This is a genomic window from Clostridium lacusfryxellense, from assembly GCF_018861735.1.
GTDB classification, from domain to species: domain Bacteria; phylum Bacillota; class Clostridia; order Clostridiales; family Clostridiaceae; genus Clostridium_AD; species Clostridium_AD lacusfryxellense.
Genome location: NZ_JAHLEB010000018.1, coordinates 1 through 57,671, shown reverse-complemented (window position 1 = coordinate 57,671; position 57,671 = coordinate 1). Strand labels below are relative to the sequence as shown.

General features: G+C 31.2%; 52 protein-coding genes, 3 pseudogenes and 1 other annotated feature (1 of these 56 running past the window's edge). Of the genes and pseudogenes, 33 read left to right on the top strand and 22 right to left on the bottom strand.

Annotation, left to right across the window (positions count from 1 at the left end; translation table 11 throughout):
* Positions 1–16 (bottom strand) — a binding site (T-box leader) (it extends 211 nt beyond the left edge of the window).
* A gap of 48 nt (positions 17–64) precedes the next feature.
* The 4 genes from ald to KPL55_RS12115 form a co-directional block, all read right to left on the bottom strand.
* The gene (gene ald, locus KPL55_RS12130; protein WP_216306995.1) at positions 65–1,189 is read right to left on the bottom strand and encodes an alanine dehydrogenase; all 1,125 of its coding nucleotides are present in this window, start codon (positions 1,187–1,189) and stop codon (positions 65–67) included.
* A gap of 24 nt (positions 1,190–1,213) precedes the next feature.
* On the bottom strand, positions 1,214–1,672 hold the full coding sequence (locus KPL55_RS12125; protein ID WP_216306994.1) for an Lrp/AsnC family transcriptional regulator: 459 nt from the start codon (positions 1,670–1,672) through the stop codon (positions 1,214–1,216).
* A 257-nt stretch (positions 1,673–1,929) separates the two neighbouring features.
* Positions 1,930–2,076: a lmo0937 family membrane protein gene (locus KPL55_RS12120; protein WP_216306993.1), complete on the bottom strand. Its 147-nt coding sequence runs from the start codon at positions 2,074–2,076 to the stop codon at positions 1,930–1,932.
* Positions 2,077–2,225: 149 nt separating this feature from the next.
* Complete coding sequence (locus KPL55_RS12115) at positions 2,226–2,666, bottom strand: GatB/YqeY domain-containing protein (RefSeq protein ID WP_216306992.1); 441 nt, start codon at positions 2,664–2,666, stop codon at positions 2,226–2,228.
* Positions 2,667–3,012: 346 nt separating this feature from the next.
* On the opposite strand from KPL55_RS12115, the pseudogene KPL55_RS12110 reads away from it, so the two are divergent.
* Positions 3,013–5,449, top strand: a pseudogene (locus KPL55_RS12110) (GxGYxYP domain-containing protein).
* Positions 5,450–5,529: 80 nt separating this feature from the next.
* Here the strand turns inward: KPL55_RS12110 and KPL55_RS12105 are convergent.
* Positions 5,530–6,261, bottom strand: coding sequence for a hypothetical protein (locus tag KPL55_RS12105; protein WP_216306991.1), 732 nt, complete (start codon positions 6,259–6,261; stop codon positions 5,530–5,532).
* A gap of 144 nt (positions 6,262–6,405) precedes the next feature.
* On the opposite strand from KPL55_RS12105, the gene KPL55_RS12100 reads away from it, so the two are divergent.
* The 5 genes from KPL55_RS12100 (at position 6,406) to KPL55_RS12080 (ending at position 11,697) form a co-directional block, all read left to right on the top strand.
* The gene (locus tag KPL55_RS12100) at positions 6,406–7,119 is read left to right on the top strand and encodes a response regulator (protein WP_216306990.1); all 714 of its coding nucleotides are present in this window, start codon (positions 6,406–6,408) and stop codon (positions 7,117–7,119) included.
* Positions 7,120–7,269: 150 nt separating this feature from the next.
* Positions 7,270–8,442, top strand: a complete 1,173-nt coding sequence (locus KPL55_RS12095) for an NAD(P)-dependent malic enzyme (RefSeq protein ID WP_216306989.1) — start codon at positions 7,270–7,272, stop codon at positions 8,440–8,442.
* Between the two features lie 141 nt (positions 8,443–8,583).
* Positions 8,584–10,014 (top strand): anion permease, encoded by a 1,431-nt coding sequence (locus tag KPL55_RS12090; protein ID WP_216306988.1) that lies wholly within the window; start codon positions 8,584–8,586, stop codon positions 10,012–10,014.
* Between the two features lie 47 nt (positions 10,015–10,061).
* Positions 10,062–11,327: an aspartate-alanine antiporter-like transporter gene (locus KPL55_RS12085; RefSeq protein ID WP_216306987.1), complete on the top strand. Its 1,266-nt coding sequence runs from the start codon at positions 10,062–10,064 to the stop codon at positions 11,325–11,327.
* A gap of 115 nt (positions 11,328–11,442) precedes the next feature.
* The gene (locus KPL55_RS12080; protein ID WP_216306986.1) at positions 11,443–11,697 is read left to right on the top strand and encodes a hypothetical protein; all 255 of its coding nucleotides are present in this window, start codon (positions 11,443–11,445) and stop codon (positions 11,695–11,697) included.
* Positions 11,698–11,770: 73 nt separating this feature from the next.
* On the opposite strand, the gene KPL55_RS12075 is transcribed toward KPL55_RS12080, so the two are convergent.
* The 3 genes from KPL55_RS12075 to KPL55_RS12065 form a co-directional block, all read right to left on the bottom strand.
* Positions 11,771–12,688, bottom strand: a complete 918-nt coding sequence (locus KPL55_RS12075) for an aldo/keto reductase (protein WP_216306985.1) — start codon at positions 12,686–12,688, stop codon at positions 11,771–11,773.
* A 39-nt stretch (positions 12,689–12,727) separates the two neighbouring features.
* Positions 12,728–13,861, bottom strand: coding sequence for an aldo/keto reductase (locus KPL55_RS26545; protein WP_216306984.1), 1,134 nt, complete (start codon positions 13,859–13,861; stop codon positions 12,728–12,730).
* Positions 13,862–14,030: 169 nt separating this feature from the next.
* Positions 14,031–15,380, bottom strand: a complete 1,350-nt coding sequence (locus KPL55_RS12065) for a sensor histidine kinase (RefSeq protein WP_216306983.1) — start codon at positions 15,378–15,380, stop codon at positions 14,031–14,033.
* 294 nt (positions 15,381–15,674) lie between these two features.
* Between KPL55_RS12065 and KPL55_RS12060 the strand changes: the two genes are divergently transcribed.
* Positions 15,675–15,941, top strand: coding sequence for a hypothetical protein (locus KPL55_RS12060; protein ID WP_216306982.1), 267 nt, complete (start codon positions 15,675–15,677; stop codon positions 15,939–15,941).
* Positions 15,942–16,002: 61 nt separating this feature from the next.
* Here the strand turns inward: KPL55_RS12060 and KPL55_RS12055 are convergent, their stop codons facing one another.
* Entirely contained in the window at positions 16,003–16,263 is a 261-nt protein-coding gene (locus KPL55_RS12055) for a thioredoxin family protein (protein WP_216306981.1), read from the bottom strand.
* Between the two features lie 237 nt (positions 16,264–16,500).
* Between KPL55_RS12055 and KPL55_RS12050 the strand changes: the two genes are divergently transcribed.
* On the top strand, positions 16,501–17,460 hold the full coding sequence (locus KPL55_RS12050; protein ID WP_216306980.1) for an NAD(P)-dependent oxidoreductase: 960 nt from the start codon (positions 16,501–16,503) through the stop codon (positions 17,458–17,460).
* Positions 17,461–17,469: 9 nt separating this feature from the next.
* Here the strand turns inward: KPL55_RS12050 and KPL55_RS12045 are convergent, their stop codons facing one another.
* Positions 17,470–18,174 carry a YjgB family protein gene (locus KPL55_RS12045; RefSeq protein ID WP_216306979.1) on the bottom strand — a complete coding sequence of 235 codons (705 nt, stop codon included), beginning with the start codon at positions 18,172–18,174 and terminating at the stop codon, positions 17,470–17,472.
* Positions 18,175–18,267: 93 nt separating this feature from the next.
* Here KPL55_RS12045 and yiaK point away from each other — a divergent pair, with 93 nt between their 5' ends.
* Positions 18,268–19,272, top strand: a complete 1,005-nt coding sequence (gene yiaK / locus KPL55_RS12040) for a 3-dehydro-L-gulonate 2-dehydrogenase (protein ID WP_246599430.1) — start codon at positions 18,268–18,270, stop codon at positions 19,270–19,272.
* 395 nt (positions 19,273–19,667) lie between these two features.
* Here yiaK and corA read toward each other — a convergent pair whose 3' ends face one another.
* Positions 19,668–20,618, bottom strand: coding sequence for a magnesium/cobalt transporter CorA (gene corA / locus KPL55_RS12035; protein ID WP_216306977.1), 951 nt, complete (start codon positions 20,616–20,618; stop codon positions 19,668–19,670).
* Positions 20,619–20,814: 196 nt separating this feature from the next.
* On the opposite strand from corA, the gene KPL55_RS12030 reads away from it, so the two are divergent.
* Entirely contained in the window at positions 20,815–22,239 is a 1,425-nt protein-coding gene (locus KPL55_RS12030; RefSeq protein ID WP_216306976.1) for an amino acid permease, read from the top strand.
* Between the two features lie 149 nt (positions 22,240–22,388).
* Entirely contained in the window at positions 22,389–23,072 is a 684-nt protein-coding gene (locus tag KPL55_RS12025; protein WP_216306975.1) for a copper homeostasis protein CutC, read from the top strand.
* 2 nt (positions 23,073–23,074) lie between these two features.
* Here KPL55_RS12025 and KPL55_RS12020 read toward each other — a convergent pair whose 3' ends face one another.
* From KPL55_RS12020 to KPL55_RS12005, 4 genes are all read right to left on the bottom strand, one after another.
* Positions 23,075–24,169, bottom strand: a complete 1,095-nt coding sequence (locus KPL55_RS12020; RefSeq protein WP_216306974.1) for a TolB family protein — start codon at positions 24,167–24,169, stop codon at positions 23,075–23,077.
* Between the two features lie 27 nt (positions 24,170–24,196).
* The gene (locus KPL55_RS12015) at positions 24,197–25,552 is read right to left on the bottom strand and encodes a VanW family protein (protein WP_216306973.1); all 1,356 of its coding nucleotides are present in this window, start codon (positions 25,550–25,552) and stop codon (positions 24,197–24,199) included.
* An 88-nt stretch (positions 25,553–25,640) separates the two neighbouring features.
* Positions 25,641–27,113 carry a sensor histidine kinase gene (locus tag KPL55_RS12010; RefSeq protein ID WP_216306972.1) on the bottom strand — a complete coding sequence of 491 codons (1,473 nt, stop codon included), beginning with the start codon at positions 27,111–27,113 and terminating at the stop codon, positions 25,641–25,643.
* A complete protein-coding gene (locus KPL55_RS12005; protein ID WP_216306971.1) occupies positions 27,103–27,789 on the bottom strand; it encodes a response regulator transcription factor in 687 nt (228 codons plus the stop codon). The genes KPL55_RS12010 and KPL55_RS12005 overlap by 11 nt, the downstream gene beginning before the upstream one ends.
* Before the next feature lie 396 nt (positions 27,790–28,185).
* On the opposite strand from KPL55_RS12005, the gene KPL55_RS12000 reads away from it, so the two are divergent.
* The 3 genes from KPL55_RS12000 to KPL55_RS11990 all read left to right on the top strand — a co-directional run bounded on the left by KPL55_RS12000 (position 28,186) and on the right by KPL55_RS11990 (position 32,386).
* Positions 28,186–29,040 carry a PRD domain-containing protein gene (locus KPL55_RS12000; protein ID WP_216306970.1) on the top strand — a complete coding sequence of 285 codons (855 nt, stop codon included), beginning with the start codon at positions 28,186–28,188 and terminating at the stop codon, positions 29,038–29,040.
* A gap of 293 nt (positions 29,041–29,333) precedes the next feature.
* Positions 29,334–30,776, top strand: coding sequence for an N-acetylglucosamine-specific PTS transporter subunit IIBC (gene nagE / locus KPL55_RS11995; protein WP_216306969.1), 1,443 nt, complete (start codon positions 29,334–29,336; stop codon positions 30,774–30,776).
* A 218-nt stretch (positions 30,777–30,994) separates the two neighbouring features.
* Positions 30,995–32,386, top strand: a complete 1,392-nt coding sequence (locus KPL55_RS11990; protein ID WP_216306968.1) for a PhoH family protein — start codon at positions 30,995–30,997, stop codon at positions 32,384–32,386.
* Between the two features lie 139 nt (positions 32,387–32,525).
* Here KPL55_RS11990 and KPL55_RS11985 read toward each other — a convergent pair whose 3' ends face one another.
* From KPL55_RS11985 to KPL55_RS11960, 6 genes are all read right to left on the bottom strand, one after another.
* Complete coding sequence (locus KPL55_RS11985) at positions 32,526–33,518, bottom strand: ABC transporter permease (protein WP_216306967.1); 993 nt, start codon at positions 33,516–33,518, stop codon at positions 32,526–32,528.
* A 1-nt stretch (position 33,519) separates the two neighbouring features.
* The gene (locus KPL55_RS11980) at positions 33,520–34,443 is read right to left on the bottom strand and encodes an ABC transporter ATP-binding protein (protein WP_216306966.1); all 924 of its coding nucleotides are present in this window, start codon (positions 34,441–34,443) and stop codon (positions 33,520–33,522) included.
* A 41-nt stretch (positions 34,444–34,484) separates the two neighbouring features.
* Positions 34,485–35,228 (bottom strand): hypothetical protein, encoded by a 744-nt coding sequence (locus KPL55_RS11975; protein ID WP_216306965.1) that lies wholly within the window; start codon positions 35,226–35,228, stop codon positions 34,485–34,487.
* A complete protein-coding gene (locus tag KPL55_RS11970) occupies positions 35,219–35,920 on the bottom strand; it encodes an ABC transporter ATP-binding protein (RefSeq protein WP_216306964.1) in 702 nt (233 codons plus the stop codon). Before KPL55_RS11970 ends, KPL55_RS11975 begins: the two co-directional genes overlap by 10 nt.
* Positions 35,913–36,287: a GntR family transcriptional regulator gene (locus KPL55_RS11965; RefSeq protein ID WP_216306963.1), complete on the bottom strand. Its 375-nt coding sequence runs from the start codon at positions 36,285–36,287 to the stop codon at positions 35,913–35,915. Before KPL55_RS11965 ends, KPL55_RS11970 begins: the two co-directional genes overlap by 8 nt.
* Before the next feature lie 232 nt (positions 36,288–36,519).
* Positions 36,520–36,675: a hypothetical protein gene (locus KPL55_RS11960; protein ID WP_216306961.1), complete on the bottom strand. Its 156-nt coding sequence runs from the start codon at positions 36,673–36,675 to the stop codon at positions 36,520–36,522.
* Between the two features lie 120 nt (positions 36,676–36,795).
* On the opposite strand from KPL55_RS11960, the gene KPL55_RS11955 reads away from it, so the two are divergent.
* From KPL55_RS11955 to KPL55_RS11870, 19 genes and pseudogenes are all read left to right on the top strand, one after another.
* Positions 36,796–37,167, top strand: a complete 372-nt coding sequence (locus KPL55_RS11955) for a hypothetical protein (RefSeq protein WP_216306960.1) — start codon at positions 36,796–36,798, stop codon at positions 37,165–37,167.
* A 21-nt stretch (positions 37,168–37,188) separates the two neighbouring features.
* The gene (locus KPL55_RS11950) at positions 37,189–37,521 is read left to right on the top strand and encodes a YjcQ family protein (RefSeq protein ID WP_216306958.1); all 333 of its coding nucleotides are present in this window, start codon (positions 37,189–37,191) and stop codon (positions 37,519–37,521) included.
* A 21-nt stretch (positions 37,522–37,542) separates the two neighbouring features.
* A pseudogene (locus tag KPL55_RS11945) lies at positions 37,543–37,713 on the top strand (calcium/proton exchanger); the annotation flags it as partial.
* Positions 37,714–37,761: 48 nt separating this feature from the next.
* Entirely contained in the window at positions 37,762–38,082 is a 321-nt protein-coding gene (locus tag KPL55_RS11940) for a CC/Se motif containing family (protein WP_216306956.1), read from the top strand.
* 90 nt (positions 38,083–38,172) lie between these two features.
* On the top strand, positions 38,173–39,984 hold the full coding sequence (locus KPL55_RS11935) for a sigma 54-interacting transcriptional regulator (RefSeq protein WP_216306954.1): 1,812 nt from the start codon (positions 38,173–38,175) through the stop codon (positions 39,982–39,984).
* A 310-nt stretch (positions 39,985–40,294) separates the two neighbouring features.
* Complete coding sequence (locus KPL55_RS11930; RefSeq protein WP_216306953.1) at positions 40,295–41,800, top strand: 4-hydroxyphenylacetate 3-hydroxylase family protein; 1,506 nt, start codon at positions 40,295–40,297, stop codon at positions 41,798–41,800.
* 63 nt (positions 41,801–41,863) lie between these two features.
* Entirely contained in the window at positions 41,864–43,162 is a 1,299-nt protein-coding gene (locus KPL55_RS11925) for an acetyl-CoA hydrolase/transferase family protein (RefSeq protein WP_216306951.1), read from the top strand.
* A 54-nt stretch (positions 43,163–43,216) separates the two neighbouring features.
* Complete coding sequence (locus KPL55_RS11920; protein WP_216306950.1) at positions 43,217–44,590, top strand: hypothetical protein; 1,374 nt, start codon at positions 43,217–43,219, stop codon at positions 44,588–44,590.
* A 291-nt stretch (positions 44,591–44,881) separates the two neighbouring features.
* Positions 44,882–46,291: a GGDEF domain-containing protein gene (locus KPL55_RS11915; protein ID WP_216306949.1), complete on the top strand. Its 1,410-nt coding sequence runs from the start codon at positions 44,882–44,884 to the stop codon at positions 46,289–46,291.
* Between the two features lie 53 nt (positions 46,292–46,344).
* On the top strand, positions 46,345–47,535 hold the full coding sequence (locus tag KPL55_RS11910; protein WP_216306948.1) for a CapA family protein: 1,191 nt from the start codon (positions 46,345–46,347) through the stop codon (positions 47,533–47,535).
* 133 nt (positions 47,536–47,668) lie between these two features.
* A complete protein-coding gene (locus KPL55_RS11905) occupies positions 47,669–48,691 on the top strand; it encodes a potassium channel family protein (protein ID WP_216306947.1) in 1,023 nt (340 codons plus the stop codon).
* 283 nt (positions 48,692–48,974) lie between these two features.
* Entirely contained in the window at positions 48,975–51,053 is a 2,079-nt protein-coding gene (locus KPL55_RS11900) for a BglG family transcription antiterminator (protein ID WP_216306945.1), read from the top strand.
* A complete protein-coding gene (locus KPL55_RS11895) occupies positions 51,050–51,478 on the top strand; it encodes a transcriptional regulator GutM (RefSeq protein ID WP_216306944.1) in 429 nt (142 codons plus the stop codon). Before KPL55_RS11900 ends, KPL55_RS11895 begins: the two co-directional genes overlap by 4 nt.
* A gap of 30 nt (positions 51,479–51,508) precedes the next feature.
* A complete protein-coding gene (gene srlA / locus KPL55_RS11890) occupies positions 51,509–52,093 on the top strand; it encodes a PTS glucitol/sorbitol transporter subunit IIC (protein ID WP_246599429.1) in 585 nt (194 codons plus the stop codon).
* A 48-nt stretch (positions 52,094–52,141) separates the two neighbouring features.
* Positions 52,142–52,594, top strand: a pseudogene (locus tag KPL55_RS26765) (PTS glucitol/sorbitol transporter subunit IIB); the annotation flags it as partial.
* An 87-nt stretch (positions 52,595–52,681) separates the two neighbouring features.
* Positions 52,682–53,101, top strand: coding sequence for a PTS glucitol/sorbitol transporter subunit IIB (locus tag KPL55_RS26760; protein WP_376770443.1), 420 nt, complete (start codon positions 52,682–52,684; stop codon positions 53,099–53,101).
* Between the two features lie 29 nt (positions 53,102–53,130).
* The gene (locus KPL55_RS11880) at positions 53,131–53,496 is read left to right on the top strand and encodes a PTS glucitol/sorbitol transporter subunit IIA (RefSeq protein WP_216306943.1); all 366 of its coding nucleotides are present in this window, start codon (positions 53,131–53,133) and stop codon (positions 53,494–53,496) included.
* A 93-nt stretch (positions 53,497–53,589) separates the two neighbouring features.
* On the top strand, positions 53,590–54,411 hold the full coding sequence (locus KPL55_RS11875) for an SDR family oxidoreductase (protein WP_216306942.1): 822 nt from the start codon (positions 53,590–53,592) through the stop codon (positions 54,409–54,411).
* A gap of 89 nt (positions 54,412–54,500) precedes the next feature.
* Positions 54,501–55,850 carry a glucose-6-phosphate isomerase gene (locus KPL55_RS11870; RefSeq protein WP_216306941.1) on the top strand — a complete coding sequence of 450 codons (1,350 nt, stop codon included), beginning with the start codon at positions 54,501–54,503 and terminating at the stop codon, positions 55,848–55,850.
* A 170-nt stretch (positions 55,851–56,020) separates the two neighbouring features.
* Here the strand turns inward: KPL55_RS11870 and KPL55_RS11865 are convergent, their stop codons facing one another.
* Positions 56,021–57,370 (bottom strand): sodium-dependent transporter, encoded by a 1,350-nt coding sequence (locus KPL55_RS11865; RefSeq protein WP_216307019.1) that lies wholly within the window; start codon positions 57,368–57,370, stop codon positions 56,021–56,023.
* Positions 57,371–57,671 lie beyond the last annotated feature (301 nt).

Genomic DNA, 57,671 nt, shown 5'->3' with positions numbered 1-57,671 from the left:
CCTTCATAGCTTTTAATGTATTTTTATTACTATAACATGTATATATTATTTAATCAACATAAAATTATATAGTTTGTAATAATTCTTTAGGTGATTTGTATTCGATTCCTAGACCTTGGGATACAGCTTTATAAGTTACAAAACCTTTATAGGTATTTAAACCTGCTAAAAGGGCTTCATCCTCAAGCATAGCTTTTACAACACCTTTACTTGCAATATCTAACAAATAGGGAAGGGTTGAACCAGTAAGTGCATAGGTTGCAGTCTTTGGAACAGCACCAGGAATATTTGCTACGCTGTAATGAATAACTCCATATTTTTCATAGCAAGGATTATCATGAGTTGTTACTCTATCTATTGTTTCTACAGAGCCACCTTGGTCTATTGCTACATCAACAATAACAGATCCCTTTTTCATTGATTTAACTACCTCAGCTGTAACTAACTTAGGCGCTCTGGCACCAACAACTAAAACAGCACCAATCAATAAGTCTGCTTTTTTAGCCATTGATGCAATGTTATAATCATTGCAAACTAGGGTAGAAACTCTGCCAAGAAATATATCATCTAGCTGGGCAAGCCTTGCCTTGTTAATATCAAGAATTGTTACGCGAGCGCCAAGACCAACGGCCATTTTCGCTGCATTTAAGCCGACAACTCCACCGCCGATAATTACAACCTCACCAGGAAGAACCCCGGAAACTCCACCTAGTAATACACCAAGTCCACCATAGTATTTTTGTAGAAGCGTTGCACCAATTTGAATGGACATTCTACCTGCAACTTCACTCATTGGAGTTAAAAGGGGTAGGCCTCCTTCTTTAGGGTGAACGGTTTCATAGGCTATGCCAGTAATTTTCTTTTTAAGTAAGGCATTGGTAAGGGCAGGGTTTGGAGCCAAATGGAGATAGGTAAATAGAGTTTGATTTTCTTTGAATAGTTCATATTCACTTTCTAATGGTTCCTTAACTTTCACAATAATATCCGCTTGATCAAAAACATCTGTGTTTTTATTGATTATTTTAGCACCAACTAATTCATAGTCTGTATCTTCAATACCACTGCCTACTCCAGCTGATTTTTCAATTAGAACCTGATGACCTTTAATTACTAAGGCATGTACACCATCAGGGGTTATAGCAACCCTATTCTCATTGTTTTTGATTTCTTTTGGAACACCAATTATCATAATAAAAACCTCCTAAATATTTATTTAGTTTTTAATTTCAGTTGGTATAATAGAATAATTGTTTTTTATTGTGGAAAGGGAGACTATGGTCTTAGTTTTACGAACTCCTGGAATGTTTTTTATCTTGAGTAGTTTTTTTTCTAAACTTTCCGTACTTTCTGTTATAATCTTAAGGATGTAATCGTAATCGCCAGCAAGGTAGTGGCACTCAACAATTTCATCATCCAACTGAATAATACTAATAAAAGCATCTTTAAACTTTGGCGATTCGAGAGATAAAAACATCATTATCATAAGACGTTTATTTAGTTTTTTGGCACTTAATATTATAGTGTACTTTTCAATAATACCAGTGGCATCAAGCTTTTTTAATCTTTCACTTACTGCAGGTACGGAAAGATTAATTCGGCTACTTATTTCAGAAGCCGTAACTCTGGAATTTTGCTGTAATAGCTTAAGTATTTTAATATCGATATTATCCATACAGGAACACCTCACAAATAATATTATTAACTTAATTGTAACATGTAAATAAATAAATGAAATAGAAAATTAATATTCACATAAATTATTAGGAAAATATTATATATATATTAAATAATTAAAGTTTAGAACGGTTAGAATTTAATTAGCTTAAAAAAATTAAGCAACTATCACTCTATAGTATCTTGTAAAAAATCGTTATAAAAAAACCTCATGTAAAAATGAATATTTTTACATGAGGGTATTTAAGTTTAAATTTATTTTTTACCTGAAATCTTATCAACAATAAATACAATAGCTGCTATTACAAGCAACGTGTGGATCATACCGCCACCAATTTTAAGTATAAGACCTAAAACCCAAAAAAATACTACTATTCCGCCTATCCAACGTAAAAGTCCCATGTGCGACACCACCTTAACTTATTTTATACTCGTTTATTTTAAATTATTTAATATTATATCAAGTATAACAAAAAAGAAATGTGATTACAATACAATATGTATATAATAAAACAGAAGTAGTGATATAAATATCACTACTGCTGTGGCCCCTATGCTAGTAATTCATTTACAAGAGGATTTACTTTCCTACCATCGTACTGTCCCTTGAGCTTTGGCATAATAGCCTTCATAACTTTTCCCATATCACCTTTTCCTTTAAAACCATTTTCAGTTATAACCTCAGCTATGATTGCTCTCGCCTGATCGTCAGTTAATTGTTTTGGCATATAAACAGTAAGCATTTCAATAGATGTTTCTGATTCAGCTATAATATCTGCTTTGTCAGATTGTTTCGCATAGCCAAGAGTTTCATGTAATTGCTTAATTGTTTTCTCAATAATACCAACTAACTCATTGTCTTCAAGTTCTCTCTTTAAATCCAATTCTTTATATTTAACGTCAGCCATTAAAGTCCTTAAAGTGGTGAGCCTAACTTTATCCCTGCTTTTCATATATTTAATAATATCAGCTTTTATTGTTTGTTTTAACATATGTATTACCTCCTGATTGATTTAGTATTCTATGCAAGTAGTATGGTAAGTTTACCAAATCTATACTGCATATATACATTATACTCTTATCATAGAATATGGTCATATAAATTTTATTTATACTAGATACTTACATAGAATGATAGACAGTTATTTTAAAGTAACGTTAATTTATTCCATAACATAATATATAGTGAAATTTATTTTATGGAGGGAATACATGTATAGGTACCCTTATTTATATAATTATAAAATGATGATAATAAACAAGTATTTGCAGATGAACAATAGAACGATTTTTGATGATATTAAAAGATCTTGTAATAATAGCTTAGATCTAAGAGAAATAAAGAATGAAATTATACAAGCCCCTACCACCCAACCGGATGGGAATAGTGTAAATCTTGTTTTGGATACACAAAATTATTATGAAATTCCAAAGAACTTTCGCACGACTACTACTTCATTAACATCGTTAAACACACAGAATTTAAATCTTAGCGGATTAAGTACATTAAACATCTCGGGTAGTCAGCAATTTTCTGAGTATAATTTACCTCTTGTAATAAACAATATAGGGTCGGCATTGCCTGTAACGGTTGTTGACTTAAGGCAAGAATCACATGGTTTTATTAATGGAGCTCCTGTTAGCTGGGCAAATGCAAAAAATGATGCCAACATAGGTTTAACAAGGGAGCAAGTTTTAATTGACGAATATAATAAATTAAATAGCATTAAATTAGATGTACCAATGACATATTACAATCATAAAAACATTACTGTAATTCCAATAAAGGTAGAAAATGAAAGTTATCTTACTAATTCTAAATCATTATCATATATTCGAATAACTGTTACTGATGGTAAGATTCCTCTAGATGATATGGTTGATTATTTTGTAAAAGTTGTGAAATTACAACCTGAAAATACTTGGCTTCATTTTCATTGTAAACAAGGTATAGGAAGGACTACTACATTCATGATTATGTATGATATGATGAAAAATGCTAAAGAAGTTACAGCTGATGATATTATAAAAAGACAATTATTATTAGCAAATTTTGATGAGAGCCATATCAAATCCTTTTATAATAATGAAAGAATTAACTTCTTACAAAATTTCTATAAATATTGCAGGTCTAGTAGCAATGATTTTGAATAAATGGAGTGATTGGAAAAAATCTAGTATCATTGATAATAATATTACTAATGATACGGCGTTTCCTGTTACTTCGATAAACGAGAATAGATCTAATTCGATAAACGAAAATACATCTAATTATATAAAAAACCCTATAATTCCAACTTGGTTATATGTTATTTCTCAAAATACAATGACTCCAAGTGAGTCAACAATGATAGTAACCCTGCAAGGGATTGTTAATAGTAAATCCTCATCCCAAATATACACACTTAATTCATCCCAACCAGATTATCAAATATGGCTAGAAGATTTGAAAAACCGTTATGGGATTGTATATCAGATTATTTTGGATCCATGGAGATTATTAGATATATTTAAAAGTTATGTTGAGGGGTATGTACTTTACGATAATAAATCGCTTAAAGACCCTTCAATAAATAATGCTTGTTCTCTTGCATCCTTAAGTAATTGCATTGCAATTGATGAAGTTATTCAGGAGACGGTACACACTTTTGGTATTACAAATATTAAAGGCGACGCTCGGGGAACAGATAAAAACTGGGCATACGATAATTTGTGGAATTGTGGTCTTAATCATTCCATTGTAATTCAGTTATCACCAGCTAAAAGTTCAGCATTAAGAGATTATGCAATATTGACAAAATCCTTAATATTTTATGAGGATGAAATAGATGATACAACGCTACGAGATAAAATATTTTCAACAATGGAAAAGGACTCCATTTGTTTAGGGTGGGGACCAGATGAATTTATTAATGTAAGTACAACTTCAAAATATGGTATTAGTATGGTTGCCGCAGACTGGTCTTATAATTTAACTGTATTAAGTTCATTTCCTTCATTACCAATGGATCAAAAAATATTAAAAAACATTCCTAATGAGAAAAATGTTCATTATGTAACATTTATTATGTCTGATGGAGATAATCAGCAATGGAACCTTGGAACTAATTATGGTTCCCACAAGTGGTATGGTTCTCCTGATAAAGGTAAATTCAATTTGGGGTGGTCCTTAAGCCCATCATTATATTATCTTGCACCTACTGTATTTAACTTATATTATGAAAGCGCCGCAAATGGATCTAGTAATGATTACTTTATAGTGCCACCATCTGGAAATGGATATATGTACCCAAGTAAATTTGATGAAAATACGCTTGGCATTTATATTAATAGATTAAATGATTATATGAAAAAAGTAGATCAGAAATATGTAGCAATCATAGATGACTCTTCTTTTAAAAATACTGAGCTTTGGCGTAAATTCAATGTTAAACCTAATATTCGTGGATTGTATTATCTTGATTATCATAAACACGATGAATATCAAGGAGAAATTATTTGGTCTAATAATAAACCTATAGTGTCTTGCAGAGATTTGCTTTGGGATAACATAGAAAGTGAAGATCAACTTGCTACAAATATTAATGAAAGGATTAACTCTGGTCAATTTGATATTAACAATCCTAATAGTTATACGTTTGTTTATGTTCATGCTTGGAGCAAAAGTCTCAGTAATATTCAGCGGGTTGTGGATAAAATAAATGAAAACCCTAAAGTACGTGTTGTTACTCCTGGAGCATTTATGGAACTTATAAAAAAGAATATTAGACACTAATCTAATTTGAGTATATTCGAAAATAATAGTTTATCAATAAATAGGACCATATAATGAAAAAATATTTCATTATATGGTTTTTATCGTTTTCTTCTTTTATATCTTAATGAATATATAAATATTAAAGTAAATAAAATCGTTATTACAGCAGCAGCAACGATAGCACTTGAATTTTTCTCTATAATATAGGTAGCTGTCATTGATGTTTCAGTATTAATCTTATTAAGATAATAGGTCCAAACTAGATTGCTGCCAGTATCACCGACTGCATTAGTTGATATTATTCTTCCTGGCAAAGATACTACATTAGTATATTTTACATTACTTATAAATTTATTTATATCGGTATCACTATAGGGACTTATAGATCGGACAGGATTAGTATCACTAATGCCTAAAAAGCTTGATTTTATTTCTGATATGCCAAATGTTTTAAGAAATCTCATTTCGTATGTATATGTATCCTTAAATAAACCTTTTTTCTTAATAACATTGACCTTAAATCCATTCTCATTTTTAGCTAATTTTTTATTTAAATCATCTAAGCTATTAAAATTAATTTTATATTCTTCAAGGAATTTTTGGTTATGAGAATATTTTTTAATACGATCATTAGCTGTGGCATTGAGATTATCTTTTAATAAACTGCCGTTTAAATTATCAAATATAATATTATTATATGCAACTCTGAAGCTAAAGACTCCAGTTCCCGTTTCAGAGATTGTTGTATTAGAAGCTATGCCTATATTTCCACATCCGCTTAATAGAAAAATAATTGTTAAGCATCCTAATAAGCCGTTCACTTTTTTCATTTAAATAACCTCCATTTGATTATCAGCTCTCACAGTTAGTATTACCATTAACTTTTAGATATATTTACATTAGTTGTTATAATTATTGTTATTGTATATACTATAATAAAATCGGTATGTTTTTTTGAAAGGTTGGCGATGTAGTTGATTAAGGTTTTAATTGTTGAAGACGATCCAATGGTAATAAAGTTTAATAAATATTATCTTGAACAAATAGATGGGTTTAAGTTGAGTGGTATTGCTCGCTCTGCTAATGATGCTTTTGATATTTTAAGTAAAGAGGAAATAGATTTAATTTTACTTGATGTATTCATGCCAATAACAGATGGTCTTGAACTACTTGAACAAATTAGAAAAATGGACAAAAATATTGATGTTATTATGGTAAGCGCAGCAAGGGACAGTGCAACTGTAAAAAAAGCGCTTCACTATGGGGCAGTAGATTACCTAATTAAGCCTTTTGAATTTGAACGTTTTAGATCTGCTTTAAATAATTATAGAAATAGGGAAGAGTTAATAAATGATAAAGATGATTTAAGTCAAGAGGAGTTAGATAAACATATTTTATATAATAAGCAGGATTGTGATTTGATTGAATTTCCAAAGGGGCTAGATAAGAATACATTGAAAATTTCATGGGAAAAAATAATACAAAATAAAGACAAAGTTTTTTCCACTGAAGAACTTGCTAAACTTGTAGGTGTCTCAAGGGTATCAATGCGTAAATATGTTAGTTTTTTAGAGGAAAAGGGTGCTTTAAAGAAAAAGGTTATATATGGTTCTATTGGTAGACCAATATATAGATACAAGTGTTTAAAGAGTGATGAAAATATTATAAATATTATTATTAAACCTTAAAATAGAGATTAAATCGCATATTTAGTTTTGTAATAGATTACTTTGATTACTTTAGTTACTAAACACTTAGAATAAGTTCTAAATGTTTATTTTTTTTAGATTACATATTATAATACAATAAGATAATAAATCTAACGGGAGGTTTTAAAAATGAATTATGATGAACTTAGTTTAAAAATGCATGAAGAGAATAAAGGCAAGATTAAAATAGTATCTAAGGTTGAAGTTAAAAACAGAGATCAATTAAGTACTGCTTATACCCCTGGTGTTGCTGAACCTTGTAGAAGGATTTATCAAAACAGTGAAAACGTCTACAAATATACAGCTAAAGGAAATCTTGTAGCTGTAGTTACTGATGGAACAGCTGTACTTGGTCTTGGAGATATAGGTCCCCTAGCTGCTTTGCCAGTTATGGAAGGAAAAGCAATATTGTTTAAGGAATTCGCAGATATCGATGCTTTTCCAATATGTCTTGATACAAAAGATGTTGAAGAAATTATAAAAACAGTAAAATATCTTGCTCCAACTTTTGGAGGAATAAACCTTGAGGACATATCTGCACCAAGGTGTTTTGAAATAGAGAGAAGATTAAAAGAAGAATTGGATATACCTGTATTTCATGATGATCAACATGGTACTGCTATTGTAGTTTTAGCAGGAATTATCAATGCGTTAAAGGTAGTGAAGAAAGAAGTTGGTGTTGCAAAAATAGTTATAAATGGTGCAGGGTCAGCAGGAATATCAATTTGTAAACTTCTTCTTTCATATGGTATTAAGAATGTAGTAATGTGTGATAAACAAGGAGCATTAGCTGAGGGACTTGATTGGATGAATCCACCTCAAGTTGAAATGGCAAAAGTTACAAATAGAGATATGCAAAAGGGAACGCTAGTTGAAGTTGTAAAAGGAAAAGATGTATTTATTGGGGTTTCAGGACCTAATATGTTAAATGCAGATATGGTTAAGACTATGAATAAAGATGCAATTATATTTGCAATGGCAAACCCAACACCTGAAATAATGCCAGAAGAAGCTAAAAAGGGTGGAGCAAGAGTAATTGCAACAGGAAGATCAGATTATCCAAATCAGATTAACAATGTTTTGATATTCCCTGGAATATTTAGGGGAGCACTAGATGTAAGAGCAACAGATATCACAGAAGAGATGAAACTCGCAGCAGCAACAGCAATAGCAAGTCTAATTACTGATGAGGAATTAAATGATGAATACATTATTCCAGGAGCTTTTGATGAGAGGGTTGCAAAAACTGTAGCAGCAGAAGTTGCTAGGGTGGCAAGAGAAACAGGTGTAGCAAGAATTTAATAACTTAACAAAAACAATACAAGAAAAGGGGGATGTATATAATTATATACATAGCCCCCTTATAAAAAACCTTTTTTGCAATGCAATGATTAAAAACGATTACAAAAATGTAAAAATAAGTAGCGAAAGGGAGCTTTAATTATGACTAAAAGTTCTAGCAAGTCAATTTATTCTGATAAGTATATTAAATTTATTATAGCAATTTTGGTAGGAATTATTATATGGTTTATACCAGCTCCTGTTGGAGTTAAACCTCAGGCCTGGCACATGCTTGCAATTTTTGTTGCGACAATAGTAGGGTGTATTTTAAAGCCATTTCCTATAGGCGCCTTGTCTATAATAGGATTAACCGTATCAATTCTAACGGGAACTACAAGTACAGCAATTGCAATTGCAGGATTTGGTAATAGCAGTATATGGCTTATAGTTATGGCATTCTTTATTTCAAGAGGTTTCATAAAAACAGGTCTCGGATCAAGGATAGCTTATCTATTTGTAAGAACGTTCGGAAAAAAGACCCTTGGACTTTGTTATTCAATTATTTTCTGTGATCTTGTAATAGCACCTGCAACGCCAAGCAATACTGCAAGAGCAGGTGGAATAATTTATCCTATCATAAAATCTCTTTCAGAAGCCTTTGGATCTAAACCTGAGGATGGAACTGAAAGAAAAATAGGTTCGTTTCTTATATTCTGTGAGTTTCATGGTGATATTATAACCTCAGCAATGTTTATGACAGCAATGGCAGCTAATCCATTAGCTCAAAGTCTTGCAGCAACATTTGGAGTCCAAATTACTTGGTTTGGGTGGTTTATAGCGGCAATTGTTCCAGGTGTTATATCTCTAATTGTAATACCTCTTATAATATACAAGCTATATGCACCAGAAATAAAGAGCACTCCAAATGCACCTAAATTTGCAAATGATGCCCTAACAAAAATGGGTCCACTTAAAAGAAGTGAAAAATTCATGGCTTTAATATTTGTTATAGTGCTGCTCTTATGGGTAACAGGAACCATAACTGATATAGATGCAACACTTACAGCATTTATTGGACTTTCTCTTCTTTTAACTTCTGAAGTTTTAACTTGGGATGATGTAAAAAGTGAAAAGGGAGCTTGGGATACACTCATGTGGTTCTCTGTACTTGTTATGATGGCAACTCAGCTTAATAAACTTGGATTAATTCCATGGCTTAGTAATGCAATTGGACAAAACGTAAAAGGATTTAGCTGGCCTGTTATCTTAATTGTTTTACTTTTAGCTTATTTCTACAGTCACTATATTTTTGCAAGTTCAACAGCGCATGTAAGTGCAATGTACTCAGCATTCCTTGGAGTTGCAATAGCAGGAGGAGTTCCACCTATGCTTGCAGCTATAAGTTTAGGAGTATTCGGAAACTTATTTGCTTCAACTACACATTATAGCAGTGGTCCTGCACCTATTCTTTTCGGTTCAGGTTATGTAAGTCAGAATAAATGGTGGAGTTTAAACTTCATTCTTGGAATTGTTTACTTTATTATATGGATCGGTGGAGGGTTCATATGGTGGAAAATTATTGGACTATATTAAATATTGTTAACTAAAAATTTAATCTATTAGATAAAGGAGGCATAATAATGAAATTTGACTTAATCGCATTTTTGACTAATCCATTTGTTCCTATGTTTTTAGCAACCCTTACGGGATTATTGCTTGGCAAAGTTAGAATTGGCAAATTCAATCTCGGACAATCAGGAGGGTTATTTACTGGAATATTCTTTGGGTGGTTACTTTATTCAAAATACTGCGTTCCATTCATGTTGGACCCGAGTGATGCTAAAAAAGGTCTAATTACAGGGGCACCAAAATATGCGGTTAATTATTTTGCTAATGGTGTAATTAGTAACACCCTATTTACATTCACACTGATACTATTTATTGCATCAGTTGGACTGCTTGCAGCAAAAGATTTAGGAAAAATTATTAGAAAATATGGTGCGCGATTTATTTTTCTAGGCGCTGCAATAACTGGTACAGGCGCAATAATGACATATATAGCTACACTTATATTTACAGGACAAAACAATTTTGCTGTTGCAGGGGTTTATACGGGTGCATTAACTAGTTCACCAGCTCTTGCAGCGGCGTTAGAATCTACTGCTAAATATGGTGTAGTAGCACAAGCACAAGTTGGTCTCGGTCATGCTATTGGATATGCACCAGGTGTTTTAGTAGTAATTATTGCTATGAACTTTTTCCCTGTTATATTTAAAATGGATGTAGAAAAAGAAAAACAAAGATTTAAGATAGAGATGAAATCGTTAACTGAAAAGGGAGGTAAAGACAAGGACATAAAAGAAGTAGGTATGGATATTGTTTCATTCCTTGTGGTCTGTTTAGTTGGATACTTTGTTGGTTCAATAAACATATATATTCCATTTATTAAATGGTTTAGTTTGGGATCAACTGGGGGCGTACTTATAATGTCATTATGGCTTGGTCATATTGGAAAAATTGGACCATTAACATTCAGAATGGACAATGAAGTACTTTCTGCAATAAGAGATTTATCTCTTTCACTATTCCTGGCTATAGTAGGATTACAATATGGATACGAAACTGTAGCTGCCCTTGGCGGAAGTGGTGCAGAACTTGCACTAATTTCTTTTGTAGCTGGCCTAATTGCATTGTTAGTTGGATTTGTTATAGCAAGATATATATTTAAAATGAACTGGATTATTATTGCCGGGGCAATATGCGGCGGAATGACAAGCACACCAGGACTCGGAGCTGCTATTGATGCTACACAGACTGATGAAGTTGCTGCTGGGTATGGAGCAACCTACCCATTTGGTCTCCTATTTACAGTAATATTCGTAATCATACTTCATATGATTACATAATCTTTACAAATTATTTTAAGTAAAACTAATAATTTATAAAAATTGATGGATATTTTATGGTTTCTGTAGAACATTATACTTAGCGTGTTAAAAATATCGTGAGGAGGTATAATGGATGTCAGAGAAAAGAAAAATTTATAGAGTTACAATTTCACAAGAGGGTCTTGATAATTATAATAGTGCTGATATTAGTGCAAATGCTATGGCTGAAAATTTATGCATTGATAGTGTGATGACTGATTTTGAGTGGGATGAAGATATAAAAAAAGGAATAATTCTTACTGGAAGAATTATCGATGATATGTCAGTAGAGGATGCTTTTGAGGAATTAAAAAATGCTGAATATATTGAGAATGTAGAGGAAAGTTAAGGAAAATTAAAAAATATATTAAGCCTGTGATAAGTTATAAAACTATCTCACAGGCTTTTTTATGTTTTGATTACTAAGGAAGCTTGTTACCTGCTGCCCTATATATTTCATACCATTCCTGCCTTGTAAGATCAACATTAGACGCTCTGCAAATATCTTGTAGACGTTTAGGGTTTGTTGTGCCAACTATTGGCTGAATCTTAGCTGGATGTTTCAATATCCAAGCAATTGCAATTGCTGAATTTGTTACACCTTTAATGGCTGCAATTTCATTGATTTTCATGTTAAGTTCTGGGAATTTATCGTTATCTAAAAATACACCCTCAAAGAAACCATACTGGAATGGTGACCATGCTTGAATGTTTATATCTTTCAGACGACAATACTCTAGTATACTTCCATCACGAACAATAGATGGATCAATTTTCATATTTACATTTAGTCCAGAATCAATTATACCTGTATTTGTTATACTAAATTGTAACTGATTTATAATTATTTTATTTTTCAAGTATTTATTAAGCAGCTCAATTTGCATAGGATTCTGATTGCTTACCCCAAAATATTTAACCTTACCGCTCCTTTCAAGAATTGAAAAAGCTTCTGCTACTTCTTCTGGATCCATAAGTGTATCAGGACGATGTAATAGTAGTATATCAATGTAATCTGTCTTTAATCGCTTTAAGCTACCATCTACTGAATTTAAAATATGTTCCTTTGAAAAGTCGAAAAATCCGTCTCTTATGCCACATTTTGACTGTAGTATAAATTTCTCACGGATGGTGGAATTCATTTCAACAGCATCTGCAAAAACTTCCTCAGATTTTCCACCACCATAAATATCTGCGTGATCAAAGAAATTAATTCCCTCGTCTAATGCAGTATTAATAAGTGTGGATGCTTGGCTCTTAGAAAGATCGTTTATTCTCATGCATCCTAAACCAATCTCAGAAGCACTTATAACTCCATTACCTAGATTAATATTTTTCATAATTAAAAACCTCCATCTAATATATAGTTCGCAGATATATTATTCTATTCCTTCTAAAACATTAACTACTCTTTTTAATTCACTTCTTATTTTAAGATGTTGTGGGCATTTTGATTCACACATTCCACAATCTACGCAAGCTTCAGGCAAAGCACCCTTATCTGGACTATTCTTATATTCTCCAAACTCTTTTTTAGCTACATCTGTTAAGCCGTAAACATTATGGTAAGTATACATATTAAATATTTTAGGGATAATTATATTTTTAGGACATGGCTGACAGTAATTGCACCCTGTGCAATATAACTCTGAAAACTTCTTAATTTCACCCATTGCTTTGCCAACATTATCCCATTCTGATTTAGTCATATAAGTATCAAGATTAGCGATAGCTAGATTTTTTTCTAACATATCCATATTTTCCATGCCTGATAGAGCAAGACTTATATCAGCATTTCCTAAAACAAACTTTAAGGCAAGCTCATATGTGGCTATAGATTCTTTGCCTGTAAGTTTTCTATAAAGCTCCGTAGGTGCTGCAAGTCTTCCTCCTGCTACAGGACCCATAGCTGCTACTCCAAGTCCTTTTTTTCGGGCATAAGCTATGGACTTTTCATTTGCTCTGTCAAGAAGATTATATTGGCATAAAACAGAATCAAAAAGTCCTTCACCAGCATTAATTATATCAATCATATTTTCTGGTGCATCATGAAAAGAAAAACTTAAATGTTTTATTAAACCTTCTTCTTTTGCCTTTCGTGCTTCATTAAAAAGGTCGTTGGTCTTTGCGATTCCAAGCTTTGTTAAGTTCATTCCCCAAAAATGATAAAAATCAATATAAGGAGTGTCCATTTTTTTAAGACTATTTTCAAGAAATCTTCTCAAATCAGAAGGTCTTTTAACTTCATCAACAGGTAGTTTTGTAGTGAATTTTACTTTATCTCTTACATCTTTTAAAGCCTTGCCCATAGCTTGTTCACTATTACTATGACAGTAATATGGAGCTGAGTCAAAGTAATTAATACCGTTTACATAAGCTTTAAAAAGCATAGGTAATGCTTTATCTTCATCAATATACCAATTACCGTTTATTTCAACCTCAGGTAACCTCATGCAACCAAATCCTAAAGCAGAAACTTTTTCTCCTGTACTACCATAAGTTCTATACTTCACTAGTTTACATCCCCTCTATAATAAATATTTTATATAATTATCAATTGATTTAATTTGAGCATCTTTAATAATTATACAGTTAATATTATATAAATTCTATTGTATGATGTCATAAAAAAAATAGTATTATTGTTATAATACTATTAGTAAGGTGGTTTATTTGATAAAATTATAAATAAATATCTGAAAGTTCTACTCGAATAGTTTCATTTCCATTTCTCATTTTGTTATTATATATCATATTTTCTTGAAGTACCTTTTTTGAGGGAAGTCGAACTGTAAACTTACTTCCTTTTCCAAATACACTATTAGCATGTATGCTGCCACCATGCAGTTCCACAATGGATTTAACTAAACTTAAACCAACACCTGTACCTTCTGTATTTCTTGATAATGATTTATCAACTTGCTTAAATCTATCAAATATCATATCTAAGTATTCATCCTCAATTCCAATACCGTTATCTTTTACTGATATTTCAACAAATTCATTTTTATCCTTAATTTGTACAAATATTTCATCGCCTTCATTTGAAAATTTTATTGCATTTGATATAAGGTTTAATACTATCCTCTCAATTTTCTCTGTATCGCAAGCAATAATCTTTTCTTCTATATTTGTATCAAAAATAATATTTAGGCCTTTACTGTCAGTTAAAGCAGTTATAGACATTACTATTTCTTCTACAACTTCTACTATATTGTTATTTGATAAGCTTAGTTTAAAGAATCCAGCTTCAATTTTTGATAAATCAACTATATTATTAATAAGTTTGGATAATCTATAGGAATTTAGCTTCATAGATTGGATATATTTAATAATTGAATCCTTCTTATCGTCAAGTGATCCACTCTTGCAATACATTTCAAATAACTGAGCTGTTGAAAAAATAACATTTAAGGGCGTTTTAAGTTCGTGAGATATGTTAACGAGAAATTCACCTTGTGCTTTATTAGCAATAATTAGCTCTTTATTAGCTATAATGAGTTCAGCAGCACGTTTACCTTTCTCTTCATTTTGAAAGGCAAGCTCCTTATTAGCAATAATAAGTTCGGCAGCTCGTTTGCCTTTTTCTTCATTTTGAAAGGTAAGTTCCTTATTAGCAATTATAAGCTCAGCTGCACGTTTACCTTTTTCTTCATTTTGAAAAGTAAGCTCCTTATTAGCAATGATTAGCTCAGCTGCTCGGTCTGCTTTCTCCTCAATTTGAAAGGCAAGCTCAATATTGGCAATTATGAGTTCAGCAGCACGGTCTGCTTTTTCTTCACTTTGATACGCAAGTTCTTTATTAGCAATTAAAAGCTCGGCAGCACGGTCTGCTTTTTCTTCATTTTGAAAAGCAAGTTCTTTATTAGCAATTAAAAGTTCGGCAGCGCGGTCTGCTTTTTCTTCGCTTTGAAAAGCAAGTTTTTTATTAGCAATTATGAGTTCAGCTGCGCGGTCTGCTTTCTCTTCAATTTGAAAAGCAAGGTCTAAATTAGCGATGATTAACCCTTTTGCCTTAGGTACATTTATCATGTTTCTAAGCCTCCTATTGTACTAGTATTTAAACTATAACAATATATTCAATTTAACAAAGGTTTATAAAATACGTTATTAAATATTTTATTAATTCATATGTAATATAATCATTTTATAAATAATTATAGTATAATTATAAAAAACATTCACTGTAACATATTACCACATAATCATACACATTAATATGTATTTATATACATATTAATGTGTATGATTATTTTTTTAAATGTATATTATTAGAATAATGTAGAACATTACAGTTATGAAGTTAAAAATAAGGAGGAATTATAAATGCAAGAAAATGATAAAGTTTATGAAATTAGAATCACACAAGAAGGACTTGATACTTATAGAGGTTCTAATATAAGTGCCAGCACAATGGGTGAATATCTAGGGATTAGTAATGTAATGACTGATTTTGAGTGGGATGGCGATGTAAATAGAGATATTATTCTTTATGCTAAAGTAATAGGCAATGTAGAAGTAAAAGATGCCTTAGCGTCATTAGAAGATGTTGAGTTTATTGATAAAGTAGAGGAAAGTAAAGAATTTATCTAAATCAATAATTTAAGGGATACATAATTTAGAAATTAACTCTAAATTATATATCTCTCTTTTCTTACTTACACGCCTCATCAAATACTTTACGGATAATTTCTTTAGTAGGAACTCCCTCATGTAACTTAACTTCATCAACATAGAAGGTAGGAACATAATAGTAATCATATTTCTTTGATATTTCTGGGTGAAGTTCTTCATCGACTACAGTAACCTCAATGTTTGCATATTCAGGATTTGACTTTTTTAAATCAGCGATCATAACGTCTGCCCTTTTGCAATAAGGACACCAGCTTGTTATAAACATTAATACAGGTTTCATTTATCATCACCACCTATTTTTTTATACTTAATATATTATTCTGAATTTTATAGTTAGTATACACTATTTTTCATATAACTACTACGGAAATGCATCTTTGTGACCTAAATTTGTTAGCTATATCTAAAGTATAAATATAGCTAAATTAAATAACATTATATATGTTAAAATGATAAGTATACAAAAGATAAAATTTATAATGGAAAATTAAATATATAAAAACTTTAGGAGGTATATATGGAAAATACAGTATTTCTAAATTCGGCAAAACTTAATTTTGATAACAAACTAGATTTTTCGTCAATCGCTGGCATCACTACTTTAACAAAACATGATGAAAGCAGCGATGAAAAGATTTTAGAAAGAGTTAAAGATCAAACAATTGTAATCACTAAGGAATTACCTTTAAGTAGAGAGCTTATATCTAAGTTTCCATCATCAGTAAAACTTATCTGCGAAGCAGGCACTGGTTATAACAATATTGATATCGCTTGTGCAAGAGAAATGAATATTACTGTTTGTAACATTCCTAGCTATAGTACAGAGGCAGTTGCTCATTTAACAATTACTTATATTTTGAATTTTAGTTCATCTTTAATCCAGCAGCAAATTATGATTAAGGAGAAAAACTTTAATAATTTTACTAAACATTTAGAATTACCTCATTTTGAACTTCAAAATAAAACGCTTGGAGTAATTGGTGGTGGAGGAGCAATTGGGAAGGCTGTTATAAAAGTTGCATTAGCTCTAGGAATGAATATACTTATATACACTCGAACTCAGAGGCCTTGGGATAACCCAAATGTACGTTTTGCGTCTCTCGAAGAGTTACTAAAGCAGAGTGATTTTGTTTCAGTGCACTGTCCTTTAAATGCAGATACATTGCACCTTATAGATAAAGATAAGTTAAAGCTAATGAAATCTTCAGCTTTCATAATAAATACAGCAAGAGGGCCAATAATAAAAGAAACTGATTTAATAGATGCATTACAAAATAAAGTGATAGCTGGTGCTGCCCTAGATGTTCAGGATCCAGAACCACCTTCAAACACTAACCCCTTGTTTGAAATGGATAATGTAATCATCACTCCACATATAGGTTGGAGGCGTTTTGAGTCTAGGCAAAGACTTATTAAGCTGATTGCTGAAAATATTGAATCATTTATTAAAGGAGACCCGATTAATGTTGTAAATTAATATGGTTAATTACCATTGTCTCCCTGTGTCATCTGCCATATTATTAACAGTTCCTCTTGGATATAATACCGAATAGTGGTCCATAAATTGGGTAGTTTTATTTGTTGTCACTTTTGGAAATACAAATAATAATTTATAATCTGGTCCAGCAGTGTAACCAATTATTTCTTCATTATTGGTTTTTACATCATAAGTTGGATTACCAAAAAAATCTTTTATCATTGATATAGATAGTTTTCCTAGATCTTTATTTAACGATCTAACTTCAAATATTTGTGACCCTTTATTGAAACCAAAAACAATGCCCTTTTTTGTAAAAGTTGCATAAGTTCCTTTTGCTGCGTCTACGTAATCACTTTTATCGGCCTTACCCCATTTTTTTTCAACAGTATCAATGATGGTAGTATTAACTGGAAATTCGCAGTTAACAACTTTTCCTTGCTTAGCTAAATTAAGAATATCTTCCATTGTTGATTTTTGAGATTCATCGACAGTAGGGGCTGAAGTGCTTGAACTGCTTCCAGAACCTGAAGAAGAATTATCCTCGCTAGGTTTAGTTGAACTATCAGGAACTTCATTCTGGTTTTTGGTGTTATCTGTATTATTAGTATCAGAATTTGCTGGGATCGTAGGTTTTGAACAACCAACCATCAGAGTTAAGGTAAGCGCCAAAACGGTCAATATAATAGATTTATTTTTATAAAAGGATATCATAATTCTCTCCTCCTTATTTGTATTTTAAATATATTAAAGTATACTAAAAGTATAGCATATACTAGACTAGATATTAAAGGAGATGTGAAGATTATGAGAATTCCATTTGAACAGATGAAGTCAGAAATTAAACGCGTAATGATAAAAGCAGGTTTAACAGAGAAGCAGGCAAGTATGTGTGCAAAGGTTCACGCAGAATCAAGTAGAGATGGTGTTTATTCTCATGGACTTAATAGGGTGTCAAGATTTATTGATTATGTAGGTAGAGGATGGGTTGATATTAAAGCTATACCAACTTTAGTTAAAAGTTGTGGATGTATGGAGAACTACGATGGTAATATGGGTATAGGAATTCTAAATGCGAAATTTGCTATAAATAGAGCGATGGAGCTTGCTAAAGAGAATAATATCGGAGTTGTTTCTCTTAGAAATACAACACACTGGATGCGCGGGGGTACATATGCATGGGATGCAGCAAATGATGGCTTCTTATCAGTATGTTGGACAAATACAGAGTCATGCATGCCAGCATGGGGCTCAAAAGTTCCTTGTGTTGGTAATAACCCCTTTTGCATTGGAGTTCCTAGAAAAGAAGGTAACATCGTGCTGGATATGGCAATGTCGCAGTATTCTTATGGGAAACTTCAAGTAACAAGGCTAAATGGGGACCAACTTCCATATGATGGTGGCTTTGACGAGGAAGGTAATTTAACAACAGATCCTGGCTTAATTGAGGAATCAAAAAGAATTTTGCCAACTGGCTTTTGGAAAGGTTCTGGTTTTGCTATTTTACTTGATTTGGTAGCTGCTGTCCTTTCAAACGGTAAACCGACCAGTGAAATTGATAAAGTAGGAAAGGGAGGCGGCGGTGGTAGCTCTCAGATTTTTATAGCAATTAATCCTAATACTTTTTCATCAGAAGAAGAAATAAATAGAATACTTGAAAGTACTATTAGTCAGCTGGGGTCCGCAGTTCCTACTAAAGAGGGTGGTAAAGTTTATTACCCAGGTGAGCGCACAGCTAAAACGAGGGAAGATAGCGACAGAAATGGAATTATTGTAGATGAAACAGTTTGGAATGAAATTTGTAACTTATAAATAATACGCAAAAAAAGTATATATTACGTATAATGCATTGAAGCGAGCTTTAGAACTTCTTATTTTATTTTTTATAGTTGGGATTTATCATTTCCTTATATGCAATAAATACTAGATACATCTTAGAGTAAATATGATATAGTATGAATTTCTCCGGGAGTGGCACCAAATAAGAAGAGCAGAAACATTGAAATTCCATTTAAAATTCTTCTTTTGCAAATATAAAATTCTCGTGAGCCTGACTGGAAGGAAGGCTAGCGAACCGGCGCACGCCGAATGTGAGTGCTAGAGAATTTTATATTTGCGAAAGATTAGAATTTCTTAATGGAATTTCACGTTTCAAACTCTTATTTGGTGCCACGCAGGAAACTTCATACTGAGTGCACTATTTGTTCCTACAACCATTTTTTCTTGCTAAAATATAAAATTTCACAGAAAGAAATAAAGAACATTACAAATATAGTAATAAAATAGCTATATTTTGCATGTAATTCAGGCATGTTCTCGAAATTCATACCATAGATTCCGGTTATTATTGTAAGTGGCATCATAACCGTAGTAATTATAGTTAATATTTTCATAACTTTATTCATGGAATTGGATAATTGAGAGGAATAAAGTTCTAAACAAGACGTAACCATTTCATGATCAGATTCAATTAAATCATAAATTCGAAGTATATGGTCGTATATATCAGTGAAATATAATCTATATTTTTCGGTTATAATATCATCATGCCGGAGTAGAGTATTTAATACTTCACGAAGTGGAGAAACAACTCTTCTGAGCTTAATAACACTTTTTTTCACTGACATAATATTATTAAGTGTACTTTGAACAGGGTTATTCATTGATTCTTCCTCTAGAAAATTAATTTTTTCTTCAACTTTGTCAGTTACTACAAATAATTGATCTATTGCTTCATCAAGAATATTATATAAAACGAAATCACTTCCTTTAGAAACAATATTTGAACCGTTGTCTATGTCAGTCATAATTTTTTTTATAGATTTATTTTCACCATAATGGATTGTTATAATATAATTTGAACAAATGTATATAAATATGTTGCTATAGGAGAACGCATTGTTTGCGTGTCTATCTGATGTTGCAATTACTAAAAAGTGATAATCCTTATAGTCATTTATTTTACATCTTTTAGTCTTATTAATGCAGTCTTCAATAGTAAGATGATGAAAATTAAATTTATTTTTTAAAAACTCAAAATCACTAGCACTTGGATTATTAATATTAAGCCAAAACATTTTCTGCGTGCTTGAAGGTTCAGAAAACACTTTTTCAATGGCATTAAATTCATGTATTTCACTATTTATATAAGTAATCAATAAAATCTCTCCTCTTATAAGTTATCAGTAATAAAATATTAACTTTATTATAACTGAATTTATTTAAATAAACTAATTATAATAATATATTAGAGGGATTTACATCATTATATAGAATACTATAAGGTTGCATAAAATTTTATTGCATAAAATTTGTGCCATAAAACTAATGATTAAAAATTTAAGGAGTGAAATTATGAACGACAAGAAAAAACTTGGTCTATGGACATTGGTAATGTTAATATTTGTTCCAACCTTTGGATTTGGTAATATTGCATCAAATGCAGTTACACTTGGACCAGCGGCTATCCCGTCATGGCTTATAGTTGCGCTATTATTCTTTCTACCTTTATCAATAATGATTGCAGAACTAGCTTCTGCAAATAAAGACAAAGAGGGCGGATTATACAACTGGATAGAATGCTCAATTGGACCTAAATGGGCATTTATAGGTACTTGGTCATACTTTGTTGCTAATTTATTTTATTTGCAATTGGTCTTTTCAAGAATACCCGTGATGATATCATGGACTATTTTTGGTGAGAATAGATTTAATGATGCAAATGCATATTTGTTGCCTTGGATAGGCGTTGGACTTGCAATTGTATTAACATACGTAGCAACAACTGGAGTTAAAAGATTCTCTAAAATCAGTGATTTAGGTGGAAAATTAACTTTGGCTGTCACAGTTATATTTATAGTGTTTGCAGTTGTGGGAGTATTACTTGGAAAGCAACCATCTGCTACATCTTTCACGGCGGCAACAGTTATTCCAAAATTTGATGCTGATTATTTTTCAACTTTCTCATGGCTTATTCTTGCTGTAGCAGGGGCTGAGGTGGCAGGAACTTACATTAAGGATGTAAAAAATCCTAAAAAAGTTTTTCCAAAGGCTGTTATTATAGCAACTACATTTGTAGCAGGTGCTTATATACTTGGATCCCTTGCAATATGCTTAATTGCATCACCTGAATTAATAAAGGAAGCTGGAGTTAAGGATGCAGGTTATGTGGTTTATAAGATACTAGCAGAAAACTGGGGTTTAAATGGTAAAATATTTGTTCAAATATATGCATTTATTTTAACTATATCATCTATTGCAGCATTCGTAGTTTGGCTCGAGTCACCAATTAGAGCTATGTTCTCGGAGGTTCCTATGGGTACATTCCCGAAATTTTTAACTAAGAAACGTGAAGATGGAACACTGGTTAATGCACTTTGGGTTCAATGCGTTATATTATTAGTATTAATAATAGTACCACTTGCGGGACTTAAATCTATAGATAAATTCTTTAATCTATTAACTACATTATCAGCGCTATCGCTTGCAATACCGTATATTGTTCTTTCATATGCCTATTTAATGTTTAGGTTAAAAGGTAACGTACCTCCATTTGTAATGCTAAAATCCAAAGCAGCTGTTATGGTTGCTTCAATTGTTGTTTTTGTATTAGGAGTACTAGCATTCTTTGGAGCCGGATGGGGAGAAGTTGCAGGAACTAAGGATTTTTGGCATGCAATAATTCCAATACTTAAGACTTATGGTGGACCAGTAGGATTTATAATTTTTGGATTAATACTATCATATTTGACAAAAATGTCATCTAAGAATAAAGTTTAAATCTATTAGCTCCAATGACTATAGTAACTATACCCTCTTAATTTAGACATGAAAATAGTGTTTATTTAAGGGGGTTTTATTATTAATTATTTGTGGTAAAATAACAAATAGAGAAATATAGATTGATTTTCATACAGGAGGTTTGCAAAATGATTGAAATTATTGCAGCAACATTAGAAGATGTAAAAAGAATTCAGGAAAGTGGTGCGGGTAGGGTAGAGCTAGTTAGTGCATTGTCTGAAGGAGGTTTGACACCTAGCTATTCACTTATAAAAAGAGCAGTCCAAACTGCTAATATACCAATAAATGTTATGATAAGACCACACAGCAAATCGTTTATATATACAGATGAGGAAATTGAGCTTATGGTAGAAGATATTAAGATTGCAAAACAATTAAACGCAAGTGGTGTAGTATTTGGAGTTTTAAATGATCATAATGAAATATGTATATCTTCTTTAGAGAAATTGCTAGAAGCTTGTGATGGAATTGACGTAACGTTTCATAAGGCTATAGATGAACTTGCAGATCTGGTTAAAGGGATAGGGATTTTATGTGCTTATAGCCAAATTAAAAATGTACTTACATCTGGTGGGAAAGGGAATTTAACTAAAAATATTCCTGTTATAAAAGAGATGGTAGAAAAATCAAAACATATCAATGTGATAGTTGGTGGAGGTTTGAACTTTGAAAATATTAAAGATGTTATGGAGGGAACAAATGCCCCTCAATACCATTTTGGAACTGCAGTTAGGAATGATAAATCAGTAGTTGGAGAGATAGATACTGACAGATTAAGGCTATTAATTAATATAATTAAAGAGGTCCACTAAAGCTACTTTAAATCTATGATATATGATGTTACAGCGGGTTTACTGTTTTGGGAAATAAAATTTGAAGCAAGTAACCTTTTCCCAGAAGGGCTCCACTTGACGGAATCAGAAATATATTGTATATCTACAGCAAGCTGTACTATTTTACTGCTTTTAGTATCAACTACAAACAGCCCTGCGTCGCAATTACTTTGCGCTGCAACAGTATAAGCAAGTTTTGATCCATCACTAGACCAGCTCGTGCCCATAATTTGTGTTCCATCAGCAAAGGATTCGAGCTCTTTTCCATTTAAATCAGCCAATGTAAGTGTTCTTTTAGTTTTATCATTATGAATTACTAATGCTAATTGCGAATGATCCTCCGAGGGAATTAACCAAGATACGTCTTCCCTTAAAAGCTCTCTTTTAGTGGTGTTAACTCCTTGTTTATATAGTTTTTCTCCAATGATATAGTACAGGTCATTGTTTATTTGTATAGTATTTGAAGTTATTCCATTAGCATTTGCGAGTATTGAAAGGTCTCCTTTGGTGCCCGCAGAGTAAATAATACCCTCAGGAAGGGTACTAAAGACAACATTATCATTATCTATCCATTGTCCCTCTGTAGGATAAATGCTGTCTTGTTTTGTAACCTGAATTCTTTGTTTTGTTTCAAGGCTCAGAATAAAGCCCGTTAGGTTATCTACACCTTCTTTATAAAATACATTTTTTTTATTCGGCGAAAGAGTAGCATTACCCATATTTTGTTTTGATGTTATTATTAATGTTGATTTGTTCGATTTAAGGTTATATAGATATAAATTCTGAGGATATATCATTCCATTTTCAGTAGTAATTTTGGGTAAGTCTTTGTTTTCTTTGGAAATTAATACGGTATCCTCATCTATCCAATCGAATGCACGTACTTCTTTTATACTGTTAATTTTTTGTAATGTTAAATCCTTATAAGCCACGTCATTAGCGCGTTTTATCACTGTAATTTTCTTACCGCCAACATTAATTACTTGCCGATTAGGGTCCTGCTCCGGAGAACAGGCTGAAAAAGTAAACAAGAGTATAATGCCAGTAGTTATAAGAAGAACTTTTCTACATAACATATTTATTGCTCCTTCTTTATAAACAACTTATTGTTTCTTTGTTCCTAATCTAAGGACCTGTGCTTTTAATTGATAACTATCATTAGAAATTAGTTCATGTTTAATAAGTTGGCCATTTTCAATAGTATCTTTATATGACCTTACCTTATACCCAATCAAACGGGCTTGCTCTTGAACTACCTGTCCAACCAAAAGTGTAGGATCATCTATATATGTTGTAGGACCAGGTTGAACAGCTGCATATATTTCATTTACAAAACTATATGACCTATTATTTAGACTGGAATTAGAATAAATATTAAACGTTAATTTTTTATTATGAACAATACTTTCGATATAAATGGGAAAGTCTAAGGTATTTTTAAATTTATAATCTAAATTCCCCCAATCTACTGTTGCATCCATTCCAAGAGGTATATAAGTTGATGGTATGGAATGATGATTCCTCTCGGTAGATTTAATGTTTGACCTTATTATTGCATTATATAGTGAAGTTGAGACCTGGCATATTCCACCGCCATAATCAGTACTTACTTTGGTGCCAATATCAACGGGAGCTGGTTTGTAACCTTTGGCTGCCGTTCTTTTACCAACTGTGCCATTGAAACTAAAACTTTCTCCTGGCATTAGAAGGGTTCCATTTATACTTTTTGTTGCAAGTGTTATATTAGTAGATCTACCATATGCTGAAGAACTAAAACTTGAAGAAAAGCTTGAAAGTGTTGTATTAATAGTTTGAAGTTTTTCCTTAGTTATATTTGCTAAGAGAGTTTTGATCTCTGCTTCTACAACTATATCAGGAGTTTTTATATCTCCATTTATTTTACTTAAGACTTCCTTTTCTAGTTGTTCATTCATTAGGCTATAGCCCTTTTTATCTGCTGTAATATTAAAATTACCTCCTGTTCTAGAAATGCTTCCATTTTTAGGAAGGGAGTCAATTTCCTTTTTAATCGTAGCAATTAGCTGACTCACTGGTTTAGAGTCGTAGGTGAATTTTAGGTTAAGCACTTTACCCACAGGTTTTTTAATCAACTTATATTTTTCATATAAAGTTAAGTTCTTACCGTAATTAAAAGCCTGAGTTACTACCTCATCAACATTATATTTCGCATTTATTTTTGCGTAATTCAAAGTATATGTCTTAGATGGTGTATTAATATTTATATTTTTCTTTGATATAGCGGATTGATTTTTACTGATTATCATATCTTTAGCCTCTGCAAGGGTTTTCCCGGATATGTCTACATCTCCGATTTTAACTCCTGGATACACAAGACTTGTCCAATTTTTAGTTTTGTAATAAAGATAACCATAAAATGAACCCGCTCCTAAAACGACTATTAATAGTAAAATTATTATTGCTGTTACTTTTTTCTTCATAAGTTTAATTATTCCCCCATATTCCGTTATATTTTATTCCATATAGATATAATATCATCAAGTTATTTCTAAAATATATCTAAATGTTTCAAAGTTGTAAACTTTTAAAATAAACTGGGAAAGAAATCTTTATAGCTGTACCTTTTTCCTCTACATTTAGAAGTTCTATGGTGCCGTTTTGCATCTCAACCAATTTCTTAACTAATGCCAGACCTAAACCTATACCACTAGTTTGCCTTGATAGTTCTTTGTCTACCCTGTAAAAGGGCTCAAAAATCTTATCTTTTAATTCGAGAGGTATTCCAATTCCTGTATCTCTTATTACAACAAATATATTGGATTTATCTATATAATTACTTACAAAGATTTCTCCGGTTGGTTTGTTATATTTAATGGAATTATCCATTATATTTATAAATATCTGCATTACACTTTCAAGGTCAGCCCATACATAAGCCTCTTTAAAATCGCGATGAATGGTTAATTCAAATTTTTTAGCCTTTATATTAACACGATCACATATACCATTTAGAAGATTCATAATTTCAATAGGTTCTGCATTTAATTCAAAATCATATTTTTCAAGTGACGAAAGATGAAGCGCCTTTTCCACCATTTCTAGAAGCCTGTCTGTTTCTTTACTTATGCTTTTTTTAGCATCAATTAAAAGCTTAGGGTCATCTGTGTACATTTCTATTAAATCTACATAGGCACGAATTATAGTCAAAGGTGTTTTAAACTCATGAGTTATATTCCCAATAAAAAATTTCTGCTGCTTTTCTAATATATTAAGTTTTTCTACAGCGAATCTTAGTTTTTCTTGCTCCAACTCCATATTTTTAACATTTACCTGAATCCTGTCATTCATGAAACATATTCCTTGCTCTAGGTCTTTAAGTTCATCACTTCTTTTTAATATTTCAAAGCCTTTAGAACTACCTATCTTTATCCTGTCTATGCGATTTTTTAATTTTAAAATATCACTAACTATCCTGTTAAAATAAATATAACCAATAATATAGCTCGAAACAAATACTAGACTCCCAGTATACACAAAGATCATAATTATCTTATTAATAAAATTAATACTCTCTTTTAGTGGATATATAAACTCAACAACAGCCACTTGAACATTAGAATTACTTATTGGAGCTAAATAATAAAGGGATTCACCATCAACTTTATATGCAACTGTATTCTTCAAAGCATAAGGCAATGAAGATATAATACTATTATCTATGTCCATAGGAAATGAATTTCCAACTTTGCCTCCATCCATATCATATAAAACTACTGGTAGGCCACTAAGAATGCTAATTTGCCTTGCTAGTTCTTGACCCTTACTTTTAAGAAATACTTTATTATCCAGATTGCTATTTAGCGCATAGGACTGATTGATATAAAGCGATGCAACATTTGTCTGGCGGCGGAGCTCATTTTCGTAATGACTTTGTTGTTCTTTTTTCACTTCGCTAAGTATAAGTAAACTTAGCATGATGACTGTAAGGAGCAGAAGCCCTGCAAGAAATAGATTAGATTTAGTTCTTATACTAACTCTCATGCTGTAATCCTGTAGACCTATAGCCTACACCATGAACAGTTTGGAGCATGTCCTCATTTGAAACTCCTAATTTTTGTCTTAATCTCCTCATATGAATATCTACCGTACGAGTGCCTCCAATATACTCTTTCCCCCAGACAAGGTCTAAAAGTTCATCACGTGAATACACCCTTTCAGGACGGGATACTAGTAAAGATAAAAGATCGAATTCCTTTGGAGTTAAGTCCATAGCGGTATCTTCAATAATAGCTCTTCTCGATAATTTATTAATTTTGAGTTTCCCTAAAATTAAGTCTTCATTAATAGCCACTTTCTCAAGTCTTCTTACAAGTGAGTTAACCCTGGCTGTAAGTTCACGCATGTCAAAAGGTTTAATTATAAAGTCATCAGCGCCTAGCTCAAGGCCTAAAACCTTATCTATAATATCGCTCTTTGCTGTTAGCATAATTATTCCTATTATATTTCTATTTTCTATTCTTTTAAGCACTTCATATCCATTAAATTTTGGCATCATAATATCCAATATTAAAATCAATGGGCGGAAAGTTTTCACTTTATTTAATGCAACTTCACCGTCGCATGCAACATCCACATTAAATCCCTCACGTCTCAGGGCATATGCAATAGTATCTGTAATTTGTACTTCGTCATCGACAACTAATATCTTCGCATCCATTTTTATCACCAAACCTTTTATGTTCTTTATTCTATAGTAAAGTATATATTATATAGTAAAATTATATCATAATTATAAGCATCATAACTTCTTATTTTTATGATTTATTAGCTTGGTAAATAGTGGCTGATAGTCAATTTTAGGTTCATAAGTTTCTTGAGTTAATAACATTTCATTTATTTGGAATTAAACAGAGTTATTTTGTAAATTAGACTTTACAATAATCTAAATACTAAGCTATTATAGATGTAATAACTTAGTATTTAGATTGGCTGATACTTAAGAGAATAAAATATAATTTAATATTAAAAATTATTTAATACGTCATGGAGTTTTAAAATGGGCGGATTATCATATATAATACGATTTCTATCAAATATAAAAGGGGGGTGGAATATGAGAATAATTACTGATCCAGTTGTCATAGTAAAGTCTTATAATAATAATATAGTTTCAGTAAAAATGAACGGAGTAGAAAGGATACTTTTTAGTAAGGGAATTGGATTTGGTAAAAAGTCTGGGGATAAAATAGAAAAAGATACACAAGTTGAAAAGATATTTGTTATTGAGGATGAAGATAATTTAAGGAGTTTTGAACAGGTAATTGAAAATGTTGATGAAGAATTCCTAATGTTATGTGAAAAAATGATAACGTATATAGCAAATGAATTAAAAGAAGATTTGGATGAAAAGATACATGTTGCATTAGTGGATCATTTAAACTATGTAGTAAAAAGACTTTCAAATAAAGAGATAATAGAGAATCCATTTATTATGGAAATAAAAGCATTATATCCAATAGAATATACATTGGCAGAAAAAGTTGCAGAAACACTACTAAATGAAATAAATGTATATATTCCTGAGGGTGAAATTGGGTATATAGCATTACATATTCATTCTGCTAGAAATTCTGGAAAGGTATCTAATACTTTAAAGAGTACATACTTAATAAATTCAATAGTTGAATATGTAGAGCAGCAAATAGAAGTTAAAATAGATAAAACATCTTTAGATTATGCGAGATTTTTAACCCATTTAAGATTCGCTATAAAAAGAATTTTACTTAACACATTAATTAAAAATGATTTTATAAAAGAAATAAAATCTAAATATAGGTTATCATATAAAATAGCTAAAGGGGTATCTAAAATATTAATTAGACAATTAGAAAAAAATGTAGGTGAGGATGAAATTGCATATTTAGCAATGCATATAGAAAGATTTAGAATAGCTACTATTGAAACTTAAAATATTGAAACTTAAAATAATGAATTATAATTTAAATTTTAGGGAATATTAAATTGTAAAAATTTAAAAAAAGTATTGCTTATAGAAAAAAAATAATGTATTATAAGAATATAAGAAAGACAACAATCATAGAGTTTATATATAGGCGTGTAACCGATTAAATTAGGGCATTAGCTGAAAAGGATAATATTAAATTATCCTTTTCAGCTTTTTTTATTTTCAAAAAATTATGATGTATTTTTGGATGTAAAAATCCTTAAAATAAATTCAAAAATTAAAGGGGGAACTTTATTATGATGAAGTATTTACAAAGACTCGGAAAATCTTTAATGCTTCCAGTGGCATGTTTACCAGTAGCAAGTATTTTAATGGGTATTGGTTATTGGATGGATCCGACTGGATGGGGCACAAACAGCGTAGCTGCAGCTTTCTTAATAAAAGCAGGTGGTGCACTAATTGACAACATGGGAATTTTATTTGCAATTGGTATAGCAGTCGGAATGTCAGATGACAACGATGGTACAGCAGGTCTAGCAGGTCTTGTTTCTTGGCTTATGATTACAACTTTATTAGCATCAGGTACTGTAGCAATGCTTAAAGGAATAGATGTTAAACTTGTATCAGCAGCGTTTGGACATATAGAAACACAATTTATTGGTATTTTATCAGGTTTAATTGGTGCTAGTTGTTACAACAGATTTAAAAACACTAGATTACCAGATGCTTTAGGTTTTTTTAGTGGAAAAAGATGTGTTGCTATTGTAACGGCAGGAGTTTCAATTATCGCAGCTCTTATATTATTCTTTGTATGGCCTCTTGTTTATGGAGCACTCGTTAACTTCGGTAAGTCAATTATAAATACAGGTGCTGTTGGTGCAGGTATTTATGCATTCTTTAATAGACTATTAATACCAACTGGTCTTCATCATGCACTTAATTCTGTATTCTGGTTTGATGTAGCTGGTATTAATGATCTTGGTAAATTTTGGTCAGGTAAAGGAGGAACATTAGGGGTAACTGGTATGTATATGACTGGATTCTTCCCTGTAATGATGTTTGGTTTACCAGCAGGGGCGCTTGCTATGTACCATACAGCTAAAGATAAGAAAAAGAAAGTAGTATATGGATTGTTACTCGCAGCTGCTATTTCTTCTTTCTTTACGGGTGTTACAGAGCCTCTAGAATTTGCATTCATGTTTTTAGCTCCTGGACTATATTTAGTTCATGCTGGTTTAACAGGGATTTCGGCTTTTATATGTGCTTCGTTACCAGTTAGAGCTGGATTTAACTTTAGTGCAGGATTAGTAGATTTTGTTTTAAGTTTTAAGGCTCCTATGGCTCAAAATCCTATTTTACTTCTCCCAATTGGTTTAGCATTCGGTGTTATTTATTATGTAGTATTCAGATTAATGATAGTGAAATTTAATTTGAATACTCCTGGTAGAGGAGAAGATGATGATAGTGAAGAATTGAATGTAACACTTGCAAACAATGATTACACACAAATAGCATCTATCATTTTACAAGGTGTTGGAGGAAAAGAAAACGTAGTATCTGTTGATAATTGTGTAACTAGATTACGTTTAGAAATTAAGAGTCAAACAAATGTAAATGAAAAAGTTATAAAATCTGCAGGTATATCAGGTATAATTAGACCTGGTAAAACAAGTTTACAAGTTATTGTAGGAACACAAGTACAATTTGTAGCAGATGAATTTAAAAAATTAATAAGATAAAAAATAACTAAGTAAAAAATTAACCACTTCAGAAATGAAGTGGTTTTTGTACGTTTATTTATTAAGACAAATTAATTTTTAAAGATCAATGTAAAGACCATGTTAAGTATGCATAATTCACGTAATCTAGTGATATAATTTAGATATACATAATTATAAGGAGGTGAAACTTTATTAAGCAAGGGACACCTTTAATACCTTGTTTAATAGGGACAGCAATGATTAAAAATTATATTATTGACACAAATGTAATGGTTCACGATCCTAATTTTATTTATAATTTTGAGGACAATAATATTATCATTCCAATAATATGTATAGAAGAGTTAGATAACCTTAAGAAAAGAGAAGGCATAGTGGGTTATCATGCAAGAAGTGCGGCCAGAGAGATAAATAATCTTAGAAAAATCGGTAATCTACATGAGGGCATCTCACTTGCAAATGGCGGAACTATAAGAATAGAGTTAAACAATAACGATACAAGCTGCTTGCCTAATGGTTTTGATTTCAGCAAAAATGATACTAAAATATTAGCTATAACAAAAAATATAACTGATAGTAATAAAGAGATAGCTACAATTTTAGTTACAAAAGATTTATATATGGCAATTAAAAGTGATGCACTAGGAATAGTTACGCAAGATTATAGAAATGATAAGGTCAATGCTAGCGAACTATATAAAGGTTATAGAAAAATTACACTTACGTCAAAGCTTATGGATGAGATTCAAAATGGAGGGGGAATTGCAATGCCAAGTGGCTTTGATTTTACCTTATATCCAAATGAATTTTTAGACATTACAAGTTCTGATAATAATGAATATAAGTTAATTGGAAAGTTTAATGGTAAGGCGATAGTTCCTTTAAAGTATGTTGATGAAGTTGCTTTTGGATTAACACCAATAAATAAACAGCAAAAGATGGCCTTTGAGTTATTGATGGACCCCAAAATAGAGTTTGTAACAATTTCTGGTGGAGCAGGATCAGGAAAGACAATTTTATCAACTGCGGTTGCCCTTAAAAAAGTAATAGAACAAAAATTGTTTAGAAGAGTAATTTTTGTGAAACCAGTTATTCCAGCAGGTGATGATATAGGTTTTCTGCCAGGAACTGAGGAAGAAAAATTGAAACCTTGGATGGGAAGTTTTTATGATGCCGTAGAGAATTTAATGGATGCAAAAGATAAAGTTAAAAATAATAAGGTCTTAGAAAAGAAAATTAAGAAAATAGATGAGCACGAGGTTAAAAGAAGTGCAGTAACTGTGGATAACTTCATTGAAAGATTTCGTCTAAGTGGACAAATAGAAACGAAAACATTTATTTACATGAGAGGTAGAACTCTGTCAGATGCATTGGTTATAGTTGATGAATCACAGCAGACCACGCCGCATCTAGCAAAACTTATGCTTACTAGAGCTGGCTTTGGTTCTAAATTTGTGTTTATAGGTGATCCATCAGATAATCAAATTGATAATACTTTAGTGGATGAGAAATCTAATGGTCTAGTTTATACAATTGAAAAAATGAAACCTTTTAATATCACAGGACATGTAACACTTGAACATGTTGAAAGAAGTCCATTGTCAAAACTTGCAGAAAGGTCTATGTAAAATATATTAGTGCAGTAATTTCACATTTGTAATATTAAAAAAGAACTAAACAGCTAGCAGTTGCAGCAGTTTAGTTCTTTTTTATTTTGTAAACTAAGCATAAATAGAATCATTGATTGAGATATTCAATAAAAAGAAGTTAAATATCTCGTTTTTCGAATGCAAAATAACCAATGAAGCAGAATATTATAGAATATATAAAAGCTATTCCAAGCGAAAAAGCAAGTGTTGTTCCCTCAATGCATGCTCCTGTATTAACAATGCTAGAAAAATCAGAAGTTCCAAATGGAAGATATTTACCCCAGCTGAAAAATATAGCTAACATTTGCATAATACCACTACCAGCTAAAAGGAAGAATAGAGAAAATCCAGTTGCAATTGAGCGAGAACGTGATATTGCTGAGATTGCAAATGCTAATATTACATAAACAAGTACAGTAATGAAATCAAGGCCAAAAATAATAATTGTTTTTAGTGCGGCCGGTATATATATTATTTTGCTGCTCGTCCACAGCATTTCCTTAGCACCCAAACCATTGAAGCCGTAAAATATACCTAGCATTATAAAGTTTAATAAAAATGTTGTTGCCAAAAGTACAACACCATAAAGTATTGTAGCAATTAGTTTTGCACTAAGAAGCTCAGAGCGTTTATAAGGCCGTGATATCATCATTTTCATTGTTCCTTCTGAAAATTCACCTGCAACTAATGCTGAACATGATATTATTAGTAGAAGTGCGATGATAAAACTATACCTAGCTACTGTATTAAAATTTGTGACCCTCGACCAAATGTTAGTTTGAGATTCAGGTTTGATATTGTTATTAATTCTGTATTCATTTTCAGCTATATCTTTTTTTGTTGATCCTATCATGAACTTCGACATTTTATCTGTTCCATCTTGAAGTTCTTTTAGTTGAACTTTTTGCATAACAATATTTTGTTGTAATTCTTGTTTCCAATTTTGAGGAATTTTTATGGTATTTGAAACATTGTGAGATACATTGTAATATTTCACAATACTTGTTGCTGCTAGTATAATTACAATCAGTATTAATAACATTATTTTTGTTGAAAGTCTTTTCCAGAGTTTTGTATTTTCTATTGAAACAAGTGTAAAAAAATTACCCATATTATTTTTCCTCCCCTGTAAGCTTCATAAATACATCCTCAAGTGATTGAGTCTCTTGTCTATCCATAGCAAAAATACCAACACCTTCAAGAGTTAATGTTCTAATTATTTCAGGAACACGATCCTTAGTTGTTTCAATATGCACTCCATCACCCAATATGCTGTTATTTATATTCATGTTTGTTAGAAGTGAATTTGCCTTTTCATTATTATTAGATTCTAGTATCAAAACTGTTCTATCTCCTCTCTGCGACATATTAAGAAGTTCATCAACAGATTTAATAGTTATAATTTTGCCTTTATTAATTATACCAACACGGTCGCACATCTGTTGCATTTCACTTAATATATGACTAGATACAAGCACTGTAAGACCAGTTTCTGATGAAAGTTTTCGAAGTAGCTCACGCATATCCTTAATTCCTGCTGGATCTAGACCGTTTGTAGGCTCATCAAGTATAAGAAGTTTCGGACTATGAAGTAGTGCCTGAGCAATTCCTAAACGTTGCTTCATACCAAGAGAGTAAGTTTTTACCTTGTCTTTTATTGCTCTCTCAAGATCTACAATTTTTACAACCTCATTGATTCTAGCTTCATCTACACCTTCATATATTTTCGCAAAGATTTTCAGATTATCAAGTCCAGACATATAGTTATACATATCTGGATTTTCAACGATACACCCAATATTGCGCATTGCGCCTCTAAAATCTTCTTTCAAAGAGCAACCACCTACGTAGACATTACCATCAGTTATTTTTGATAACCCTACAATCATTTTAATAGTTGTAGATTTTCCAGCTCCATTAGGTCCCAAAAACCCGAATATTTCTCCTTTTTTTAGTTCTATAGAAATATCTGAGACGATTGTACGTTTACCAATAACTTTTTTTAGGTTTTCAACTTTTAATACTTCATTATTCATGATATACCTCCCAAAATTGTCTGTAATTTATGTGAAAAAATTTATTTTAAACTTGTTTTATTATTAAGTAAATACGAGGTAACAAAAAACAATATTATAAATATAAGCAAATCAAAAGAACATCCGATTAATATGTTTCGAATTGAATAGTCTTTTACTAAGACATTAAATCCTGCTGTAGTTTTTGCTACCACCGCTACATTCTTAAAGAGTAATGTGGGAATGGAGGACAAGATTTCTACAACAAAATATATTCCAAAACCTGCGAGTACACTAAATTTTTTCCAAATAGGTAGTTTTGAAATAGAAATTGAAAAATAAATTACGAGTACTGAACGAAACATATTTAACAAGTACTCAATTCCGAATACAATGACATATACTTTATTCATTTCAAAATAGTTATAAGCATCCTTAATATAATTTGGGTCGACATAATTTAAACTAAGCATTATAACCGATGGAACTATAATTAATGCCAATGCAACTGTCCAGATAAATGCAGAAATAAGTTTTGATGCCAATATAACCTTACCGTCTATTGGAAGAGTGAACATAAGATAGCCTTCTCCACCGTAGAGATTTGAATTATAACGCCTGAAAATTGTAAGAAATGTTATTACAGTTAATGCTACCATTCCAAAGGTTAAGGCGGCTGTATTGATAGTCTCATAATCTCTAAAAAATATCATCAAAATAGATGTTATTAAAGCATAAACTAAAAATGAAATAACAATTCTACCAAAACTCGATTTTAGCTCATATTTTAAAAGTTTTAGCAGCATTTAAAAACCTCCCTACAAAGTTCATCTATAGATTTACCGAATTTAGCACGGATATTATCTACTTCATCATTAACAAAAATATGATTATCCTTAAGAATAATAACACTATCAAAGGCGCGTTCTACATCTTGAATTAGCTGAGTGGATAAGAGTACCGAGCTTTTTTCGCTATAATTAGTAAGTATGGTATCTATTATGATGTCACGGCTTGCTGGGTCTACTCCGCCTAAGGGTTCGTCAAGTACATAAAGCTTTGATCTTCGGGACATTACAATTATAAGTTGAACCTTTTCATAGGTTCCTTTTGAAAGCTTTGTAACGTTTTGATTGATTTCTATATTAAGCAACTTTAACAGCTCTATAGCTTTATTTTTATCAAAGTCTGTGTAAAAATCTGCAAATAAATCCACTGTATCTTTAACATTCATCCATGTGCTTAGATAAGTTTTGTCTGGAAGATACGACAAAATTGATTTTGTATATGGTCCAGGGTTATGGTTATCAATTAACACTTTTCCACTATAATCTTGCATAACACCAGCTAAAATTTTTATTAGAGTAGTTTTACCAGCTCCGTTTGCTCCAAGTAACCCAATTATCCTTCCTTCTGGAATGGTTAGAGAAATATTATCTAATACAATTTTTCCTTCATATTTTTTTGTTAAATTAGAGACTTCAACTAAATTATTCATTGTCACTCTCCTCCATGAATTTTTCAATTAGTATTAAAATATCAGATTTATGAAAACCAGATTTTTTCATAAGGCCTACAAACTCTGAAACTTCTTTTTGAATTGATTCATCTTTAATTTTTTTTATCAATTCAACATCTACAGTTATAAACCTACCTGAGGTCCTTTCGGTGTAACTAAGATTCTGACGTTCAAGCTCTGCAAAGGCCCTTTGCATTGTGTTTGGGTTAACTCCCATAGTCTGCGCCAAATCTCTTACACTTTCTATTTTACTCCCAGGCTTTCTCTCTCCAAAAACAATTTGCCTTTTTATTTCTTCAATGATCTGAAGATAAATTGGTATATTGGGATTAAATTCAAATTTCAAACGCATCACCCCCTATTCATTTAGTATTACTGTGTTAATCGATTAATACAATAATACTAATCAGAAATTGAAATGTCAAGTAAAATATTACAAATTACAATCTATATGGTAAATGATTATGGAAATAACATAAGAGAACCCTGGACTAATTAATTAGTGAACTAGCTACTTTAGGTGCTAATTCAGAGTCTGTTGCAACCAGTGGTGATGTAGAGATTAATAATACTACAGATCAAACTCCGAAACCATCTGTTCCGACAATAATAGATCCAAGTAGCAAAAGTAACTCAGAAGGCAAAGAAACCGAAGTAGAACAAATTATAGGGAATACAGAAAGGCAAGTAGCGGAGGGTGACAAAGAGGTTGTTCTAGCGGTAGAAAAAGACATAAAAATTAACGCAGACACTGCACCAGAGGAGTTTTAGCAAATAAACTTATAAACGGCGACACTAAAATATCCTTAAAAGCATTTCCAGAAGCACAAAACTTTAACACAATAGCTGATATTTTGGAAGAAGTAAATCATCAAAATTCTTTAATATTAGGATTAAAACAGTATGGGTATGATTATGCATCATTAACGTTAGAGATAAAGTACGACGATTCTAAGGAGAAAATAAAGGAGAAACAAGCAGCTATTATTGTTGAGGCTAAAAAAATAGTAGCTAGTGCAATAAAAAGTGATATGACAGTTGAGCAAAAACGTAAGTCTCTTTATGACTATTTGAATGATAATACAAAATACGATGATGCAGCACTAAAAAGTGCAGAGAAAAATAACTTTAAAAGTGTAGATGTATCTTTCAATGATTCGTTCACAACATATGGAATAAATTTTAATATGGTAAAAAGAAGGAAATTACCTTTATTTGCAGTATAATGTAAACAGAGGTGTATTAATATGAAAAAAGAGTTAATATTAAAAATACTTAATGAGTTAGATAAAAATAATAGATTTTTAAGTCAAGAAGATGTAAAATGTGATAATGAGCAGTACGGACAAATACTTGATATTATACTTGAATCCAATCTGATTACAGGAGTAGAAGTAAAAAGAGTTGGCAATGAAGAAAAATACAGTATTAAAGCGTCACACCCTAAAATAACTCTGAGTGGAATAGAATATTTACAGCAAAGTACAGATAACTATAACAGGTTAATATGTGCTATGAATAATATACCAAGTGAAATTGGAAACAGTAAAATCAAACTTAATATTAATCGAACATATTAATTAAGGATAAGTTAGAGCATCTTATTTTTTAAACCTATGGCACTAATATTTAACACATATGAAATAGTGGCTCTAGGCGTAACCGTAATTATAGCTAACAAAGTTTGTAATGATGGTGAGTCCAATTGGTTAGAAGGATTACAGTTAATAAGTGTTTATATAATACTTGCCGCAACGTTCTTTGTAGTTTAAAATTCTTGGCATATAAATTGCTCTTAGTATTATAAAGGCGGTGCGTTTATGGAAATTATAATTAGTGAAAAAGCACTAAAGTATTTGGAAAAACAGGATGCATATTCTGTTATAATTTATACCATTGAGAATGAGACAAGTGCAGGGTGTTGTGGTGGAAATACCAAAAGGTTCTATGTACCTGAGGTTCGTATGGGATTTGACAACCGTGATTTAAAATCATATTCAGTATATAACTATGAGGGGTTCAAGATTTTTTTGTCTAATAAAATACAAATAGATGAGAATCAACAAATAGTTATAGACATACAAAAAATATTATTTATAGAAAAACTTATTTTAAAGGGTATAGATATTAAAATGATATAATTAGTAATAATTTCTGATATAATATAGTTAAGCTATCTAATATATAAATATTGAATAGCTTAATTTTTTTATATATTGAGAGGTGTATTTATGAAAGTAATGGATGTTATGATTAAGGGTAATTTTACACTTAAAGAAGACAATACTTTTTATGATGCGGCACGGTTATTTAGTAATAATAAAATTCAAGTTATACCTATAATAGATGAAAAAAAATTTTTAATTAATGTTATAAGCAAAAATGACATAATTGAAAATATTGTACAGGGAACAAGCCCTAATATATTATTAAAATTCCTTTCTTTAGATAAAGAAAATATTATAAGTGAAGATTTAAGAATAGATGATTACATGAATAATTACATTAATGCTAAGGAAAGTTACAAGGCAGTTAAAAATGCAGAAGGTAAATTTGTTGGTGTTTTTAGCGTAAGAGATATGTTTAAGCATGAATTTGCAAGTGAAGTAGAAAAAATAAGTGAACTAAAAAAGAGATTGGAATCTGGTAATAATAGTGGAGGAGTACTTCTTAATTGTACAGAATTAGACGCAGTTATTGAATCATCATTTGATGGCATATACGTTACCGATGGAAAAGCTAATACATTAAAAATTAATAAATCTTATGAATATATAACAGGACTAAAAAGAAAAGATATGATGAATAGGAATATGTATGAATTGCAAAAAGAGGGATTCATATCAAGATCATCTACTCTAATGGTTGTAGAAAATAAAAAATCAAATACCATTGAGCAGGAATTTAGTACTGGTAAAAAGGTGCTGGTTTCTAGCAATCCTATATTTGATGAAAAAAATAATTTAACTATGGTTGTTACAAATGTACGTGACATAACGGAATTATATGAGCTCGAGGAACAAATAGCTAAAAATATGAAACTTACAGAAAAATATTATTCTGAAATATCAGCTATGAGGAGTGAATACTTAAATTTATTGGATATAATTGCAGTGGATAAAACAATGATAGATTTACTTGAGGTTGCTAAAAGAGTAGCTAAGGTGGAAACTACAGTTTTAATATTAGGGGAAACGGGTACCGGAAAAGAAGTAGTAGCGAAATTTATACATAAAAATAGCCTGAGGGAGGACAAAAACTTTATAAGAATTAATTGTGGAGCAATTCCTCATAACCTTATAGAATCTGAGCTCTTTGGATATGTAAAAGGGGCATTTACTGGGGCTAATAATCAAGGCAAGATTGGACTTTTTGAAGTGGCAGATGGTGGTACAATTTTTTTAGATGAAATTGGAGAACTTCCTTTAGATATACAAGTAAAACTACTTAATGTTCTTGAGGAAGGAGAAGTAGTAAGAGTCGGATCATTGAAGTCAATTAAAATCGATGTGAGAGTACTTGCAGCTACTAATAGAAATTTGGAGAAAATGACTAGGGAAAAATCTTTTAGAGCAGATTTATATTATCGTTTAAGTGTTGTACCTCTTACTGTACCACCGTTAAGAGAGAGGAGAGAAGATATAGTACCTCTAGTTCAAGATTTTCTAGCTAAATTAAATATGAAATATAACTTTGAAAAAACTTTTACTGTCGAGGCACTTAATGCACTTTATAATTACGATTGGCCTGGAAATGTTCGTGAACTTAAGAATATAGTTGAGAGAGTTGTAGTTATGAGTAGTAATAATCAAATATTAAAAAGTGACTTGCCAATTAAAAACTTTCAGGATTTATTAGAAAAAAATAATGACCATGATGAGATAGGTAATTTAAAACACGAGGTTGAAAAAGTAGAAGCTAAACTTATTATGAACGCTTTTAATAATGCAGGGAATGTTCGTGATGCCGCAAAATTAATTGGTATTAATTCTTCTACTTTTTTTAGAAAGAGAAAAATGTATTTAGAAAAGAAAATGTTGTAAAAATGGAACATGTACCAAAATTGCAATATAATTTCAATATTCTGAAAATAAGCATATACTGTAATCGTATTCAATAATTTGTATGTTTTGTTATAATATTGTTTCGTTTATGGAACAGGAATTATTAAAAAAAAGGCTATAATTTAAAAGTTAATGCTAATTAATATAGATACTAGGTGAAATTAACAATATATGTTGATTTTATCTAGTATTTTTCAATTAAATGACTTTTCTATGACTTTGGCACAGATTATGCTTTGTATATAAGTGTAAAATAATACAAAATATATATGTGAGAGGAATGGTTAAAATGGGATTAATGACCGGTGAAGAATACGTAGAAAGTCTTAGAAAACTTAAATTGAAGGTTTATATGTTTGGGGAAAAGGTTGAGAACGTAGTAGATGATCCTATAATTCGTCCTTCAATGAACTCAGTTAAAATGACTTACGATTTAGCTCAAATGCCTGAATATGAAGATTTAATGACAACTAAATCTAATATCACAGGAAAAAAGATTAACAGATTTGCTAATCTTCATCAAAGTACTGAGGATTTAATTAAAAAAGTTAAAATGCAAAGGCTATGTGGGCAGAAAACCGCTTCATGTTTCCAAAGGTGTGTTGGAATGGATGCTTTTAACTCTGTATATAGTACTACTTATGAGCTAGATAAAGCTTATAATACAAAATATCATGAGAACTTTAAAAAGTTTTTAACATATATTCAGGAAAATGATTTAATAGTAGATGGAGCAATGACAGATCCAAAAGGGGATAGAGGATTATCACCCACAAAACAAGAAGATCCAGATATGTACCTTAGAGTAGTTGAGCGAAGACCTGATGGTATCGTAGTTCGCGGTGCAAAAGCTCATCAAACTGGTATTTGTAATTCACATGAAGTTTTAGTCATGCCAACTCAGGCTATGAGACCAGAGGATAAGGACTATGCAGTATCATTTTCAGTGCCAACAGATACAGAAGGTATTATTATGATTCTTGGACGTCAATCCTGTGACACAAGAAAAAGTGAAGAAGGAGCTGACATCGATGTTGGAAATTACAACTATGGTGGAGTAGAAGCTCTTACTATATTTGATAATGTATTTGTACCAAATGATAGGATATTTTTAAATGGAGAAACAGAATTTGCAGGAATGCTTGTTGAAAGGTTTGCAGGATATCATAGACAAAGTTATGGTGGATGTAAAGTTGGTGTAGGCGATGTTCTTATCGGAGCTGCTGCACTGGCTGCAGAATATAATGGAACTAGCAAGGTTTCACATATCAAAGATAAGTTAATAGAAATGACGCATCTAAATGAAACACTATACGCCTGTGGAATTGCATGTTCTGCTGAAGGCCATGTAACGCAGTCAGGTAATTATATAATAGATTTGTTACTTGCAAATGTTTGTAAGCAAAATGTAACTAGGTTCCCATATGAAATAGTTAGACTTGCTGAAGATATTGCCGGAGGACTCATGGTAACAATGCCATCTGACAAAGATTTTAAAGATCCACTAATCGGACCTTATTGTGAAAAATACTTAAAAGGTGTTGCATCTGTATCAACAGAAAATAGAATGAGAATATTAAGATTAATAGAAAACATGTCGCTTGGAACAGCTGCAGTTGGATATAGAACAGAATCAATGCATGGAGCAGGTTCTCCACAGGCTCAAAGAATAATGATAGCAAGACAAGGTAACTTACCTCATAAAAAAGCATTAGCAAAAGTGATTGCTAGAATAGAAGAGGAGAAAATAGTAACATCTGCAGAGCCTTTAGTTGCAGCAACGAAGATGAAATAAGCACAAGTACATGTGGGGTGAATTGTTCACCCCACATATTTTAAATAATGGAGAGTGATATCTGTGAAATTAGAAGAAATTTACAAATCAAAGATTGTAACTCCAGAGCAAGCGGCAGAAAAAATAAAATCTGGAAACAGGATAGTTGTGGGCCATGCTTGTGGTGAACCAACAGAAGTAATAGCAGCAATGGTAGCTAATTGTGAGGTTTATAAAGATGTTGAATTTGTACACATGGTGGCAATGAGTAAAAGTGAATATGCAAAGCCTGGAATGGAGAAATATTTTAGACATAACTCACTATTTGTAGGAGCAAGTACAAGGGATGCAGTAAATAGTGGAAGGGCAGATTTTACTCCTTGCTATTTTTCAGAAGTACCAGCTCTTTTCAAAGAAGATTTACCCGTAGATGTAGCACTTATTCAAGTTTCAAAGCCAGATGAACATGGCTTTTGTAGTTTTGGTGTATCTAACGATTACACAAAACCTGCAGCAAAATATGCAAAACTAGTAATTGCAGAAGTAAATAATAGAATGCCAAGAACTATGGGAGACTCTTTTATACATGTTTCTGAAATTGATTATATTGTAGAATCTAATCATCAAATAATAGAACTAAAACCTCCTAAAATCGGAGATGTTGAGAAAGCTATTGGCAAACATTGTGCATCTTTAATTGAGGATGGTTCAACACTTCAACTTGGAATTGGTGCTATTCCAGATGCGGTACTTCTGTTTTTAAAAGACAAAAAGGACTTAGGAATACATTCAGAAATGATTTCAGATGGAGTAGTTGAACTTGTTGAAGCAGGGGTTATAACAAATAAAGCTAAGACAATTCATCCTGGCAAAATAGTAGTAACCTTCCTTATGGGGACTCAAAGATTATATGATTTTGTTAATGATAATCCAATGGTTGAGATGTATTCAGTAGATTATGTAAATGACCCATCTGTAATTATGAAAAATTCAAAGATGATATCAATTAATTCTTGTGTGCAAGTTGATTTAATGGGGCAAGTAGCTTCAGAGACAGTTGGATTAAAACAGATAAGTGGTGTTGGTGGTCAAGTAGATTTCGTACGAGGTTCTAATATGTGTATCAATGGGAAATCTATTATGGCAATGTCATCTACAGCAGCACATGGAAAAATTTCGAAAATTGTATCATTATTAGATGAAGGATCAGTGGTAACTACTGGTAGAAATGATGTGAATTATGTAGTAACAGAATATGGGATAGCAAAGCTTAAGGGTAAAAATTTAAAGGATAGGGCTAGAGCACTTATAGGTATTTCTCATCCAGACTTTAAAGATGGATTAGTGCTTAAATTTGAGAAAAGATTTAATTGCTTATTTTAGTAATCTATTCAATAGAAGATAAATATAAATTATTTTAAAGTGGAGGTTTAATTTATGTCAATTAAAAGGGAATTTGGAAAAGAACAACCTTACTTGCCTGCGGGTCCATTTAAAATACGTATACCATTTGTGCATTATAAGTTTGAATGGCCAGACTATGTACAAGGTTTATTAATGTGCGCGGTTTGTCTTGGAGCCATACCTATGCTTCAAGAATATTTAGGAATGCCTTTTGAAGTAGCATTGGCAGTTGTAGTACTTAATGGTATATTTTATTGTGCACATGTATTTTTAGGGGATCCTGTAGTTCCTGGCTGGGTGACTCCTGCAATTCCACTTCTTATGCTTTATGTAAGTGATTATAAAATAGGACCAGAAAGAATACAAGCACTAATAGCATTTGAAATGTCTTTAGGAGCTTTAGCATTAATATTAGGTATTACAGGACTTGGTAAGAAGATAGTTCACATTGTTCCAAATGCAATGCAGTCTGGTATTATACTTGGATCTGGAATTGCAGCTGTAAATGTTATATTTGTAAAAGGGGCTCGGTTTGACCTATTCCCTATTTCTATTACTATTTGTGTAGGGCTCGGATTTTATCTTTTATTTTCAAATCATTTTAGAAGTATTAGAGATAATAATAAAATTTTAAAAACAATATCAAATTTAGGTATATTGCCTATAATAGCCCTGGCAATAGTATTAGCGCCTTTAGTAGGAGAAACATCTTGGCCTACAGTGCAATGGGGCATAACAAAACCAGCTTTTGGAGTTTTATGGTCGCAGTGGACATTTTTTTCTAGTAAAATAGGATTTCCTCCAATTAAAATGTTTATAAATGCTTTACCAATGGTTATTTCCGCATATATAATTTTATTTGGCGACATGATACAATCTTCAGCTTTAGTAGATGATTGTAAGAAAGATCGCCCTGATGAACTTATAGATTATGATTCAAATAGATCTCATATAATATTTGGCCTTCGTAACATGTTGATGTCTGTAATAGGACCAGATCTTACAATGTGTGGACCTCTATGGGCAGCAATGCAAGTTGTTGTTTGTGAAAGATATAAGCATGGTAGAGAATCTATGGACTCAATACATGGTGGTGCAGGTTCTTTTAGATTTGGAACCCTCACGGGATACTTTTTACTACCAATCGTTTCGCTCGTAACTCCTATTTTAGGAATAGCACTTGCTTCTACAATGCTAATTCAAGGATATGTTTCTATAAGAGTTGGAGTTATGAAGGCACGTACTGCTAATGATTTAGGTATAGCAGGCATTATGGCAGCGGTTGTTGCAACACGAGGCGCAGCTTGGGGACTGGCAACAGGTATTGTACTTTGTATATTAATACAATTTGGAAATAAACCTAAATTTGATGTTATGCTTTTTGAAAATGAAAACATTGAGTTATAGGTAAAATAATTCATTAAATTAAGATGATATAATATTGGTAATAAATAGTAAAACTTTGTAATGAAGTTTTACTATTTTTTTGTATATTCATTAAATTAGTGTCTTTAAATTTACCTCATAAATAAAGATAATAAAGTATTATAGGTAAAATTAATATAATATGATAAAATTTATAGTACAATGTAAGTGGAATAAATTAGAATAAGAATATTTAAAGAATATGTTTCTATAAATTTAAAAATAATAAGTCTGTACGGTAGAGCATGAACAATTATTGGGGGGCAAAGCTATATGGTAAATGAAAAGTTGGGCATACTGCAACAAAGGATTACAACACTAAAATCCGAAGGGAAGTACCAAGAAGTAATTGAAAATTGTTATGTTCTTATTGAACTAGGAAAGCAAATAAGGGATTATAAATCGATTTTAGCCGCCTATATGGGGTTGGTAGCTTCGTACTTTTATATTGGAGACATGGAGGCTGCGTTTAGCTATATAGAGATTCATAAAGAGATTTGTGATAAACATGGAGACGAAGAAGATATATTATTGTCATCAAATGTAATATGTTTACTTTATGAATATAACAAAGATTTAGATAAAGCAAAAAAAATCCTTGAAAAAAATATTAAATTAGGAAGAAAACTAAAAAGATATAACATTGTAAGTAATGGATATAGTAATTATAGTCATATGTGTATGCTTGAAGAAGACTACACAAAAGCATTAGAAATGGCTAATTTAGGTCTTGAAATGGCAAAACTGCATAAGCCATTTTATCCAATTTTAGAATTAAGAGTTAAGTTAAACATCGCTAAGGCACTTATTGGACTAAAGGACTTTGTAACATCAAAATTACTAGTTGATGAAATGATAAATGATCCGGTTTTAGATTCGTTTATAAGAGAAAAATCACAGTGTTATGTGTTACAAGGTTATTGGTACAGTGAACAACAATTGTATAGTAAAGCATTTGAAGCCTTTTCTAATTCTAAGATATTAGTTGAAAGTTACAATGATATATATTTTTTAAAGGTCATACAAGATGAAAGATGTAAGTTATGTGAGTTAATGGAGGATATAAATTTAGGGTTTAAACTCCAAAAGGAATACATAACACTTCTAGATGAGATTAGAAAAACGGAACTGGGGTTATTAGCTCTAAGGCTTCAAATCAAATATAGTATAGCTTCAATAGAAAAGGAAGCTAATACTGATTATTTGACTGGTATATATAATCGTAAGTATATGGAAACTACTGTGAATGGATTCCTAAAGCAAGCACAAAAAAACAATGAAAGTGTAATATGCATGGTATTTGATTTAGATGGATTTAAATTTATTAATGATGAGTATGGGCATCTTTTTGGAGATGAAGTTATAAAACAAGTAAGCGATGCTTGCTCAAGAATTCTTAGAAAAAATGATTTATTTGCCCGTTTTGGAGGAGATGAGTTTGTCGTTATTCTAAAAGGGATTACCCTTAAGGAGGGAGAAATTAAAGCGGAACAAATATTAGAAACAGTTAGAGACCTAAATATATATAATGATGGTACTCGTATCCCAATTACAATAAGCATTGGGGTTACAGATAATATTACTTGCAGTGCAATATATTTTAATGACTTATTCAATGTTGCAGATTTAAGACTGTATAAGGCAAAAAACAGTGGTAGAAATCGAGTTTGTTCATTTAATTAAGGATAGTTAAGGGTATATGCGCACAAAAGTAAAAAACCTCGGGGGGGATTGTTTTGAAAAAAACTAGGCGAAAAAAATTCAATAGGAAAAAAGGTATCAAAAACATATCTTTACTATTTATTTGTGTATTATTAATATTAGGGACCATTAAAACTATTTCATTTACCGTAAGAAAATTTAGCAAAAATGATTCTAGTAAAAATCTAACTGACAAAACCACTCCTAAACCTACTCCTAAACCTACAAATAACACAAGTAATACTGATGTTACTCCCATAGTAAAAGATACAAAAACAGAAGTGCTGCTCTCAGCGCTTGGAGACTGTACTATAGGCACTGACACTAAATTTAGTTATTCAAATAGCCTTCCTGCTATGGCAACAAAGAATAATAATTACTTTTCTTATTATTTTAAAAATGTTTATAGTATTTTAGAGAAAGATGATGTTACAATTGCTAATTTAGAAACAACATTCACGGATGCAACTGATAAGGAAGAAAAGCAATTTAACTTTAAAGCTAGTAGTGAATATGCTAAAAGTTTACCACTTGGGTCTATTGAAGGTGTGAATCTTTCTAATAATCATATTTACGATTACAAACAAAAGGGATTTATTGATACAAAACTTGCCCTAGAAAAAGAAAAAGTTAACTATTTCGGAGAAGGATCCATATGGAAAACTACAATTAAGGGTCAGTCATTTGGATTTTTAGGTTATAGAGGGTGGTCATTAGACAAAAGTTTTCTTGATAAAGTAAAATTAGATATAGAAACTTTAAAAAAGACTAACTCAGTTGTAGTTATAAATTTCCATTGGGGAGCAGAGGGACTATATTACCCAGTAGATGCCCAAAAAGAACTTGCACACTTTGCAATTGATAACGGCGCGGATATAATACTTGGACATCACCCCCATGTAATAGAAGGAATTGAAAAATATAAAAATAAGATTATAGCTTATAGTTTAGGGAATTTCTGTTTTGGTGGGAACTCTAATCCTAAAGATAAAACAACTTTTATATTTCAGAGCAATTTAAAGTTCACTAATGATAAACTAACTTCTATTGGTGTACGTGTTATTCCTTGTAGTATATCTTCAGTTAGCTATAAAAATGATTATTCCCCAACTCCGCTCGAGGGTAATTCTAAAATAAATTTATTAAGTAAGCTAAATGAAATTTCTAGTGATTCAGGTTTTAAAATAAGTGATAAATTTTTCTATATGAATGTTAATGATAAGTAAGAGAAGTAATAAAGAAATCTACATATGTTAGAAATAGGCTGCATTATGGAGTTCAATTCATTGTGTAGCCTATTTATTTATATTTATTACTTTTTATGGTATAATAAGTTGAAGTATGATTAAGGAGCAAGCTATGAAAGGTTATCGTAAATTTAATTTTGTAGTCACTATTTTAATAGCTTTAATCCTTACAGCAACAATAGGATATAAATTTTTATTAGATGTTAGTTTTGTAGATGCATTGTATATGACTGTAATAACCATATCAACCGTAGGGTATGCAGAAGTAGGCAATATGGATGAAAAGGCAAAACTTTTTACCATATTTATTATTTTTTTAAGTTTAGGTACAGTAGGGTATTTATTCACAAGTATAGTATCTTCGTTTTTAGAGGGAGAGTTAAAAGATGCCTGGAGGAGGAGACGTATGGAATCCCAGATAACAAAGCTTAAAGACCATTATATAATATGTGGGGCAGGTGAGACAGGACAAAATGCAATAAAACAATTCAAAATAAGTAATGTACCTTTTATTGTAATAGATAAAGATGAAGAAAAAATAAATGAACTAATAGCAGAGAAAATCTATGCTATTCATGGAGATGCAACCGAGGAAGATGTATTAGATAAGGCAAGAATAAAGTTTGCGAAGGGTCTTATATCTTCATTACCTAAGGATGCTGACAATGTATATACCGTCTTAACTGGTAGAGGAATGAATGACAATTTATATATTGTGTCTCGAGCTATAAATAAAAATGCAGATGCAAGACTTAAAAAAGCGGGAGCAAACAATACAATTTCTCCAAATGAAATAGGAGGACGTAGAATGGCTTCCCTAATGCTGAGACCCACTGTTATTGCTTTTTTAGATATAATAACCCATGCTGGAGATGTGATTTTAGACTTAGAAGATGTTGTCATATGTGAAAATTCAATTATAGTAAATAAAAGTCTTCGAGAAATAAAAATTCCAGAAAAAACTGGGCTAATAGTTTTAGCTATAAAAAAATATAATAGTGAAAAATTATTCTTTAATCCAAATTCTGATGAGATTTTAAAAATAGGGGATACAATGGTAGTTCTAGGAACGGAAGATCAGATAACTCAACTTAGAGAAATTGCTAATGACTTAGGAAAAAGATATTTAAGTTAAAGAATTAATTGAAATTGTTTAAATATAGTAAAAATTTAGTTTAAAATAATGTTATACAAAATGTTGTTTTTTTCATAAATAGAAGTAAAGGAGGCCAATGCCTCCCTTACTTCTATTTTTATTTAAAATTTTAATATTCCTATAGAATTTAAGAATACCATTATTAGAACTGTGTGGATGTAGCATTATTAGGAAGTTGTATAGATTAAGTAAGTTAAGATAAAACTGTAATATAAAAACTAAAGCAATGTTGGGGTACCTATTAAATCTTGGAAATATGATAATGTATACATTAGTACAACGTTTTCATTTCACTATTGAAAAAGTATGTATTAATAAACCTAAAATAGTAAGGTATAATAAAATTGTAGTTAAGAGGAGGTGGATAGATTACATGACAATGATTCCAATTGATAGCAGATTATTAAAAGTTTTAATAAAAGTAAACTCCAAGAAATTTAATGAACTAGATGAATTGGCAGAATTCGTTGGTGTAAGTTCAAGGACGATCCGTAATTACATAAAAGAGCTTAATATTATCCTCACTAAGGAAAATATGGCAGTGATAGTTCAAGTTAAGGAGGCCGGTTATAGAATTATTGTGCATAATCAAAATAAATTTGATAAATTTATTGATGAAGCATCGGTGCAAAATAGTGATCTAACTATTCTAAATTCTCCTGAAGATCGTTTAATGTATATTATCCAAATACTGATAAAATCAAAAGAGGTTATAAAGATAGATGAGCTAGCTGATAAAATTAATATAGGTAGAACTACACTGATAAATGATTTAAAAAAAATTGAGGCCTTGTTTAAGTTGTATGATATTAGAATTAAAGGGAAGCAGAATTTAGGTATAACTATTGAAGGAAATGAATTAAATATTCGTTTATTTATTCTGGATTATTTAAATAAAGAATTTGTAAAAAATTCTACTTCAAATTCTTGTGTAATAACCATAAACAATGAGTATTATGAGAAGATTAGAATTGGTTTAATTAAATTATTTGCAATCAGCGAAATCCACCTGGCAGATGAAACTCTTATTGAAACCATGAATTACATTATGGTTATGTTAATAAGAGTAGATGATAATAAAAATATTATTACTTTAGATAAAAAATATGAGGATATAATTGATAATGAGGAATATAATCTTGCGGCAAAAATATTGGAAATGTTAATTGAAATAACTAATTATAGTTTTAATGAATATGAAGTTTCTTTTGTAATTCTACCATTAATAGGTAGAAGGGCATCAATTAATCCTAATAATTTAATTATTAAGGAAAGTGTGAAGTTGCTTGCAGAACAAATTATTAATGAAATAAATGAAAATTTAGGCGTATCAATTAAATATGGCAATGCAATTGTTAAAAATTTTATTTATCATTTGAATTTTATGCTTAATAGATTGATATTTAATATAAAAAATAAAAATGAACTTATAAATGATATAAAAAAGAATTATCCATTACCTTATGAAATGGCAAAAATAGCGGCTAAAGTAGTAGAAAATAATTATGGTTTAAAATCAGGAGAAGATGAAATTGCATACATGGCACTTTATTTTGCAAGTTATATAGAACAAGATAATTATGATGGAGAAAAGATTAAAAAAATTGCGCTAGTATGTGGCACGGGACTTGGAAGTTCACAGTTTTTAAATATTAAACTCAGAAGGCTGTTAGGTAGAGAGGTTATAATTGATAATTATTCGGATACCAAACTTACAAAAGAATTATTATTAAAATATGACATTGTGTTTACTACAGTTGATATTACCTTTAATACTGAAACACCAATTATTATGATTAATGTAATATTTGATGACGATGTTTTAAAGAAGACCATACAAGAAAAAATGAATTTAAAAGAATATAATGCAAATTATCTTCAGGCAAATGATCCTATTCTAAGCATTATAGTGAAGAAAGAACATTTCTTTATTTTAGAAGAAGATAATTATATGGACAGTTTAAACTTTATGTTAGATAAGTTGTTAGAACTTGAAGAAGTAGATATAGAATTTAAAAGTAGAATAATTGAGAGAGAATTAAAAGGAACAAACATCTTTGGTAATTATGTGGCACTACCTCATGCGATTAATAATAAAGAAAAACCACTTCGTATAGCTTTTGGAGTACTGAAAAAACCTATTGTTTGGGAAGGAAAAGAAGTCAAAATTATTATTTTATTAATGATTCCATCAGAAGAAAATATAGATAAGGATTTACTAATTAGAACTTATGAACAACTACTAAAGCTAACTCAAAATAAACAAGTTATCATTAATATGTCTAAGTTAAAGGATTACAGTGAATTTAAAAATCTATTGTTAAAGGAGGTCTTAGTATGAATCCAGTTATAATCCTAATCATTTTAGGTGTTATTGCATGGTTAGTTAATTGTTTATTTGGTTTAATGCAAATAAAGGATTTTAATAAAAACTATATCGAGCTAAGAAGAATTGGCAAAGTGGCTATAGGTAGAAAAAAAGGATACATTCGTGCTGGTACTGTTGTGCTAATACTCATTGACGAAGAAGGCACTGTTATTAGTTCTAGAAAAATGCAAGGAGTATCGGTTTTTGCAAGAGTTAAAGAATTTAAAGGACTTGAAGGGATGTCCCTTTCAAATATAACAAAGGAAAAGTTAAAGGGGTTCAACAAGCTAATGAGAATAGCAATTCTTGATGCTACGAAAATTTATAATACATTTAAGGGAGGTGAGGATGAGAAAAGTCATGACGAAAAAGAAATAGATAAACAATTAGTAGTATAAAAATAAATTTATTCTAGGAGGTAAGTTGTTATGTCACAAATATTTACAACAATTGCTAATTTAGCAGATAATTTCATGGGCTTATTTAGAGCAGGTGGTATACAATTCATGTCTTTTGTAACAGGGATAATCCCACTATTAGTTGCACTTTTAGTAGCGATGAATGTAATAATTAAGTTGATTGGAACTGATAAAATTGAAAATCTTGCTAAAAAATCATCATCTAATCCGATTTCAAGGTATCTTATATTACCTGTAATTGGGACATTCATTTTTGCAAATCCCATGACATTGTCTTTGGGGAGGTTTTTACCAGAAAAATACAAACCTAGTTATTATGCAGCTTCAAGTTTTTCATGCCAAACTATGAATGGTATATTCCCACATGTTAATCCAGGCGAACTATTTGTTTTTTTAGGAGTGGCTGCTGGGATAACAAAGCTTGGTTTTACAACTGGTGATTTGGCAGTAAGATATCTTTTGGTAGGTATGGTTACAAACTTCTTTAGAGGCTGGATTACAGACTTTACAACTTCGGTAGTGGAAAAACAACAAGGTATTAAGCTTAAATCTGTTATGGATATAGATCATTCAAATGATACTGAAACAACTTAGTAATGAGAAATATGTTTAGTAACTAATTAATTAAGGAGGAAGATTAATATGGAATATAAAAAACTTAAAATTACAAAAGGATCAGGTGGTTGGGGTGGACCGTTAATTATTGAACCAACTGAGGTAAAAAATAAAATAGTTTATATAACTGGTGGCGCAAGGCCAGAAGTAGCTGTAACTATTGCAGAGCTTAGTGGGTGTGAATTAGTTGATGGATTTACTCGAGGAGTTCGTGATAGTGAAATTGCTTGTGTGATAGTTAATTGTGGTGGCACTTTGAGATGTGGTATTTATCCTCAAAAAAAAATACCTACAGTTAATATCCTAGCAACAGGGAAAAGTGGTCCACTAGCAATGTTTATGAAAGAAGATATTTATGTGTCAGCAGTTAAATCAGCCAACATACAAGTAATAGAATAATAACAGGAGGTTATTTAAATGAAAAAATATGATAGTAACAAAAAAATCAGCCAACAAAGTTCAGGTCTAGTGGCTAAAATAGGTATTGGAATTGGAGCATTTACATCATTATGTTTCCAAGCTGGTAGAGATACAATAGATACAGTTATTCATACAATTTTACCATTTATGGCTTTCGTTGCTACTCTAATCGGTATAATTAATGCTTCTGGTATAGGAAATTGGTTTGCGCATTTATTAACACCGCTAGCAGGAAATGTTTTCGGGTTAATAATTATATCATTGATTTGTTCATTCCCATTACTTTCTCCATTTTTGGGACCTGGTGCAGTTATAGCGCAGATAGTTGGAACTTTAATAGGAGTTGAGATAGGTAAAGGAACAATTCCACCACATTTAGCGTTGCCAGCACTATTTGCAATTAATTCACAGGCGGCATGTGATTTTATACCCGTAGGTTTAGGTTTAGCTGAGGCAGAGCCTGATACAGTTCAAGTTGGTGTACCATCAGTATTATATTCAAGATTTTTAACAGGTGCTCCTACTGTAATTATTGCATGGCTAGCAAGTTTTGGGTTGTACAGCTAATATAAATCTAGTTAGGAAGGGATGTAGATATGGACATAATTTATAAAACAGAAGTGACTTACATCGGTAAAAGAGTAAAAGATTTTATTAAAAGCGATATGTTTATAATTTTCAAAGAAAATGCACCAGAAGATCTAAAGGATTATTGTTTTCTCCATAATAAAAATGAATTAACCAAGAATATTGAAGTAGATGATAACTTATTTTTAGGAGAGACCCAGTACAAGATTACTGCAGTAGGGGAATATGTAAATAAAAATTTAAAAGAATTAGGTCACATAACATTCAAATTTAGTGGCGAAACAGAAGCTAATATTGCTGGAACATTGTTCTTAGAAAAAAAAGAAATTGTACCACCTGAGAATGGTACAATAATAAAAATATTAAGACGCTAAAAAAAATATTCAACTTAATTATAACTACTATAGAGAATGAAGTCAATTGAATAGTATCTGATAAAATAATGAACAATAAGGAGAATAAAGAATATGGACAAGTCATGGTTGGAACTCGAAGGAAAAACAGCAATTGTTACAGGCGGATCATCTGGAATAGGTAAAGCTGTAGCACAAAGTTTATTAGACAATGGAGCTAATGTAGTAGTAAGCGATATGAATCCAAATGAGCCTGAATTTAACATAAATGAAAAAAGTGGAAAAATGATTTATATAAAGACAGATGTAACAAATAGTAATAGTGTTAATGAAATGGTATTAAAAGCAAAAGAAGTTTTTAAAAAGATTGATGTTTTAGTAAATAATGCTGGAATCAACATTCCAAGGTTATTAGTTGACAAAAAAGATCCACATGGAAAATATGAATTTGACGAAGTTACATTCGATAAGATAGTAAATGTAAATCAAAAGGGTGTGTTTTTATGCACACAAGCTGTGGCAAGGGAAATGGTAAAAGAAGGTTCTGGAGTTATAATAAATATGTCATCTGAAAGTGGACTTGAAGGTTCAGAAGGACAAAGTGTTTATGCAGCTACAAAAAATGCTGTTAACTCATTTACAAGATCTTGGTCAAAAGAATTAGGTAAACAAGGTGTTAGGGTTGTTGGAATAGCACCAGGTATTCTAGAGGCAACTGGGCTACGAACTATAGAATATGAATCAGCTTTAGCTTACACTCGTGGAATTACTGTAGATGAACTAAGAAAAGGATATAGTAAACCTTCAATCACATCACTAGGAAGATCAGGAGAACTTACAGAAGTTGCGGATTTAGCTTGTTATATTGCATCTGGAAGATCAAGTTATATCCATGGTGTAACATACAATATAGCTGGTGGAAAAACAAGAGGATAAAGTAAATAAATGATGATATAGACTAACCACTTTAAAAAAGTGGTTAGTCTATAGATTATTTAATATAATTATATAAGGGAGGAATATTAATGAAAAAAAATTTATCTTTAGATTTAAGCAAAACAAGGCCATATTTAGGTGAACATGAAGTTTCTTATTTACAACCAATGGTATCTATTGCACACAAAATGCTTAAGGATAAAACAGGCCCAGGGAATAAGTTTTTAGGATGGATAGATCTTCCTTTAAATTATGATAAACTAGAATTTGAAAGAATTAAAAAGGCAGCAAAAAAAATAAGAAGTAATTCGCAGGTTTTAATAGTAGTTGGAATAGGTGGATCTTACCTAGGAGCTAGAGCGGCTATAGAAATGTTAACACATAGTTTTTATAACAGCCTAACAAACGAAAAAAGAAAATCACCAGCAATATTCTTTGCTGGTAATAATTTAAGTTCTACATATATGGCGGATTTACTTGATGCTGTAGATGGAAAAGATATTTCTGTAAATGTAATATCAAAATCAGGAACTACCACAGAGCCAGCTATTGCTTTTAGAATATTCAAAGAACTATTAGAAAAGAAATATGGGAAATCAGGAGCCAAAGAAAGAATTTTTGCAACTACTGATATTGCTAAAGGAGCTCTAAAAAAATTAGCAGATGCAGAAGGCTATGAAACATTTGTTATTCCAGGTGATGTAGGGGGAAGATTCACAGTGCTAACAGCTGTAGGATTATTACCAATAGCAGCGGCAGGCATAGACATTGATGAAATGATGAATGGAGCAGCGGATGCAAGGGAAGTATACAACGATGAAGATATAAATAATAATGATTGTTATAAATATGCAGCAGCTAGAAATGCACTATATAGAAAAGGCAAGGTTACAGAAATTTTAGTTAACTATGAACCATCACTTCAATATTTCGGAGAGTGGTGGAAACAGCTTTATGGCGAAAGTGAAGGAAAAGACCAAAAGGGAATATTCCCAGCAGCAGTTAATTTCTCTACAGATTTGCATTCTATGGGACAGTATATTCAAGAGGGTGTACGTAATATATTTGAAACTGTTATAAATGTTGAAAAGCCAAGAATTGAGGTTGTAGTTAAAGAGGAAAGTGGAGATCTAGATGGTTTGAACTTTCTAGCAGGTAAAACTATGGATTTTGTTAATAAAAAAGCTTTTCAAGGAACAGTACTTGCTCATAATGATGGTGATGTTCCTAATATTATTTTAAATGTACCAGCATTAACATCATATAATTTTGGACACATGGCATATTTTTTTGAAAAAGCTTGTGCAATGAGTGGATATTTATCAGGGGTTAATCCATTTGATCAACCAGGAGTAGAAGCGTACAAGAAGAATATGTTTGCGCTTCTTGGAAAATCAGGATATGAAGAGATTAAAGAAGAACTTGAAAAAAGGCTTTAGAGAAATGGAAATTATTGTAGACGTCTGTATTTGTATTTTATCAGATATATAAATTAGAAAAAATAAAAACCTCCAAGATTAATTAAAATATCTTGGAGATTTTTTTTTGTACAAACTTAAAGGCAAATTATAAATTTACATATTAATATATAATATGAAATATTTATTATCTAAAATTTAAATATTCCAATAGAATTTAAGAAAACTATTATAAGAAGAAATGGGGATACAAACTTGATAAATACATATATAACGTCTAAAACTAAAGCATTATTTAATGTTCCTTGATTTGATAGTTCTAGTTTGAAATCTTCCTTTTTAGTAAAATATCCTACGTAAACTGCTATTAAAAGTCCACCTATAGGAAGTAATATATTTGAAGATAAATAATCGAAGGAGTCAAAGAAACCTCTTTCTCCTATAATATGAATATTAGCAAGTGCACTTGTTGGATGAGCCGATAATGTTGCGAGAATTCCAACCACCATCATTATGCTTGTTGTAAATAACACAGCTTTAGTTCTACCCATACCTTTTTCTTCTGTAAAATACGCTACTGGAACTTGAACCATAGATATTAGTGCTGTAGTAGCGGCTATTGCAGATAAAAAGAAAAATGCCACTAATAATATACTGCCAAAAGGTATCTTTGAGAATACAAGTGGTATAGTCATAAATAAAAGACCAGGACCTTCACTAGGTTTAAGTCCAAATGAGAATACTGCTGGGAATATTGCAATTCCTGCAAGTATCGAAATTAATGAGTCAGATATAGCAACCTTAGCTGAAGTCGCTATCATATTATTATCAGTGGTAAAATAACTCCCATAAGTAATCATTGTTCCCATTCCTAGAGAAAGTTTGAAAAATGCTAAACCAAGAGCTGCTAGTATTACAGGTCCAGTTAGTTGCGAGAAATCCACATGAAATAAAAAATTTAATCCTTGTGATGCACCTGGAAGTGTTAAGGATCTTACGGCGCAAATAATAATTAATATAAATAGTACAGGCATAAGTGTTTTTGTTATTCTTTCAATTCCGTTTTTAACTCCTGCAATTAATATTATCGATACTATACCAAGAACTATAAACTGCCATACTATTGGGGACAAAGGTCCAACTAAAGTTGACATGAATTTTGTTGACGCAGTACTAGAAGTAACCCCAACAAAATCGCCCTTTATTGCTTTAAATACATATGAGTAAACCCATCCGGCAACGCAACTATAAAAAAACGCAATTAGAAATGCTGTAGCTGTACCCATAAACCCGATAGTTTTCCAACCTTTAGCAGCATCTAATTTTTTAAAAGCTCCTACTGCATTTTTTCTAGATTTTCTACCAATGTAAAATTCACATGCCATAATTGGAATGCCGACTAATATAACACATAAAAGATAAACTAAGAGAAAAGCTCCTCCACCGTTAGTACCTATTAAATAAGGAAATTTCCATATGTTACCTAAACCTACAGCTGAACCTAATGTTGCAAAAAAAACTGCAAACCCTGTAGAGAACATTTCTCTTTTATTTTTCTCTGCCACCGAAATCACTCCTCTTTCGTTTCTAAACACTTTAACACTTTAGCACGTACACATTATTAAATCAATAGAAAGGTCGATTAGTGCTAAAGTAATTATTCTAATTAAGCAGTTATTATATGTGAAATAAACATAAAATTCTATAATATATAGTATAATGTGAGTAGACGTGCGAGCTGCGAAGCAGCACGCAAATGCGTGATGTTTCCTCTTGGAAGTGGAAATAATTCTATTTTCATTAGTAAGTTATTAACATACAGTAGGGAAACCCTATCAGGAA

Excerpts from the sequence above, each read along its gene's own strand:
- ald (WP_216306995.1), bottom strand. The coding sequence starts at position 1,189 with ATGATAATTGGTGTTCCAAAAGAAATCAAAAACAATGAGAATAGGGTT.
- KPL55_RS12125 (WP_216306994.1), bottom strand. The coding sequence starts at position 1,672 with ATGGATAATATCGATATTAAAATACTTAAGCTATTACAGCAAAATTCC.
- KPL55_RS12120 (WP_216306993.1), bottom strand. The coding sequence starts at position 2,076 with ATGGGACTTTTACGTTGGATAGGCGGAATAGTAGTATTTTTTTGGGTT.
- KPL55_RS12115 (WP_216306992.1), bottom strand. The coding sequence starts at position 2,666 with ATGTTAAAACAAACAATAAAAGCTGATATTATTAAATATATGAAAAGC.
- KPL55_RS12105 (WP_216306991.1), bottom strand. The coding sequence starts at position 6,261 with ATGAAAAAAGTGAACGGCTTATTAGGATGCTTAACAATTATTTTTCTA.
- KPL55_RS12095 (WP_216306989.1), top strand. The coding sequence starts at position 7,270 with ATGAATTATGATGAACTTAGTTTAAAAATGCATGAAGAGAATAAAGGC.
- KPL55_RS12090 (WP_216306988.1), top strand. The coding sequence starts at position 8,584 with ATGACTAAAAGTTCTAGCAAGTCAATTTATTCTGATAAGTATATTAAA.
- KPL55_RS12085 (WP_216306987.1), top strand. The coding sequence starts at position 10,062 with ATGAAATTTGACTTAATCGCATTTTTGACTAATCCATTTGTTCCTATG.
- KPL55_RS12080 (WP_216306986.1), top strand. The coding sequence starts at position 11,443 with ATGTCAGAGAAAAGAAAAATTTATAGAGTTACAATTTCACAAGAGGGT.
- KPL55_RS12075 (WP_216306985.1), bottom strand. The coding sequence starts at position 12,688 with ATGAAAAATATTAATCTAGGTAATGGAGTTATAAGTGCTTCTGAGATT.
- KPL55_RS12065 (WP_216306983.1), bottom strand. The coding sequence starts at position 15,380 with ATGATAAATGTACCTAAGGCAAAAGGGTTAATCATCGCTAATTTAGAC.
- KPL55_RS12060 (WP_216306982.1), top strand. The coding sequence starts at position 15,675 with ATGCAAGAAAATGATAAAGTTTATGAAATTAGAATCACACAAGAAGGA.
- KPL55_RS12055 (WP_216306981.1), bottom strand. The coding sequence starts at position 16,263 with ATGAAACCTGTATTAATGTTTATAACAAGCTGGTGTCCTTATTGCAAA.
- KPL55_RS12050 (WP_216306980.1), top strand. The coding sequence starts at position 16,501 with ATGGAAAATACAGTATTTCTAAATTCGGCAAAACTTAATTTTGATAAC.
- KPL55_RS12045 (WP_216306979.1), bottom strand. The coding sequence starts at position 18,174 with ATGATATCCTTTTATAAAAATAAATCTATTATATTGACCGTTTTGGCG.
- yiaK (WP_246599430.1), top strand. The coding sequence starts at position 18,268 with ATGAGAATTCCATTTGAACAGATGAAGTCAGAAATTAAACGCGTAATG.
- KPL55_RS12030 (WP_216306976.1), top strand. The coding sequence starts at position 20,815 with ATGAACGACAAGAAAAAACTTGGTCTATGGACATTGGTAATGTTAATA.
- KPL55_RS12025 (WP_216306975.1), top strand. The coding sequence starts at position 22,389 with ATGATTGAAATTATTGCAGCAACATTAGAAGATGTAAAAAGAATTCAG.
- KPL55_RS12020 (WP_216306974.1), bottom strand. The coding sequence starts at position 24,169 with ATGTTATGTAGAAAAGTTCTTCTTATAACTACTGGCATTATACTCTTG.
- KPL55_RS12015 (WP_216306973.1), bottom strand. The coding sequence starts at position 25,552 with ATGAAGAAAAAAGTAACAGCAATAATAATTTTACTATTAATAGTCGTT.
- KPL55_RS12010 (WP_216306972.1), bottom strand. The coding sequence starts at position 27,113 with ATGAGAGTTAGTATAAGAACTAAATCTAATCTATTTCTTGCAGGGCTT.
- KPL55_RS12005 (WP_216306971.1), bottom strand. The coding sequence starts at position 27,789 with ATGGATGCGAAGATATTAGTTGTCGATGACGAAGTACAAATTACAGAT.
- KPL55_RS12000 (WP_216306970.1), top strand. The coding sequence starts at position 28,186 with ATGAGAATAATTACTGATCCAGTTGTCATAGTAAAGTCTTATAATAAT.
- nagE (WP_216306969.1), top strand. The coding sequence starts at position 29,334 with ATGATGAAGTATTTACAAAGACTCGGAAAATCTTTAATGCTTCCAGTG.
- KPL55_RS11990 (WP_216306968.1), top strand. The coding sequence starts at position 30,995 with ATGATTAAAAATTATATTATTGACACAAATGTAATGGTTCACGATCCT.
- KPL55_RS11985 (WP_216306967.1), bottom strand. The coding sequence starts at position 33,518 with ATGGGTAATTTTTTTACACTTGTTTCAATAGAAAATACAAAACTCTGG.
- KPL55_RS11980 (WP_216306966.1), bottom strand. The coding sequence starts at position 34,443 with ATGAATAATGAAGTATTAAAAGTTGAAAACCTAAAAAAAGTTATTGGT.
- KPL55_RS11975 (WP_216306965.1), bottom strand. The coding sequence starts at position 35,228 with ATGCTGCTAAAACTTTTAAAATATGAGCTAAAATCGAGTTTTGGTAGA.
- KPL55_RS11970 (WP_216306964.1), bottom strand. The coding sequence starts at position 35,920 with ATGAATAATTTAGTTGAAGTCTCTAATTTAACAAAAAAATATGAAGGA.
- KPL55_RS11960 (WP_216306961.1), bottom strand. The coding sequence starts at position 36,675 with ATGTCTTTTTCTACCGCTAGAACAACCTCTTTGTCACCCTCCGCTACT.
- KPL55_RS11950 (WP_216306958.1), top strand. The coding sequence starts at position 37,189 with ATGAAAAAAGAGTTAATATTAAAAATACTTAATGAGTTAGATAAAAAT.
- KPL55_RS11940 (WP_216306956.1), top strand. The coding sequence starts at position 37,762 with ATGGAAATTATAATTAGTGAAAAAGCACTAAAGTATTTGGAAAAACAG.
- KPL55_RS11935 (WP_216306954.1), top strand. The coding sequence starts at position 38,173 with ATGAAAGTAATGGATGTTATGATTAAGGGTAATTTTACACTTAAAGAA.
- KPL55_RS11930 (WP_216306953.1), top strand. The coding sequence starts at position 40,295 with ATGGGATTAATGACCGGTGAAGAATACGTAGAAAGTCTTAGAAAACTT.
- KPL55_RS11920 (WP_216306950.1), top strand. The coding sequence starts at position 43,217 with ATGTCAATTAAAAGGGAATTTGGAAAAGAACAACCTTACTTGCCTGCG.
- KPL55_RS11915 (WP_216306949.1), top strand. The coding sequence starts at position 44,882 with ATGGTAAATGAAAAGTTGGGCATACTGCAACAAAGGATTACAACACTA.
- KPL55_RS11905 (WP_216306947.1), top strand. The coding sequence starts at position 47,669 with ATGAAAGGTTATCGTAAATTTAATTTTGTAGTCACTATTTTAATAGCT.
- KPL55_RS11900 (WP_216306945.1), top strand. The coding sequence starts at position 48,975 with ATGTATACATTAGTACAACGTTTTCATTTCACTATTGAAAAAGTATGT.
- KPL55_RS11895 (WP_216306944.1), top strand. The coding sequence starts at position 51,050 with ATGAATCCAGTTATAATCCTAATCATTTTAGGTGTTATTGCATGGTTA.
- srlA (WP_246599429.1), top strand. The coding sequence starts at position 51,509 with ATGTCACAAATATTTACAACAATTGCTAATTTAGCAGATAATTTCATG.
- KPL55_RS26760 (WP_376770443.1), top strand. The coding sequence starts at position 52,682 with ATGGCTTTCGTTGCTACTCTAATCGGTATAATTAATGCTTCTGGTATA.
- KPL55_RS11880 (WP_216306943.1), top strand. The coding sequence starts at position 53,131 with ATGGACATAATTTATAAAACAGAAGTGACTTACATCGGTAAAAGAGTA.
- KPL55_RS11875 (WP_216306942.1), top strand. The coding sequence starts at position 53,590 with ATGGACAAGTCATGGTTGGAACTCGAAGGAAAAACAGCAATTGTTACA.
- KPL55_RS11870 (WP_216306941.1), top strand. The coding sequence starts at position 54,501 with ATGAAAAAAAATTTATCTTTAGATTTAAGCAAAACAAGGCCATATTTA.
- KPL55_RS11865 (WP_216307019.1), bottom strand. The coding sequence starts at position 57,370 with ATGTTCTCTACAGGGTTTGCAGTTTTTTTTGCAACATTAGGTTCAGCT.